54 protein-coding genes, 1 tRNA gene, 1 other RNA gene and 2 pseudogenes (1 of these 58 cut by a window edge) are annotated in these 55,234 nt (G+C 72.7%); 23 read left to right on the forward strand and 35 right to left on the reverse strand.

Annotation, left to right across the window (positions count from 1 at the left end; all coding sequences use genetic code 11):
* Together rnpB and ACNAW0_RS03275 are read right to left on the reverse strand one after the other, a co-directional pair.
* Nucleotides 1–379: RNase P RNA component class A (gene rnpB, locus ACNAW0_RS03270), an RNA gene on the reverse strand.
* A gap of 58 nt (nt 380–437) precedes the next feature.
* On the reverse strand, nt 438–602 hold the full coding sequence (locus ACNAW0_RS03275) for a hypothetical protein (protein ID WP_416286178.1): 165 nt from the start codon (nt 600–602) through the stop codon (nt 438–440).
* A gap of 121 nt (nt 603–723) precedes the next feature.
* Here ACNAW0_RS03275 and ACNAW0_RS03280 point away from each other — a divergent pair, with 121 nt between their 5' ends.
* Nucleotides 724–1,485 carry a sulfite exporter TauE/SafE family protein gene (locus ACNAW0_RS03280; protein ID WP_416286179.1) on the forward strand — a complete coding sequence of 254 codons (762 nt, stop codon included), beginning with the start codon at nt 724–726 and terminating at the stop codon, nt 1,483–1,485.
* A gap of 94 nt (nt 1,486–1,579) precedes the next feature.
* Here ACNAW0_RS03280 and ACNAW0_RS03285 read toward each other — a convergent pair whose 3' ends face one another.
* Nucleotides 1,580–2,812 (reverse strand): MFS transporter, encoded by a 1,233-nt coding sequence (locus ACNAW0_RS03285; RefSeq protein ID WP_416286180.1) that lies wholly within the window; start codon nt 2,810–2,812, stop codon nt 1,580–1,582.
* A gap of 53 nt (nt 2,813–2,865) precedes the next feature.
* Here ACNAW0_RS03285 and ACNAW0_RS03290 point away from each other — a divergent pair, with 53 nt between their 5' ends.
* Nucleotides 2,866–3,345 carry a MarR family winged helix-turn-helix transcriptional regulator gene (locus ACNAW0_RS03290; RefSeq protein WP_416286181.1) on the forward strand — a complete coding sequence of 160 codons (480 nt, stop codon included), beginning with the start codon at nt 2,866–2,868 and terminating at the stop codon, nt 3,343–3,345.
* A gap of 68 nt (nt 3,346–3,413) precedes the next feature.
* Here the strand turns inward: ACNAW0_RS03290 and mctP are convergent, their stop codons facing one another.
* The 7 genes from mctP to ACNAW0_RS03325 form a co-directional block, all read right to left on the reverse strand.
* The gene (gene mctP, locus ACNAW0_RS03295; RefSeq protein WP_416286183.1) at nt 3,414–5,069 is read right to left on the reverse strand and encodes a monocarboxylate uptake permease MctP; all 1,656 of its coding nucleotides are present in this window, start codon (nt 5,067–5,069) and stop codon (nt 3,414–3,416) included.
* Nucleotides 5,069–5,311, reverse strand: a complete 243-nt coding sequence (locus ACNAW0_RS03300; protein WP_416286184.1) for a DUF3311 domain-containing protein — start codon at nt 5,309–5,311, stop codon at nt 5,069–5,071. The genes mctP and ACNAW0_RS03300 overlap by 1 nt, the downstream gene beginning before the upstream one ends.
* 146 nt (nt 5,312–5,457) lie before the next feature.
* Nucleotides 5,458–6,678, reverse strand: a complete 1,221-nt coding sequence (locus tag ACNAW0_RS03305; protein ID WP_416286185.1) for a bifunctional RNase H/acid phosphatase — start codon at nt 6,676–6,678, stop codon at nt 5,458–5,460.
* A gap of 5 nt (nt 6,679–6,683) precedes the next feature.
* The gene (locus ACNAW0_RS03310; RefSeq protein ID WP_416286186.1) at nt 6,684–7,421 is read right to left on the reverse strand and encodes a zinc ribbon domain-containing protein; all 738 of its coding nucleotides are present in this window, start codon (nt 7,419–7,421) and stop codon (nt 6,684–6,686) included.
* Nucleotides 7,411–8,247 carry a Nif3-like dinuclear metal center hexameric protein gene (locus ACNAW0_RS03315; protein ID WP_416286334.1) on the reverse strand — a complete coding sequence of 279 codons (837 nt, stop codon included), beginning with the start codon at nt 8,245–8,247 and terminating at the stop codon, nt 7,411–7,413. Before ACNAW0_RS03315 ends, ACNAW0_RS03310 begins: the two co-directional genes overlap by 11 nt.
* Before the next feature lie 87 nt (nt 8,248–8,334).
* Nucleotides 8,335–8,916: a flavoprotein gene (locus ACNAW0_RS03320; RefSeq protein WP_416286187.1), complete on the reverse strand. Its 582-nt coding sequence runs from the start codon at nt 8,914–8,916 to the stop codon at nt 8,335–8,337.
* A 4-nt stretch (nt 8,917–8,920) separates the two neighbouring features.
* The gene (locus ACNAW0_RS03325; protein ID WP_416286188.1) at nt 8,921–10,147 is read right to left on the reverse strand and encodes a helix-turn-helix domain-containing protein; all 1,227 of its coding nucleotides are present in this window, start codon (nt 10,145–10,147) and stop codon (nt 8,921–8,923) included.
* Between the two features lie 243 nt (nt 10,148–10,390).
* On the opposite strand from ACNAW0_RS03325, the gene ACNAW0_RS03330 reads away from it, so the two are divergent.
* Complete coding sequence (locus ACNAW0_RS03330; protein WP_416286189.1) at nt 10,391–11,062, forward strand: bifunctional DNA primase/polymerase; 672 nt, start codon at nt 10,391–10,393, stop codon at nt 11,060–11,062.
* Between the two features lie 78 nt (nt 11,063–11,140).
* Nucleotides 11,141–11,302, forward strand: a complete 162-nt coding sequence (locus tag ACNAW0_RS03335; RefSeq protein ID WP_416286190.1) for a hypothetical protein — start codon at nt 11,141–11,143, stop codon at nt 11,300–11,302.
* Between the two features lie 66 nt (nt 11,303–11,368).
* Here ACNAW0_RS03335 and ACNAW0_RS03340 read toward each other — a convergent pair whose 3' ends face one another.
* From ACNAW0_RS03340 to ACNAW0_RS03350, 3 genes are read right to left on the reverse strand one after another with little or no spacing between them, the layout of a single operon-like run.
* Nucleotides 11,369–12,103 carry an FAD:protein FMN transferase gene (locus ACNAW0_RS03340; RefSeq protein WP_416286336.1) on the reverse strand — a complete coding sequence of 245 codons (735 nt, stop codon included), beginning with the start codon at nt 12,101–12,103 and terminating at the stop codon, nt 11,369–11,371.
* Between the two features lie 53 nt (nt 12,104–12,156).
* Nucleotides 12,157–12,756, reverse strand: coding sequence for an FMN-binding protein (locus ACNAW0_RS03345; protein WP_416286191.1), 600 nt, complete (start codon nt 12,754–12,756; stop codon nt 12,157–12,159).
* A 16-nt stretch (nt 12,757–12,772) separates the two neighbouring features.
* A complete protein-coding gene (locus tag ACNAW0_RS03350) occupies nt 12,773–14,182 on the reverse strand; it encodes a ferric reductase-like transmembrane domain-containing protein (protein WP_416286192.1) in 1,410 nt (469 codons plus the stop codon).
* Between the two features lie 419 nt (nt 14,183–14,601).
* On the opposite strand from ACNAW0_RS03350, the gene ACNAW0_RS03355 reads away from it, so the two are divergent.
* Nucleotides 14,602–14,859, forward strand: coding sequence for a DUF3040 domain-containing protein (locus tag ACNAW0_RS03355; RefSeq protein WP_416286193.1), 258 nt, complete (start codon nt 14,602–14,604; stop codon nt 14,857–14,859).
* 45 nt (nt 14,860–14,904) lie between these two features.
* Here the strand turns inward: ACNAW0_RS03355 and ACNAW0_RS03360 are convergent, their stop codons facing one another.
* The 3 genes and pseudogenes from ACNAW0_RS03360 to ACNAW0_RS03370 form a co-directional block, all read right to left on the reverse strand.
* Entirely contained in the window at nt 14,905–15,894 is a 990-nt protein-coding gene (locus tag ACNAW0_RS03360; protein WP_416286194.1) for a hypothetical protein, read from the reverse strand.
* Nucleotides 15,891–18,341: pseudogene (locus ACNAW0_RS03365) on the reverse strand (DEAD/DEAH box helicase); the annotation flags it as partial. The pseudogene ACNAW0_RS03365 and the gene ACNAW0_RS03360, both read right to left, overlap by 4 nt.
* Nucleotides 18,342–18,460: 119 nt before the next feature.
* A pseudogene (locus ACNAW0_RS03370) lies at nt 18,461–19,172 on the reverse strand (ATP-dependent helicase); the annotation flags it as partial.
* Nucleotides 19,173–19,235: 63 nt separating this feature from the next.
* Between ACNAW0_RS03370 and ACNAW0_RS03375 the strand changes: the two are divergent.
* Nucleotides 19,236–20,108 carry a carbohydrate kinase family protein gene (locus ACNAW0_RS03375; protein ID WP_416286195.1) on the forward strand — a complete coding sequence of 291 codons (873 nt, stop codon included), beginning with the start codon at nt 19,236–19,238 and terminating at the stop codon, nt 20,106–20,108.
* A 56-nt stretch (nt 20,109–20,164) separates the two neighbouring features.
* On the opposite strand, the gene ACNAW0_RS03380 is transcribed toward ACNAW0_RS03375, so the two are convergent.
* A complete protein-coding gene (locus ACNAW0_RS03380) occupies nt 20,165–20,686 on the reverse strand; it encodes a DinB family protein (protein ID WP_416286196.1) in 522 nt (173 codons plus the stop codon).
* Nucleotides 20,687–20,768: 82 nt separating this feature from the next.
* Here ACNAW0_RS03380 and ACNAW0_RS03385 point away from each other — a divergent pair, with 82 nt between their 5' ends.
* Nucleotides 20,769–20,978 (forward strand): hypothetical protein, encoded by a 210-nt coding sequence (locus tag ACNAW0_RS03385; protein WP_416286197.1) that lies wholly within the window; start codon nt 20,769–20,771, stop codon nt 20,976–20,978.
* Between the two features lie 7 nt (nt 20,979–20,985).
* Here ACNAW0_RS03385 and ACNAW0_RS03390 read toward each other — a convergent pair whose 3' ends face one another.
* Nucleotides 20,986–22,149, reverse strand: a complete 1,164-nt coding sequence (locus ACNAW0_RS03390; protein ID WP_416286198.1) for a polysaccharide pyruvyl transferase family protein — start codon at nt 22,147–22,149, stop codon at nt 20,986–20,988.
* 70 nt (nt 22,150–22,219) lie between these two features.
* A complete protein-coding gene (locus tag ACNAW0_RS03395) occupies nt 22,220–22,795 on the reverse strand; it encodes a TetR/AcrR family transcriptional regulator (RefSeq protein ID WP_416286199.1) in 576 nt (191 codons plus the stop codon).
* A gap of 90 nt (nt 22,796–22,885) precedes the next feature.
* Here ACNAW0_RS03395 and ACNAW0_RS03400 point away from each other — a divergent pair, with 90 nt between their 5' ends.
* Both ACNAW0_RS03400 and ACNAW0_RS03405 read left to right on the forward strand, forming a co-directional pair.
* Complete coding sequence (locus ACNAW0_RS03400) at nt 22,886–23,461, forward strand: dihydrofolate reductase family protein (RefSeq protein WP_416286200.1); 576 nt, start codon at nt 22,886–22,888, stop codon at nt 23,459–23,461.
* Between the two features lie 41 nt (nt 23,462–23,502).
* Complete coding sequence (locus ACNAW0_RS03405; protein WP_416286201.1) at nt 23,503–24,438, forward strand: aminoglycoside phosphotransferase family protein; 936 nt, start codon at nt 23,503–23,505, stop codon at nt 24,436–24,438.
* A gap of 79 nt (nt 24,439–24,517) precedes the next feature.
* Here the strand turns inward: ACNAW0_RS03405 and ACNAW0_RS03410 are convergent, their stop codons facing one another.
* From ACNAW0_RS03410 to ACNAW0_RS03430, 5 genes are all read right to left on the reverse strand, one after another.
* Nucleotides 24,518–25,315: an alpha/beta fold hydrolase gene (locus ACNAW0_RS03410; protein WP_416286202.1), complete on the reverse strand. Its 798-nt coding sequence runs from the start codon at nt 25,313–25,315 to the stop codon at nt 24,518–24,520.
* Nucleotides 25,316–25,429: 114 nt separating this feature from the next.
* The gene (locus ACNAW0_RS03415) at nt 25,430–25,936 is read right to left on the reverse strand and encodes a GNAT family N-acetyltransferase (RefSeq protein ID WP_416286203.1); all 507 of its coding nucleotides are present in this window, start codon (nt 25,934–25,936) and stop codon (nt 25,430–25,432) included.
* A 221-nt stretch (nt 25,937–26,157) separates the two neighbouring features.
* On the reverse strand, nt 26,158–27,636 hold the full coding sequence (locus ACNAW0_RS03420) for an NCS2 family permease (RefSeq protein WP_416286204.1): 1,479 nt from the start codon (nt 27,634–27,636) through the stop codon (nt 26,158–26,160).
* A gap of 297 nt (nt 27,637–27,933) precedes the next feature.
* Nucleotides 27,934–28,083, reverse strand: coding sequence for a hypothetical protein (locus tag ACNAW0_RS03425; RefSeq protein ID WP_416286205.1), 150 nt, complete (start codon nt 28,081–28,083; stop codon nt 27,934–27,936).
* A 158-nt stretch (nt 28,084–28,241) separates the two neighbouring features.
* Nucleotides 28,242–28,412, reverse strand: a complete 171-nt coding sequence (locus ACNAW0_RS03430; RefSeq protein ID WP_416286206.1) for a M23 family metallopeptidase — start codon at nt 28,410–28,412, stop codon at nt 28,242–28,244.
* A 1,188-nt stretch (nt 28,413–29,600) separates the two neighbouring features.
* Between ACNAW0_RS03430 and ACNAW0_RS03435 the strand changes: the two genes are divergently transcribed.
* Complete coding sequence (locus ACNAW0_RS03435; protein WP_416286207.1) at nt 29,601–30,863, forward strand: phospholipase D-like domain-containing protein; 1,263 nt, start codon at nt 29,601–29,603, stop codon at nt 30,861–30,863.
* A 217-nt stretch (nt 30,864–31,080) separates the two neighbouring features.
* Nucleotides 31,081–31,533 (forward strand): DUF3592 domain-containing protein, encoded by a 453-nt coding sequence (locus tag ACNAW0_RS03440; RefSeq protein WP_416286208.1) that lies wholly within the window; start codon nt 31,081–31,083, stop codon nt 31,531–31,533.
* Nucleotides 31,534–31,678: 145 nt separating this feature from the next.
* Here ACNAW0_RS03440 and ACNAW0_RS03445 read toward each other — a convergent pair.
* The 5 genes from ACNAW0_RS03445 to ACNAW0_RS03465 all read right to left on the reverse strand — a co-directional run bounded on the left by ACNAW0_RS03445 (nt 31,679) and on the right by ACNAW0_RS03465 (nt 36,096).
* Nucleotides 31,679–31,750 (reverse strand) — tRNA-Val (locus ACNAW0_RS03445).
* An 83-nt stretch (nt 31,751–31,833) separates the two neighbouring features.
* On the reverse strand, nt 31,834–32,301 hold the full coding sequence (locus ACNAW0_RS03450) for a peroxiredoxin (RefSeq protein WP_416286209.1): 468 nt from the start codon (nt 32,299–32,301) through the stop codon (nt 31,834–31,836).
* Nucleotides 32,302–32,380: 79 nt separating this feature from the next.
* Nucleotides 32,381–32,818, reverse strand: coding sequence for a DUF3052 domain-containing protein (locus ACNAW0_RS03455; protein ID WP_416286210.1), 438 nt, complete (start codon nt 32,816–32,818; stop codon nt 32,381–32,383).
* A 110-nt stretch (nt 32,819–32,928) separates the two neighbouring features.
* The gene (locus ACNAW0_RS03460) at nt 32,929–35,562 is read right to left on the reverse strand and encodes a transketolase C-terminal domain-containing protein (protein WP_416286211.1); all 2,634 of its coding nucleotides are present in this window, start codon (nt 35,560–35,562) and stop codon (nt 32,929–32,931) included.
* 51 nt (nt 35,563–35,613) lie between these two features.
* Nucleotides 35,614–36,096, reverse strand: coding sequence for a MarR family winged helix-turn-helix transcriptional regulator (locus tag ACNAW0_RS03465; protein ID WP_416286212.1), 483 nt, complete (start codon nt 36,094–36,096; stop codon nt 35,614–35,616).
* A 93-nt stretch (nt 36,097–36,189) separates the two neighbouring features.
* Between ACNAW0_RS03465 and ACNAW0_RS03470 the strand changes: the two genes are divergently transcribed.
* The gene (locus ACNAW0_RS03470; RefSeq protein WP_416286213.1) at nt 36,190–36,777 is read left to right on the forward strand and encodes an NADPH-dependent FMN reductase; all 588 of its coding nucleotides are present in this window, start codon (nt 36,190–36,192) and stop codon (nt 36,775–36,777) included.
* A gap of 108 nt (nt 36,778–36,885) precedes the next feature.
* Here ACNAW0_RS03470 and ACNAW0_RS03475 read toward each other — a convergent pair whose 3' ends face one another.
* Entirely contained in the window at nt 36,886–37,290 is a 405-nt protein-coding gene (locus tag ACNAW0_RS03475; RefSeq protein WP_416286214.1) for a YjbQ family protein, read from the reverse strand.
* 175 nt (nt 37,291–37,465) lie between these two features.
* Between ACNAW0_RS03475 and aceE the strand changes: the two genes are divergently transcribed.
* A complete protein-coding gene (aceE, locus tag ACNAW0_RS03480; protein ID WP_416286215.1) occupies nt 37,466–40,210 on the forward strand; it encodes a pyruvate dehydrogenase (acetyl-transferring), homodimeric type in 2,745 nt (914 codons plus the stop codon).
* Between the two features lie 241 nt (nt 40,211–40,451).
* Here aceE and ACNAW0_RS03485 read toward each other — a convergent pair whose 3' ends face one another.
* Nucleotides 40,452–40,898: an SRPBCC family protein gene (locus tag ACNAW0_RS03485; protein ID WP_416286216.1), complete on the reverse strand. Its 447-nt coding sequence runs from the start codon at nt 40,896–40,898 to the stop codon at nt 40,452–40,454.
* Between the two features lie 392 nt (nt 40,899–41,290).
* Here ACNAW0_RS03485 and gltX point away from each other — a divergent pair, with 392 nt between their 5' ends.
* Nucleotides 41,291–42,700, forward strand: coding sequence for a glutamate--tRNA ligase (gene gltX, locus ACNAW0_RS03490; protein ID WP_416286217.1), 1,410 nt, complete (start codon nt 41,291–41,293; stop codon nt 42,698–42,700).
* A gap of 150 nt (nt 42,701–42,850) precedes the next feature.
* Here the strand turns inward: gltX and ACNAW0_RS03495 are convergent, their stop codons facing one another.
* Nucleotides 42,851–43,477: a copper resistance CopC family protein gene (locus ACNAW0_RS03495; RefSeq protein WP_416286218.1), complete on the reverse strand. Its 627-nt coding sequence runs from the start codon at nt 43,475–43,477 to the stop codon at nt 42,851–42,853.
* A gap of 224 nt (nt 43,478–43,701) precedes the next feature.
* Here ACNAW0_RS03495 and ACNAW0_RS03500 point away from each other — a divergent pair, with 224 nt between their 5' ends.
* Nucleotides 43,702–44,367, forward strand: a complete 666-nt coding sequence (locus ACNAW0_RS03500) for a hypothetical protein (RefSeq protein ID WP_416286219.1) — start codon at nt 43,702–43,704, stop codon at nt 44,365–44,367.
* Nucleotides 44,368–44,456: 89 nt separating this feature from the next.
* On the opposite strand, the gene ACNAW0_RS03505 is transcribed toward ACNAW0_RS03500, so the two are convergent.
* Complete coding sequence (locus ACNAW0_RS03505) at nt 44,457–44,792, reverse strand: hypothetical protein (RefSeq protein WP_416286220.1); 336 nt, start codon at nt 44,790–44,792, stop codon at nt 44,457–44,459.
* A 198-nt stretch (nt 44,793–44,990) separates the two neighbouring features.
* On the opposite strand from ACNAW0_RS03505, the gene ACNAW0_RS03510 reads away from it, so the two are divergent.
* The 6 genes from ACNAW0_RS03510 to ACNAW0_RS03535 all read left to right on the forward strand — a co-directional run bounded on the left by ACNAW0_RS03510 (nt 44,991) and on the right by ACNAW0_RS03535 (nt 50,933).
* On the forward strand, nt 44,991–45,851 hold the full coding sequence (locus tag ACNAW0_RS03510; protein WP_416286221.1) for a septum formation family protein: 861 nt from the start codon (nt 44,991–44,993) through the stop codon (nt 45,849–45,851).
* Nucleotides 45,852–45,905: 54 nt separating this feature from the next.
* Nucleotides 45,906–47,198 (forward strand): PucR family transcriptional regulator, encoded by a 1,293-nt coding sequence (locus tag ACNAW0_RS03515; RefSeq protein WP_416286337.1) that lies wholly within the window; start codon nt 45,906–45,908, stop codon nt 47,196–47,198.
* Nucleotides 47,199–47,276: 78 nt separating this feature from the next.
* The gene (locus ACNAW0_RS03520; protein ID WP_416286222.1) at nt 47,277–48,446 is read left to right on the forward strand and encodes an acyltransferase domain-containing protein; all 1,170 of its coding nucleotides are present in this window, start codon (nt 47,277–47,279) and stop codon (nt 48,444–48,446) included.
* Nucleotides 48,443–49,387: a beta-ketoacyl-ACP synthase III gene (locus tag ACNAW0_RS03525; protein ID WP_416286223.1), complete on the forward strand. Its 945-nt coding sequence runs from the start codon at nt 48,443–48,445 to the stop codon at nt 49,385–49,387. Before ACNAW0_RS03520 ends, ACNAW0_RS03525 begins: the two co-directional genes overlap by 4 nt.
* Before the next feature lie 83 nt (nt 49,388–49,470).
* Nucleotides 49,471–49,710 carry an acyl carrier protein gene (locus ACNAW0_RS03530; protein WP_007072348.1) on the forward strand — a complete coding sequence of 80 codons (240 nt, stop codon included), beginning with the start codon at nt 49,471–49,473 and terminating at the stop codon, nt 49,708–49,710.
* Between the two features lie 2 nt (nt 49,711–49,712).
* Complete coding sequence (locus tag ACNAW0_RS03535) at nt 49,713–50,933, forward strand: beta-ketoacyl-[acyl-carrier-protein] synthase family protein (protein ID WP_416286224.1); 1,221 nt, start codon at nt 49,713–49,715, stop codon at nt 50,931–50,933.
* A gap of 332 nt (nt 50,934–51,265) precedes the next feature.
* On the opposite strand, the gene ACNAW0_RS03540 is transcribed toward ACNAW0_RS03535, so the two are convergent.
* Entirely contained in the window at nt 51,266–52,948 is a 1,683-nt protein-coding gene (locus ACNAW0_RS03540; RefSeq protein WP_416286225.1) for a glycoside hydrolase family 3 protein, read from the reverse strand.
* 40 nt (nt 52,949–52,988) lie between these two features.
* Nucleotides 52,989–53,477, reverse strand: coding sequence for a DUF3145 domain-containing protein (locus tag ACNAW0_RS03545; RefSeq protein ID WP_416286226.1), 489 nt, complete (start codon nt 53,475–53,477; stop codon nt 52,989–52,991).
* A 324-nt stretch (nt 53,478–53,801) separates the two neighbouring features.
* Here ACNAW0_RS03545 and ACNAW0_RS03550 point away from each other — a divergent pair, with 324 nt between their 5' ends.
* Entirely contained in the window at nt 53,802–54,131 is a 330-nt protein-coding gene (locus ACNAW0_RS03550; protein WP_416286228.1) for a hypothetical protein, read from the forward strand.
* 232 nt (nt 54,132–54,363) lie between these two features.
* Nucleotides 54,364–55,234 carry the 5' end (the start) of a HelD family protein gene (locus ACNAW0_RS03555; RefSeq protein WP_416286229.1) on the forward strand. The gene runs 1,247 nt beyond the window's last position, so the window shows 871 of its 2,118 coding nt (coding positions 1–871); its start codon is at nt 54,364–54,366; the stop codon falls past the right edge of the window.

The raw sequence follows: 55,234 nt of genomic DNA on the forward strand, positions 1-55,234 counted from the left end.
TGACCGACGCGGCCCGAAGGCGCGTCGGCGGCGGCCATCCATCTCGGCCTGCCGTCGCCGGCAGGCTCCAGCGGCCTACCCGCAGACATCGGGCGAGCAGCCCTCAAGCGTCTGCGCGGATCATCGCCTCGCGGCGACGACCCTTCTTGGCCTTGCTCCGGGTGGGGTTTACCGAGCCATCCCGGTCACCCGAGATGCTGGTGGGCTCTTACCCCACCGTTTCACCCTTACCGTCCCATATTGGGCCGGCGGTCTGTTTTCTGTGGCACTGTCCCGCGGGTCACCCCGGGTTGCCGTTAGCAACCACCCTGCCCTGTGGAGTCCGGACGTTCCTCGGCGACGGGCCGGGGCCCGTCGACGCGGCCGCCCGGTCGACTCGTCCGTCGCGTCCATCATCCTAACGATGCCCACGCCGCCGCCATTTCCCGACCGGGCGGTCAGCGCACGTCGATCGTCACCACGCCCAACCCGGCGCTTCGGCTGCTCCCGCAAACCGTCTCTCTCCCGAAGGCCGCGTCCCGGCTGCCCATCAACAGGTACGCGGTGCGCAGCAGGTCGGCGTAGCGGATTTCCACGAACTCGCGGAACTCCGGGTCATCCACCCGCGGACCCCCGTCGTGGCCGTGCACGGCTCGCTCCCCTCGTCGACCCGGTCGCTCGGAACGGCGCGGCAGGGTAGCGAAAAGTTGAGTTCCGTTCCGGCCGTACTAATCTCTGGGGACCATGAACCTCTCCGACGCCGCGCTCCTGGCCGCCGCCGGTCTCGCCGCCGGCACGGTGAACGCGGTGGCCGGAGGCGGCTCCCTCATCACCTTCCCGGCCCTGATCGCGGCCGGCCTGCCACCGGTCCCCGCCAACGTCACCAACTCCGTGTCGGTCTTCCCCGGGTACGTGGCCAGCGTGGCCGGCAGCCGGATGGACCTGCCGCGCGGGCGGCAGCTGTGGAGCCTGCTGCCCACCGCGATCGCCGGGACGGTAGTCGGCGCCCTGGTGCTGCTGGCCACCCCGGCACGGGCGTTCGAGCTGGTGGTCCCGTTCCTGGTGTTGGGCGCGACCGCCGTGCTGGCCTTCCAGGATCCGCTGCGTCGGCTGGTCGGCCACCCGGCCGACCTGAGCCCGCGCCGCCGTACCGTCAGCGTGCAGGCCATGGTCGCGATCGGCTCGGTGTACGGCGGCTACTTCGGCGCGGCGCTCGGGGTGATGCTGGTGGCCGGCCTGGCCCTGGTGCTGGACACCACCCTGGCCCGGGTGAGCGCCATCAAGAACCTGCTCTCGGCGACGGTGGGATTGACCACGCTGGTGGTGTTCGCGCTCTTCGGCCCGGTCCACTGGACGGCCGCCGCGGTGGTCGCACCGGCCACGGTGACCGGCGGCTACCTCGGCGCCCGGCTGGTCCGCCGGCTGCCCTCGGTGGTGCTGAAGACCGTCATCGTGGTGTTCGGCACGGTGATCGGCCTCTACCTGCTCTGGCGCGCCCTGCGCTGACGGCGCGGCCCACCGGAGGCCGACGCACGCGACGCGGCCAGACACCGGACCGTCCCGGCGCGACGTCGGGACGGTCCGGCCAGGAGGGGGAAGGTCAGTACGCCTCGCCGACCGGCTCCTCCGGGGCGTACTCGGCGCCGCGGGCGGCCCGGTTCCAGCGGGACCAGAGCACCCGCTCGCCGTAGCCGGCCGCCATCAGGTGCGCGAAGGCGAGGTAGATCAGCACGCCGGCGGCGAGCACCCCGAAGCCGACCCAGAACGGCAGGGCCAGCCCGTGTTCGGCGAGCTTGCCGGAGATGATCGGGGCCGGCGCGGCGGCGCCCCAGCGGACCAGGTTGAACGCGCCGGTGGCGACCCGCCGGTCGTCGGAGCCGAGGCCGAGCGCCAGGTCGGTGAGGTTGGCGTTGGCCAGACCCATGAACAGGCCGGCGAGTACCAGCACCACCAGCGACATGGCGGTGCCGGTCGAGGTGGCGAAGAGGGCCATGCAGACCAGCAGCCCGGCGATGGCGACGCCGACGGTCTGGACGGCGCCGATCCGGTGCGCCAGCCGGTGGCCGATCAGCAGGATGCCGGCGGCCAGGCCGAGGCCCCAGCCGGTGAAGGCCAGCCCCAGCGGGATGACATCGAGGTGCAGGTAGAGCGGCGTGTAGCCGAGCACCACGAAGAACACGAAGTTGTAGGTGGCGGTCACCACGCAGAGGGCGATGAACGCCGGCTTGCGGTAGGTCGAGAAGATCTGACCGAGGCGTACGGGAGCCTGCCGGCGGGCCGGCTCGCGGAGCTTGCGCACGGCGACGGCGAGCGCGAGCACCATGAAGACGCCGCAGACGAAGAAGGGCAGCCGCCAGCTCACCTCACCGAGCAGGCCGCCGATCAGCGGGCCGACGGCGAAGCCGAGGCCGAGCGCGGTCTCGAAGAGGCCGACCACCCATTCCCGGTCGTTGGCGAGGTTGACCAGCACCACCATCGCGGTCGCGAAGAACATCGCGTTGCCCAGCCCCCACACGCCGCGCAGCGCGGAGAGTTGCACGATGTCGTTGCTGAACGACGCGAGGATCGCGGCGAGTCCGACCACCGTGACCCCGGTGATCAGCACGGGTTTGAAGCCGAACTTCCCGCTGGCGAGGGTCGCCGGGATCATGCCGACCGCCATAACCGCGATGTACGCGGTGAACAGCAGTTCGACCTGCCAGGCGGTGACCCCGATCGCCTCGCCGATCGCCGGCAGGATCGGGTCCACCACGGCGATGCCGGCGATGGCGAGGAACGCCACCAGCGTGGTGGCGTAGATGGCACTGCGGTTGGGTTCGGATCGCCGATCCACTCCGCCTCCCAGTTAGCTGTATCTTACAGATAATTCCCCTGTATCATACAGCTATGACGGACGACCGCACAAAGGCAACCGCGTACGACGAGGCCACACTCGGCCGGATCGAGACCGAGATCGCGCTGCTCATGCGGCTGGGCGAGGCGACCCGCCGAGCCACCGGCACCGCCGAGCACCGAGTGCTGGACCGGGCGGCGTACGTGATCCTGCGGTACCTGGACAGCGCCGGCCCGCAGAACGTCTCCGCGCTGGCCGCGCGGTTGAACCTGGACGGCTCCACGGTCACCCGGCAGGTCACCGCGATGCAGCGGGACGGCCTGATCACCCGTACCCCTGATCCGGCCGACGGGCGCGGCACGGTGGTCTCCGCCACCTCCGCCGGGCTGCAGCGGATGGCCGCCGTCCGGGCGGCCCGCACCCGGCTCTACGGCGACATCCTCGCCGCCTGGACCAGCGACGACCAGGAGAGCCTCGCGGACCTGCTGCACCGCCTCAACGAGGCGCTGGACTCGCGCAACCGCCGCCGCTGAGGAACCGCCGAACGGCGTTAACAGGGGCCCCCTGTACAACGCGAGGCGTTAACAGGGGGCCCCTCCTTTCACGCGACCGGCTCGCGGGCGGAGTCGGCGTCGCGGTCGGGGCCGGGGGTGACCCGGGGGTCGCCCTCGTCGGCGAAGTAGTCGTCCGGGGTGGTGGCGTCGACCCCGTCGGCCACCTTGCCGGCCCGCAGGACCAGCGTCAGCAGCGCCGCCACCACCAGGTTGACCAGCACCGCCACGATCCCGACGTAGATCGTCTTCTTGGTGTCGAAGCCGAACTCGGAGAGCGGGAAGGCCGAGCCGGCGAAGTGCCTCTTCCCCGTCGCCGGGTTCGCGACCTGGTAGAGCATCCACATACCCATCGCCATGCCGGCCACCCAACCCGCGATCAGCGCGCCCCGGTGGAACCAGCGGGTGTAGAGGCCCAGCGCCACCGCCGGCAGCGTCTGCAGGATGATCACACCCCCGATGAGCTGCAGGTCGATGGAGAACTGCGGGTCGAGGAAGACGATGAAGGCCACCGCGCCGATCTTCACCACCAGCGAGGCGAGCTTCGAGACGTTGGCCTCCTGCGCCGGGGTGGCGTCCCGCTTCAGGTACTCCTTGTAGATGTTGCGGGTGAACAGGTTCGCAGCCGCGATCGACATGATCGCCGCCGGCACCAACGCGCCGATGCCGATCGCCGCGTACGCGATCCCGGCGAACCAGCTCGGGAACTGCGCGTCGAAGAGCCGCGGCACGATGGTGTTGGTGTCCACACTGCCCGCTTTGGCCCCCGGCAGCGGCGTCACCTTGGCCGCGATGGCCATGTAGCCGAGCAGCGCGATCAACCCGAGCAGCAGGCTGTACGCCGGCAGCGCGGACATGTTCCGCTTGATCACGTCCCGGTTCCGGCTGGCCAGCACGCCGGTGATGCTGTGCGGGTAGAGGAACAGCGCCAGCGCCGAACCGAACGCCAGGGTGACGTACTGGAGTTGGTTGTTGGCGTTGAGCAGGATGCCGTCACTGGGCGCGGGAGTCGCCTTGAACTTCGCGTCCGCCGCGTCGAAGATGCCACCCCAGCCGCCCAGCTTGTAGGGCAGGTAGACGACCGCCACCAGGATCACGACGTAGATCATCGAGTCCTTGACGAACGCGATCAGCGCCGGTGCGCGCAGCCCGGACTGGTAGGTGTAGGCCGCCAGGATCGCGAACGCGATGATGATCGGCAGGTGCCGGGCCAGGGCGCTCTCCCCGGTGACGCCCATCGTCTTGAGCACCGCCTCGATGCCGACCAGCTGCAGCGCGATGTACGGCATGGTCGCCACGATGCCGGTGATCGCGACCAGCAGCGCCAGGATCGGCGAGTCGAACCGGCTGCGGACGAAGTCGGCCGGGGTGACGAACCCGTGCCGGTGCGACACCGACCAGAGCCGGCAGAGCACCAGGAACACCATCGGGTAGATGACGATCGTGTACGGCACCGCGAAGAAGCCCGCCGCGCCGGCCCCGAAGATCAGCGCCGGCACCGCCACGAAGGTGTACGCGGTGTAGAGGTCACCGCCGACCAGGAACCAGGTGATCCAGCCGCCGAAGCTGCGCCCGCCCAGCCCCCACTCGTCCAGGTGCGCCATGTCGCGCGGCGCCCGCCACCGGGCTGCCACGAAGCCCATCGCGCTGACCAGCAGGAAGAGGAGGGTGAAGATGATGATTTCGGTCAGGTGGTCGCGCCACATCATTGGTCACCCCGCTTCTTCGTCATCTGGTAGACGAGCGTGGTGGTGGCCACGCCGAGGATGATCCAGGCCAACTGCAGCCAGTAGAAGCGCGGGAACCCGAAGATCCGGGGTGAGTCGGCGTTGAACAGGGCCGGGATCAACGGCACCACGATCGGTATGAAGAGCAACCAGTTCCAGGGGCTACGGTCCTTCGCCCTGGGCCGCGCCGTGCTCGGCGCCTCCGGTTCGGGTGCTGCCATGTGACACACCTCCGGGAAGTCGTGACTAGCCAGGTAACGGCCGGAGGTTACGGCCATGTGAGACAGGTCACGTTCACCCGAGTGATATCGATGCGCCGAGCGGCCCCCCGCCTGCGCCGAACGGCGGAGGCGGGCGGCCGCCGATGTCAGAGGTCGGCCAGGTGGGCGGTGTCGTTGACCGAGCGGACCGCGACGCCACCGTCGGGGTACAGGTCCAGCACCGAGACGCCCGCGGTGTCCAGGTAGAGCCGGTGCAGGAAGGCGTCGGCGGCCGCGAGGGCGTCGCGCAGCACCAGCTTGATCGGCGAGACGTGGGAGACCACCACGACGGTCTCCCCCGGGTACGCGCTACGCAGCCGCTCCACCGCCCGGCCGGTCCGCTCGGCGACCGCGACGAACGACTCGCCCTCCGGCGGGGCGACCCGGATCGAGGCGAGCCAGGCGTCCAACTCCCCCGCCCAGCCGTCGCGTACCTCGGCGAAGGTCCGCCCCTCCCAGACCCCGAAGTCGCACTCGATCAGGTCATCGTCGGGGCGTACCGGGGGATTGCCGACGGCCGCGGCGATCGCCTCGGCGGTGGCCGTACACCGGGACAGGGGTGAGCTGACCACGGCGGCGACGGACGGCGCGAGGGCGGCCACCCGGGCGGCGGTGGCCCGGGCCTGGGCCCGGCCCCGGTCGGTCAGCGGAACGTCGACGCGGCCGGAGTAGCGCTTCTGCCCGGTCCGCTCGGTCTCGCCGTGCCGGACCAGGATCAACCGGGTCGCGCTCTCGGTGGGGCGCGGCTCCCAGGAGGCCGGCGTGGTGGCCGGATCGGTGCCGGTGGCCCGGGCGGTGGCGGCCCGGTCGGCCACCTCGCGGGCCGCGGCCCGGGCGGCCGAGTCGGGGGCGGCCACCTCGCGCGGCGGCTCCACGATCCGCGGCGACTCGACGGCCGGCCGGGCCGGCGCCAGGCCGGCGGCGGCGTCCATCGCCGCGTTGGCCAGGGCGTCCGCGTGCTGGTTGCGCTCCCGGGGCACCCAGCTGAACCGTACGCTGGCGAACCGCCCGACCAGGCCGGCGGCCTGCGCGACGAGCGGCCGCAGCCCCGGGTGCTTGATCTGCCAACGGCCGCACATCTGCTCGACCACCAGCTTGGAGTCCAGCCGCGCCTCGACCTCGGCCGCGCCCAGCTCGGCGGCGGCCTCCAGCCCGGCGATCAGGCCCCGGTACTCGGCGACGTTGTTGGTGGCCGTGCCGATCGCCTCGGACCGTTCGGCCAGCACCTCGCCGGTCTCCGGATCGCGGACCACCGCGCCGTAGCCGGCCGGCCCGGGGTTGCCCCGCGACCCGCCGTCGGCCTCGACCACCACCGCGCGCGCCGCCACGACGGCTACAGCCCCGACTCGCTGGTACGGACCATGATCCGCCGGCACTCCTCGCAGCGCACCACCTCGTCCGGATCGGTCTTGCGGATCCGGGCCAGGTCGGCGCCGGAGAGTTCCAGCCGGCAGCCGCCGCAGCGGGCGGCGGTGAGCAGCGCGGCGCCGAGCCCGGTGTCCTCGCGGATCCGGTCGTAGAGGGCGACCAGGTCGGCCGGGAGGTCGTTGGCGAGCGGCTGCCGTGCGCTCCGCTTGAACTCCTCCTCCTTGGCGATCTCGGCCAGGCTCTCGTCGCGGCGCTGCTCGGTGACGGCCCGCCGGTCCCGGGCCTCGGCGAGGCGGCGCTCGACGCCGTCGAGCACACCCTGTGCGGTCTCCCGCTGCTCCATCAGCTCCAGCTCGGCGTCCTCCAGGTCACCCTGCCGGCGGTTGAGCGAGACCAGCTCGTGCTGGATCGCCTCCAGCTCCCGGGCCGGGCCGGTACCGGCGGCGAGCCGCGCCTCGTCCTTGCTCTTGCGGGCGCGAACCTGGTCGACGTCCTTCTCCATCCGGGCGATGTCCCGGTCCAGGTCGTCGACCGTCACCTGGGCGCGAACCCGCTCGTCCTCCAACGCGGAGAGCTCCCGGGCGAGCGCCTCCAGCTCGGCCCGCTCAGGCAGCGACCGGCGGCGGTGGGCGAGCTGGGCGAGAGTGGTGTCGATCGCCTGCAGGTCGAGCAGGCGGCGCTGCACCTTCGGGTCAGCCTTCACGGTCGGGCTCCTTGTCGTCCGGTCGGGGTGCGGCGGCGTGCACGGTCCACGGGTCGGTGTCCAGGTCGGACACCACGGTCTCGACGCCCAACTCGTCCCGCAGGTGGGCGGCCAGGTCGTCCAGCCAGGGTCGTTCGGTCGCCCAGTGGGCGGCGTCGAGCAGGGCCGGGCCACCGGCGGCGAGGTGCTCACCGGCGGGGTGGTGACGCAGATCGGCGGTGAGGAAGGCGTCCACCCCGGCGGCGGTCGCCCCGGCGAGGAAACTGTCCCCCGAGCCACCACTGACCGCGAGGGTACGAACCATACGCCCGGGATCCCCGGCGGCGCGAACTCCCCAGGCGGTGGCGGGGAGCACCGCGGCGGCGTGCCGGGCCAGCTCGGCGAGGGTCATCGCCGTGGGCAGCTCGCCGATCCGGCCGATGCCCCGCCCGGGGCCGTCGGCCGGCGACCCGGGGCGCGGCCGGTGCAGCGGGCGCAGCCCGGTCAGCCCGAAGCGGGCCGCGAGGGCGTCGGAGACGCCCGGGTCGGCCACGTCGGCGTTGGTGTGGGCCACGTACAGCGCGACGTCCGACTTGATCAACCGGTGGACGATCCGCCCCTTGTAGGTGGTGGCGGCGACCGAGGAGACCCCGCGTAGCAGCAGCGGGTGGTGCGCGACGATCATGTCGGCCCCGGCGGCGAGCGCCTCGTCCACCGTCTCGGGCACCACGTCGACCACGCAGGCGATCCGGCGTACCGGGTTCGTGGGCTCGCCGAGTACCAGGCCGACCCGGTCCCATTCCTCGGCCCAGCCGGGCGGGTAGCGGCGGTCCAGCGCGGCCACCACGTCGGCGACCGTGGGCGGGGATCCGGTTGTGCTCACGGCCGGCCAGCTTACCGGCGTCTGGGCCCGGTCAGGGCCGTACCCGGGTGCTCAGCCGACCGGGGCGGCCGGGCGCGGCGCGCCGCGCAGCGCCGCGAGGCCGACCGACCAGGGGAAGGCGTCCAGGTGCCGCTCGCCGGTGCCCGGCGGATGCAGCGGTACGACTTGGTCGCCGAAGACCACCCGTATCCCCCACTCGCGCAGCCGGGCCAGGCTGGCGCGGAACGCCGGGTGCGCGGCCATCGCCGAGTTGGTGTACGGGACAGCCGCGATCGGCACCCCGAGGCCCTGCGCCTCGACCAGCAGCCCCAGGGCGAGCGTGTCGGCGATACCGACCGCCCACTTGTTGATCGTGTTGACCGTCGCCGGGCAGACCAGCATCGCGTCCGCCGGCGGCAGCACGTCCGGGTCGCCCGGGTTCTTGTAGTGGGTGCGTACCGGGTGATCGGTCTGGCTGGCCAGCGCCGTCCGGTCGACGAACTTCGCGCCGTCCGGCGTGGTGACCACGCAGACGTCCCAGCCGTCCTGCTGGGCGAGGTCGACCAGCCGGCCGACGTGACCGGCCAGCGGCGAACCGCAGGCGACGACATAGAGCACCCGCTGGTGCCCGGAACTGGGGTGCGGACCGTTCATCAGTTCATACTCCGACTCCCATGTGCTCAGCCAACTCCGCAATCGGCGGAGGCGGTGCACCCCGTGTACGACGGAGGATATCGGACATCACCTCGTGGGCAATCGGCCGGCAACGGATTTCGGACGGCGCGAGCCGGTCGCCGCGCAGCAGCATGTCCCCCGCGTTCGCGACGTCGCCGATCTGCGCGTAGCCGCGGGCGATGTCGAGCAGGTGATGCGCGCGCCGCTCGGGCAGCAGGGCGTTGAACGCGGGCTCGGAGATGCCGTGGTGGATCTCCACCGCCCGGCCGCCGTCGCCCAGTTCCACCGCCGCGGCGGCGCGGTGCAGCTCCAGATTGGTCGGGCCGAAGGAGGTCCAGTAGTGATTGTGGTCCCCACCGACCAGGGTGGCCGCCTCCTGGGCGCCGGTGAGCAGGTCGTCCACAGTGGCGGAGTCGCCGATCCGGGCGGCGGCCATCGCGCCCTGGAGCAGCAGCATGCCGTAGACGGAGAGCCGGTCTGCGGTGGCCTCGTTGCCGCCGCCGGGTGCGAGCCGGTTGGCGATGTTCACGTTGAGTTCGAGCGCGGGGCGGGCCCGGCCCATCGCGACCAGCGCGTTGCAGACCCGGGTGGTGGCGACGCCGGCCAGCAGCTGGTCGTCGGCCCGCTGGGCGACCGCCATCGAGCGGTCGGCGGCCAGCCAGGCCAGGTCGCACTCGCCCAGCTTGCGCAGCACGGACGAGGCGATCTGATAGACCTGCGCGAGCAGGTGGGCCGCCTCCAGGGCCTGGTCTCCGCCGTAACCGGCGTCGGCGGCCTGGGCGTCGCGCAGCAGCTTCGGCAGCGCGCGGGTGAGCATGCCGTAGCGGCCGTACTGGTAGGTGAGCCAGGCGTGGTTGACCGCCTTGCGCATGTCGCTCAGCGGCGGTGGGTAGGGCCGCGCGTCGAAGTACGCGCTCATCGAGTCGTACCGCTCCAGCGCGGCCCGGATCTCCTCGACCTCGATCTGGTCGATGCAGTTGAGGGCGTCGGTACGCCGCTCCGGGTCCTTGCCGAGCAGCAGTTGCACGTCTACCTGGAGGATGTCGGCGATCTCGTAGAGGACGGAGAACTTGTCCAGCCGCCGCACCCCGCGCTCGACCTTGTCGACCCAGCTCTTGGACTTGCCGAGCCGGTCGGCGAAGACCTGCTGGGACATCTTGCGGCGGGTGCGCCAGTATGCCACCCGGCGGCCTATGGGCAGTTCGTCCATCTCGCAATCCCTCCCCCTCGCGCCAGTACGGCTGCTCTCCCGGGCGGGCCGCCGCAACGGCCCCTCGGTCTTGCGGAACCCTCTGGTCGCACAGTCTGTACGTCAGCCGTACGGCCAGCCCTCGTAGTTTCCGTGCAAGTTGCATCAGCCGTTCGTCAGGTCAACGAGCGCGGGTTACGGCAGTGACGGCGTTCGACGTGTGACGTGATCAGCGTCCGGTCAGGGCGAGAGGGGATGGCGCAGATGTGGGGGAATGTCGCACCACGCGTGGCTCGCCTGTCGCCACTGGAGCGGGTCCGGCTGCGCCGGGTCGCCGTCCGGTACGCCGTCCACGGCTGGGCGGTGACGCCCGGGGCCTGCCTGGCCAACCGCCGCTTCGTTTGCGGCCGGGCCGGCTGTCCCACGGTCGGCTGCCATCCGGCCCTGGAGGACTGGGAACGCGCGGCGAGCGCCGACCCGGCGCGGGTGGCCACCTGGTGGCGCAATCGCCCGCACGGGGTGCTGCTGCCCACCGGGCGCTCGTTCGACGTGCTGGAGGTCGCCGCCAACCTCGGCCGGCACGTGCTGGCCACGGTGGCGGCCCACCCGGCCGGCATCGGCGTACGCGGGCCGGTCCTGGTCACCCCGGCCGGCCACTGGATGTTCCTGGTCCGCCGGGGCGACCCGCTCCGGCCGGAGTTGGAGCACTGCTTCCACGTGGTCAGGCACGGCCCCGGCTCGTGGATCCCGGCGCCGCCGACCCGGCTGCCGGACGGGGCGGTGCGCTGGGCGGTGGCCCCCGAGCAGGCCCGCTGGCAGTTGCCTGACTCATACCTGGTGCAGAACGCGCTGATCGAGGCGCTGCGGGCGGCCGGCGTCACGCTCACCTCGGACCTGCTGCCGGGTCAGCTTCCCCTCCCCCGCCGCGGCTGCTGACCGACGGTAGCGTCCTCTCCGGTGCCGAGGTCGTTGAACCCGGTGACGGCGCGTTCGCGCCAGAACCGGGGGTTGAGCATGTCCACGGATGACGCGGCCCGCCACACCGGCGGCACGGAACCATCACGACACCACCGCCGCCCGTACCGCTGGGGCGGGACCCGGCCCTGGGGCACCCGCCCCGGCCGCCCCCGGCCCACCGGCTCCCGCCCCAACACCACCTACCGCCCCCTCCGCTGACACCCTTCGGCGTTGATCATGAAGTGGTTGCCCGCCCGACCGGCGCGTCGCGCAACCACTTCATGATCAACCTGGTGGGGGCGGGGCCAGGGGGAGAGTGCGGGAGTGGAGGAGGCCGGCGCCGTCGGTGACCACGGCGTGGCGGTAGTCGCGGAGCTGGTCGAGCCAGGTGATGCCGGCGGGGCCCATCGCGACGGCGGCGGTGGCGTACGCGTCGGCCACGCCGAGATCCGGGCCGACCACGGTGACCGAGCGCAGCCCTTGGGCCGGGACACCCCGGCGCGGGTCGACCACGTGGTGGCCGCGCTCGTACACGCCGGAGGTGGCGATCGCCAGGTCGGTGCCGGCCAGCACCAGGCAGGTGGCCGCCGGGTCCCACGGGTGGCGCACCCCGATCCGCCACTCCTCGCCGGTGGCCGACCGGCCGCGTATCCGGACGTCACCGCCGGCGTTCAGGCAGTGGTTGGGGGCCCCGGACTCGACCAGCCGGTCCGAGGCGACCTGCGCCGACCAGCCCTTCACGTAACCGGACGGATCCAGCCGCCCGGTGGCGTACGCGTCGAAGAAGCCGTCCGTCTCCCGCCACAGGTCGGCGCAGCGGTCCAGCACCGCCCGCAGGTCGGCCGAGGCCTCGGCGAGCGGCAGCTCACCCCGGTCGAACCGGCACAGCTCGCTGTCCTCCCGGTAGGTGCTGAACCGCGCGTCGACCTCGCGGAGCCAGCCGAAGGTCTGCTCGGCCAGCTCGTGCAGGGTCGCGACGGGCAGGTCGTCGGCCAGGTCGAGGCTGATCGCCGTACCCATGATGTGCTCGACGCGGCGCAGGCCGGGCCGGACGCTGTCGGACGCCATCCGGGTCAGGCCCGGTCGATCGCGGCCTGCAACGACTGCCGGTAGGCGTCGCTGGTGTACGTGGCCCCGGAGACGGTGTTGAGGTTGGCGCTCTGCTTGGCGACCACCGCGCCGGAGGTGCCGCTGTAGCTGGCCTGCACGTCGTCGCTGCGCAGGCCGGACTGCCCGCCCTGCGGCATGCCGAGGGCGGCGGCGTCGACGATCCGGGTGCCGGTGAGGGTGATCCGCACCTGGAGCGATCCGTACCTGTAGCTGACCACCGGCCCGGTGACGCTACGGCTGGCGGGCTTCGGCGCGACCGTGGCCGGCTGGGCGGTGGTGCCGGGCTTCGGGCGCAGGGACCGGCTGGTGCCGGCCGTCGCGTTCGGTTTCGCCGAGGCGGCCCCGGTCCGCGCGTCGAGGGCGCCCGGCACGGCCGAGGTCGGGGCGAGCGCGCCCGGCGTGGCCGGGGTCGGGCCGGGAGCCGATGCACCGTCGAGGGCGGCGGGCGCCTCGACGCCAGGCCGGTCCTGGGCGACCTGGCTGGCAACCGGCGAGCCCTTGAGCACCACCAGCGCGGTGGTGCTGGCGGCCAGGCCGGTGATCGCGAGCAGTGCGCGACGCATGGGGCGGAGGACCTTTCTACAGCTCGAAGGTGGCGAGGTGGATCTGCCGTCGGGGGACCTTGGCCCGGCGCAGCACCCGGACGGCCTCGTCGACCAGCCCGCCCGGCCCGCAGAGGTAGACGTCGCGGCGGGTCAGGTCGGGCACCAGCCGGCGCAGCCCCTCCGGGCTCATCAACTGGCGCGGGCCGGGGTCGTTGCGAGAGCCGATCACGTACCACACCGAGGTGTGCCGGGCCCCGGCCAGCCAGTCCAGTTCCTGCTGCAGCAGCACGTCGGCCGGGGTCCGGGCGCGGTAGATGAGGGCGGCGCCGGGCGGCAGCTCCTCCAGCATGGCCCGCAACGGAGCGATGCCGCTGCCCCCGGCGATCAGCAGTGCCCGTTCCCTGGTCCGGTGCGCGGCGGTGAACGTGCCGGAGGGGCCTTCGGCCCAGGCCCGGGTGCCCGGCGTCAGGTCCCGCAGCTCGGCGGTGTGCGCGCCGACCACCTTGACGGTGAGCCGCAGCCAGTCGTTGTTGCCCGCCGCGGAGACCGAGAACGGGTGCGACTGCCACCAGCAGCCGGGGGTGAGGAAGCGCCAGCGGAAGTACTGCCCGCCGAGCAGGTCGATCTGGTTGACCCGGCGGCCGGTCAGGTAGATCGAGATGGTGTCCAGGCTCTCCGCCACCACCTCGGCGACCCGCAGCCGGTGCCGCAGGTTGAAGGCCAGCGGGGCGATCACCCGGCCCCAGATCAACGCGGCCACCACCAGCAGGTACGCGACGATCCAGCCGGTGTGCACCGGGCCGGGCTCGTAGAGCTGCGCGCCGTTGCTGAACTGGTGCCCGTAGCCGAGCAGCAGGGCGAGGTAGCTGGCCAGGTGCAGGTGGTGCCAGAGCTCGTAGGGCAGCCGCCGGCGGACCGCCCGGACCGCGGTGACGCCGACCGCGACCATGATCCCGGCGGCCACGAACGCGGAGAGCATGTCCTCGTAGCCGCTCAGCAGGGACCCGACCTCGCCGAGGATCGACGTGCGCTCCAGGCCCGCGTAGCCGACCACGAGCAGGGCGAGGTGCGCGAGGACCGCCACGAGCAGGGTGGCGCCGAGGTCCCGGTGCACCCGGGAGAGGCGCTCGCCGCCGAGCCAGCGTTCCAGCACGCCGAGCCGGCTCATCATCAGCACCTGGACCAGCAGCAGATAGCCGGCGACCAGACCGGTGACCCGGCCGGCGGCGGTGAGCAGGTCGGTGGTGCCGGTCAGCGAGCCGGCCGGGGTGTCCAGCCACCAGGGCAGCACCGCCGCGACCAGGCCGAGCCAGAAGAGCGCGGCCAGGGCCCACCGGCCGCCGGATCCGCGGCGCGGCAGCCCGGGTGGCGGGGGTACGGGGGCAGCCGGCCGGCCCTCGCCGGGGACCGGTGTCCAGGTGGGGTAGGTGTCCTGGTATGTCATGCGTCCAACTTCAGGGGGGTGATTTAAGCGTTGAGCATGTGTTTCGCGCCAGCACGCCCCCGTTGTCCGGTTCGATCAATCTGCGCCAATTGCCGTACACGGATCCGGCGAGCTTACGCCCGGAGAGGATGATGACAATCCCGTCGTGATCGTGGTCGGTGCCGCCACGATTTGCGGACGACCCGGGTGGCGAGCATGGCGATGTGATGTTTTCAGCCCCCTCGGCGCTATTCACGGCCTTCCGATTCTTCAAGCAAATTTAAGGCGCGGATAAGCCTGTGCTGAGGCGGTCCGGCGGGAAGGTCCTGCACCGCGTCGCGGTGTCCGACTCAATCGAAAGTAGTGGTAGCACCGGCGCGTGACCCGCCGCCGTTTCGGGTATGCCGCCGAACCGCTGAAGCCATGAGGGGAGCACCGCCATGCTCAGCAAAGAGGATCAGCGCAGGTTCGAACAGATCACCCGCCATCTGCGGGAGAGCGACCCGCAATTCTTCGCCCGGCTGGAGGATCGGGCACGGGCCCGCCGAGGCCGGTACCTGATGCTGTTGACGATCGTGCTGTGGGCCTCGCTGCCGGCGATGACCGTACTGGCCGGGCGGCTGGCCGGCGCGATCTGCGCCGTGGTGCTGCTGGCCAATGCCGGGTTGATGTGGCGGTTCCGGCGGCGCTGGATATGACCGCCCCGGCCGTCCCATTCGCGCCCGAACGCCGGGTGGCCGGGGTCAGCGCGCCGACACGTCCGGGTCCGTCGCCGGTCCACCGCCGAACTCCCGGTACGCCCGGCGCAGCCGCTCGACGAGGCCGGGGCCGCCGATCGCCGCCCCGGGTGGGGCCAGCTGACGCAGCAACAGCTCCGGCCGGATCGCCAGGGTGGGTGGCCGGTCGGGCAACGGCACCGGTGGCAGCCAGAACCGGTCCACCGCGTCGGCCAGCGAGGCCGGCGGCAGCCCACCGAGCACCCGCCCCGCGCCGGCGACCGGGGGTTCACCGGCTCCGGGCCCGTCGACCAGGTCCGGTCCATCCGTCGCCGCCGACCGTTCGGCCGGCACGGGCCGGATGCTCGGCGCCGCCGCCGGGGCGGGGCGGGTGCTCGGCGCGGCCGGGGCGGCGCCGCGCAGCGTACGCAGCCGGGCGAGCAGTTCGCCCCGGCTCCGGCCGCGCCAGTGCAGGAGTTGGAACGGGTCGGCGTCGAACGCCTCGGCGAGCAGGTAGAAGCTGGCCGCCAGATGTTTGCACGGGACCGCGAAGTCGGGGCAGCCGCAGTGCTGCGCCAGCTCGGCCACGTCGGCCGGGAAGAGCGGTGCGCCCGCCGCGGCGAACAGCTCTTCCAGTTCGGCCGGCAGGTCGCCGGCGAGCAGCCGGGCGCTGAAGAACGCCTGCCCGGCCAGGTCCGCCTCGATCCGCTCCCACACCTCGTCCGGGTACGCCGCCAAACCGATCCGCACCGGATACGGGGCGGGCCGGGAGCCCTGCACGCTGGCGGTCACTCGTCCGGGAGCGACGTCGAGCCGGAGCACCTGCCCCCGGCGCGCGTACGCCCGGCCCCGGGTGAGCCGGGTGCCGAGCGCGAAGGACTCCAGCACCTCCAGGAACCGCCGCGACCACCAGGAGCGCCCGATCGCGCCCCGGGTGCTGCGCGCCCGCAGGCCGCCCTCCACCCGGCGGGGCGGCCCGAACTCCGCGAACCGGGGGCGGTCGTCCGAAGTGCTCACTCCACCACCACCCCGGCCTCCAGCGCGAACAGCTCCCGCAGCGTCTCGGTGGAGAGTTCGGTGACCCACTGCTCGCCGCTGCCCACCACCCGCTGGGCCAGGCTGCGCTTCTCCGCGATCATCGCGGCCACTTTCTCCTCCACCGTGCCGGCGCACACGAACTTGCGTACCTGCACCCGGCGGCGCTGGCCGATGCGGAACGCCCGGTCGGTGGCCTGGTCCTCGACGGCCGGGTTCCACCAGCGGTCCACGTGCACCACGTGGTTCGCCGCGGTCAGGGTCAGCCCGGTGCCGCCGGCCTTGAGCGACAGCACGAACAGCGGCGGGCCGTCGGGGGACTGGAACCGGGTCACCATGGCGTCCCGCTCGGCCTTGCCGACGCCGCCGTGCAGGTAGAGCACCTCCCGGCCGGTACGGGCGGACAGGTGACCGCGCAGCATCCCACCGAACTCGGCGTACTGGGTGAAGAGCAGGGCCTTCTCCCCCACCGCGAGCACCTCGTCGACGATCTCCTCGAGCCGTTCCAGCTTGCCGGAGCGGCCTGGCAGTGCCGAGCCGTCGTGCAGCAGTTGGGCCGGGTGGTTGCAGACCTGCTTGAGCCGGGTCATCGTGGCCAGCACCAGGCCTCGGCGTTCCATCCCGTCGCTGGACTCGATCTTCGCCATCATGTCGTCGACCACCACCCGATAGAGCGCGGCCTGCTCGGCGGTGAGGTTGCAGAGCACCTCCATCTCCAGTTTCTCGGGCAGGTCGGAGATGATCGACGCGTCCGTCTTGAGCCGGCGCAGCACAAACGGGCCGGTGACCCGGCGCAGCCGTTCGGCCACCTCGGCGTCCCCGTGCCGCTCGATCGGCTCGGCGAACTTCTTCCGGAACGTGGCGGCCGGGCCGAGCAGGCCGGGGTTGGCGAACTGCATGATCGACCAGAGGTCGGCGAGCCGGTTCTCCACCGGCGTACCGGTGATCGCGACCCGGTGCCGCGCGGGCAGCGACCGGACCGCCTCGGCCTGCCGGGTGGCGGCGTTCTTGATGGCCTGTGCCTCGTCCACCACCACCCGGTGCCAGTCGGTTCCGGCCAGGTCGGACGCGTCCCGGGCGGCCACCGAATAGGTGGTGAGGACCAGGTCCGCCGCGTGCACGGCCGCGGCGAACTCCGCGCCCCGGGCCCGTTCGGCCCCGTGGTGCACGTGTACGCGCAACTGCGGCGCGAACCGGGCCGCCTCCCGCTGCCAGTTGCCCACCAGCGACATCGGACAGACCAGCAGTGTCGGCCCGGCGTCCGGCGGATCCCCGGCGAGCAGGGCGAGCAGCTGCACGGTCTTGCCCAGCCCCATGTCGTCGGCGAGGATCCCACCCAGCCCGAGCGACTGGAGGAACGCCAGCCAGGCCAGCCCGCGCCGCTGGTACGGCCGCAGCATCCCGGCGAACCCGGGCGGCGGGTCGGCCGGGGTGAGCCGCCGCTCCGCCGCCCCGGCCAGCAGCTCGCCCAGCGCGCCGTCGGCGGTCACCTCCAGCACCGGCAGCTCGTCGGGGCGGTCGGCATCGGCCAGGCCCATCCGGAGCAGGTCGGCCACGGTCAGCTCACCGGCCGAGCGGAGCAGCCGCAGCCCCGCGGCGAGCCGCTGCGGGTCCAGCTCGACCCAGCGCCCCCGCAGCCGGACCAGTGGCGACTTCAGCTCGGCCAGCGAGGCCAGTTCCTCGGCGGTCAGCGGCTGGTCGCCGAGCGCCACCTCCCAGCGGTAGTCCACCAGGGCGTCCAGCCCGAGCCCGTTGGAGGCGGCGGCGACCGCACCCGGGGCGGTGCGGCTACGCGCCCGCAGCCGGGTGCCGAGGCGTGCCGAGGGCCGCCGCCACCAGGACGGCAACAGCACCCCGAAACCGGCCGCGTGCAGCACCGGCGCGCCCTCGCGGAGGAACCGGTGCGCGCCGTCCGCGTCCAGCTCCGTCCCCTCCGGCGTGGCGGTCCGCAGCGCGTCCTCCAGCTCCGGCCAGAGCCGGCTGGCCCGGCCCAGCTCGGCGAGGAGCGTCTCCTGCGGGTCCACCCCGCGCCCGGCGAGCGCGGGCGCCGGCCCCTGCCATACGTGCGCCGCGTCGACCACCAGGCCCGGCTCGTCGGCCGGTTGCAGGCCGAACTCGACCCGCCAGGAACCACCCTCGACCAGCTCGGCCACCGGATCGACGTCCGGCTCGACCAGCCGGAAGGCAGCTCGTACCGCGCCGCCGGCGGCGTCCCGCTGCCAGGCATCCAGCTCGGTGCGGAGCGTGTCCAGGGCGGCCGGCTCGGCGGTGAAGGCGCGCTCCGGCCCGGTGAGCGCGGCCAGCCAGCGTGGCACCGGCCCGCCCGGACGCATGCCGCGGTGCAGCGAGATGTCGGCCAGGGCGGCCCGGGCGGCCGCGTCGGTCAGCGCGTCCAGCGCCGCGGCGACGAGCTCCCCCGGCTCGGCAGCGGCCGACGCCGCTCGGGCCGCGCCCTCGCCGCCGGCCCGGGTGGCCGCGCGGTCGCCGCCGTCGCCGCCGCGCCGGTTGGCCGCATGGTCGTCATCGGCGGCTCGGGTGATCTGCCAGTCGACGGCGGCGCGGGCGGCCGGGGGCAGGGCGAGGGCCAGCGAGCGCGCCCAGGCCGCGTCCGTGCCGGTGAGCAGGGGCCGCCAGACCGCCAAGGCGGTCACCACGTCCGAGTCGCCCACCGGGCGCAGGTGGCGCCGCCTGGTGTCCGCCGCACCCCGCAGGGTCCGGCTCCGGCCCGCGGGAACGGTCGATCCGCGGGGTGGCACCGGGTCGGGCCCGGCGGCCGTGGGCCGGGCGGATCCGGGGGCCGTGTCGGCCACGCCGGGCAGGACCCGGCCACGGGCGACCAGGTCGGCGGCGAAGTCGGCCAGCTCGGCCAGGTGGCGAAGGCTCGCCCCCGCCCCGGCGGCTGTCGGCTCCAGCGCCCGGAGCAACGCGAACGCGGCGTCCGGCGGGTACGCGAGGGCGGGGACCCGCCACCCGGCGAGGGTGACCGGTCCCCGGACCGGCTCCCCGACCGCGGTCCGGACCAGTTCCGGCGAGTCGAGCGGCGAGCCGGCCCTGGTGGGCAGGGTGAGCAGCATGGACGCTGGCTCGGCGGCCGGGTCGCCGAGCGCGGCGGCGAGGCTGGCCTGGTCGGCGGCGAAGGGGTGCGGGCGCTCACGTGGGGCACGGCCGGGGCGTCGGGGGGCGCGGGGCGGCCGGGTGCTGTCCTCGGCCCAGACAGCGAGCCCGGCACCGGGCAGCCACAGCCCGTGGATGACCAGCACGCACTCTCCCTCGACGACGCTCGGCGCCAGGATAGGCGGCCCCGGGCGGCTACTGTCGACGGCGTGGTCGATCTGCTCGTGATCGGTGGCCTGGGGGTCGACATCCGCGCCCAGGTTCCCGCGCTTCCGCTGCCCGCCGCCGACTCGCTGACCGTACCCCCGGTCGAGCTGCGGATCGGCAGCACCGGCGCCGGCGTGGCGCTCGCCGCGCACGCCCTCGGCCTGCGGGTGGCGCTGGTCGACGTGCTGGGCGCCGATCCGGCCGGCGACGTGGTCCGGGCGGCGCTGGCCCGCACCTCGGTACGGACTGTGCTGGCCGACGCCCCGGCCGGCACCCGCCGGTCGGTGAACCTGGTCGACCCGGCCGGCAGCCGGATGTCCCTCTACGACCCGCGACCGTGGGCGGGCCCGGCGCCGTTCCCGGCGGCGGAGCTGACCGCGTTGGTGCGGGACGCGGCACACGTGCACGTGTCGATCATGGACTGGGCCCGGGACGCGCTGCCGGCGCTGCGCGCCGGTCTCGGCGCCGGCGTGGCTCTCTCCACCGACCTGCACGACTGGGACGGCGAGAACGACTACCACCGGCCCTTCGCCGAGGCGGCCGACCTGGTCTTCGTCAGCGGCGTCCGGCTCGGCGACCGGGCCGGGAAGGTGGCAGCCGGGCTGGCGCCACGGACGGTACTGGTGACCGGCGGGGCGGCCGGCGCGACCCTGCACGGGGTGGACGGCCCGCCGGCGCAAGTGCCCGCGGCGACCCCGCCCGCCCCGGTGGTGGACACCAACGGCGCGGGTGACGCCTTCGCGGCCGGTCTGATCGCCGCCCGGCTGCGCGGCGCCTCCCCACTCGACGCGGCCCGGTACGCGGCCCGGGTGGCCGCCGCCGCGTGCACCCACGACGGGATGGAGTATCCGCCCGGCCTGCTGCCCCGGGACTGACGCCGGCCTGCTGCCCGGGACTGACGCCGGTCAGAGCGCCCCGCGACTGACGCCGGTCAGAGCGCCCCGGTCTCGCCGTCGGTCAGCTCGCGGAGGATGTCGGCGTGCCCGGCGTGCCGGGCGGTCTCCTCGATCAGGTGGACCAGCACCCAGCGCAGCGACACCTCACCGAGCTGCGGGTGCGGCACCACGTGGTCCAGGTCGAACCGCGCGGCGATCGCCCGGGACCGGGCGCAGGCCGCCTCGTACACCGCCGTGAGGGTCTCGACGGTGTCGGCGGGGTCGAGGGTGAAGCTCGCCTCGGCCTCCGCCTCCGAGGTGATGTAGACGTCGCCCGGCTCGGGAGCGAACAGTCGGGCCAGCCAGTTCTGCTCCACCAGGGCCAGGTGTTTGAGCAGGCCGGCGAGGGTGGTGAGGGACGGCACCAAGCGTTGGCTCGCGTCCGCGTCGGAGAGGCCACGCACCTTGCGCAGCACGATGGCCCGGTGGAAGTCGAGGAACGATTCGAGTACGGCCCGCTCGTCGCCCGTGCGGGCAAGGACCGGACCGAGCGTGGGGTCGATCGTCACGTCCGCCATTCCCGGACCCTAGTCCGAGGACGGCCGGCCCGCTGCCCCGCTATCGGCTGCGGGCCGGCGATCTCGAGGGCAGGATGGGCGCATGGCTTCCACGGCGCAGATCCCCCTGGTGGGTGGCACGGCCGACGGCGAAACGGTCACCGTCGAGCTGGACAGCAACGGTCGTCCGCCGCTGACCCACCACCACCTCGGCGCGGAGGGGCTGGCCGAGGCACAGATCTACGAGCTGGAGTCGGACGACCACCGGGGCGGCCGGCCCTGGATCTACACCTGGCGCGGTCCGGCGGTCTGAACCGGCCTCAGTGGGGGACCTGCACCTCGGCGGCCCGGACCAGGGACCGCGACCGGATGCTGTCCAGCACGCCCCGGGTGACCTGGGAGGTGGCCCGCGCCTGGTCGCACGCCTCGGCCACCAGCCGGGCGGTCTCCTCGGCCCGCGCCTCCCGCTCGTCCCACAGCCGGTCCACCTCGGCCAGCAGCGGGCCCTCCACCTCGCGTTCCACCCCCCGCAGCGCCGGCACCCCGAGCCGCTGTGCCAGGTCGAAGACCTTGCCGGCGTACGGCAGGGGCAGGAACGGCGTACCGACCATGGCGGCGAAGATCAGGAAGTGCAGCCGCATGCCGACCGCCAGGTCGAAGTGGCGCATCAGGCCGAGAATCTGCCGGGGTGTGTAGTCGCCATTCAGGACCCGGCCCCGATCGGCGGTGGTCATGTGTGACATCACCCCGTGCGAGTGCCGGATGTCGTCGCGTTCCATCGGGACGAAGAGCACGTACGCGTCGATCCGGTGCACCAGGAAGTCGCCGATCTGGGCGAGCAGCCGGTGGTAGCCGTCGACGTCGAGGCGCTCCGCGGCCCGGCCCGGCTCGCGCACGCTCAGCCCGATCAGCCGTCTGCCCGCCGGGACGCCCTCCTCGCGCAACCAGCTTTCCGGGAAGTCGTCGGGTTCGAGCAGGAACGCGGGGTCGGCGGTGACGGTGATCGGGTTCAGCAGGCCGGCCTCCTCCAGCACCATCCGGGACTCCTGGTCCCGTACGGTCACCTCGGTCGCCCCGGCCAGGGTCTCCCGCACCATCCCGGTGTCCACGGTGTCGCTGAGCGGACCGACGCCGACCGCGTACGTGAGCAGCGGCAGCCCGCGTTCCTGGGCGACCCGGACAACCCGCAGGTAACGGCGGGCCTCGCGGTTGTAGAGGATGCCGCCGCCACCCAGGATGAGCAGGTCGAGGTCGGCCAGGATCAGCGACGAGTCGGCCCGGCTGACCCCCTCCCAGGGCACCGCTTCCACGTCCGGGTGGGCCAGCGCGGTGTGCGCCGGGTTCCGGGAGAAGACGATGATCCGGGCATTCGGTTCCAGGCGCCGCAGGTCGGACAGGAGACCGGTGAGGATCGCCTCGTCGCCGAGGTTGCGGCCGCCGTACGAACCGAGCACGCCGATGGTCAGTCCGGCGCCATCCGTCATCCGCTGCCCCTCCCCAGGTGCGTTCTGGGCCGGATTCCCGCTGCGCTGACGGACATACCTGGGGTAGCGGTCAGCCGCCCCCGCCGACCAGCCGGGAGACCAGGGCGGAAACCACCTGGTCGATGTCGAACCCGGCGTCGATCGAGGTGGTCAGCTGGTCGAGCAGAAGCCCGTCCACCGCGTAGTGCAGCAGGGACACCTCGAACGCGCCGCCGGGCAGCCCGGCCGCGACGTGGAAGGCGACGTTGTCGGCGTACCCGCGGCGGAGCACGTCGCCGAGGGCCTGACGTAGCTCGGGCCGTCGGGACGCCTCCAGCCGCAGCTCGAACAGCGCCCGGGTGAGGTCCGGCTCGCGGGTGGTCCGCTCGACGACGTAGCGCAGATATTCGGTCACCAGGGCGATGGACGGTTCGCGCCGGCCGAGGTCGGCCAGGACCGCCGCGTCGGGCGCCATCCGCTCGAAGATCCGCTCGGCGAGCGCGGCGAGCAGCGCGGCCCGGGACGGAAAGTAGTTGGAGGCGGTCCCGGTCGGCACGCCGGCCTCGGCGTCGACCGCCCGGTGGGTGAGCCCCCGCGGGCCGGACGCGGCGAGCACGCGGAGCCCGGCGTCGGCGAGAAGCTTGCGTCGTTCCGGATTCCTGGCCACGGAGAAACCCTAGCAATAACCACGACAGGTGTTGTAGATTCGATCTGACCACGACAGCCGTCGTGGTTTTGCCCGAACCTCGGAGCTGATTTGCGCAAGCTCGTGTACTACGTCGCCAGCACCCTCGACGGCTTCATCGCCGCCCCCGACGGGTCCTACGACTTCTTCCCGCTGGAGCCGGACGTGGTGGCCCACCTGGTCGCCGAATGGCCCCAGACCTTCCCCACGTTCGCCCATCCCCAGCTCGGCATCGAGTCGCCCACGGGCCGTTTCGACGCGCTGGTGATGGGGCGGGGCACCTACGACCCGGCGCTGAAAGCCGGCGTCACCAGCCCGTACGCCCACCTGAAGCAGTACGTCTTCTCCCGGTCGCTGCCGCCGTCCGACGATCCGCAGGTGGAGATCGTCGACAGCGACCCGGTGGCCTTCGTCCGGGGGCTCAAGCGGCAGCCGGGCGGGGACATCTGGCTCTGCGGTGGCGGGCAGCTCGCCGGCCAGCTCCTCGACGAGGTGGACGAACTGGTGGTCAAGCTGAACCCGATCGTGGTCGGCAGCGGCATCCCGCTGACCGACCGGGGCTTTGCCCCGCACCGGTTCACCCTGGTCGAGGCGCGTCCCTTCGACAGTGGGCTCGTCCTCCTCCGCTACACCGTCCCGGCCCGGTAATCGGATTGCCCCGGGCAGGCTCCTCGCCGCACGGTGGACCGGTGACGAGCGCGACGAAGAGCCGGATCCGCTGGAGCGACCTGCCGGGCCCGGTCCGGGCCGCGGTCGAGGAGATCCTCGGTGACCGGGTGGTGGAGGCCGTCTCGCAGCAGGGCGGCTTCTCCCCCGGCACCGCCGACCGGGTACGCACCGCCGGCGGCCGGCGAGCCTTCGTCAAGGCGGTCAGCCCGGCGCAGAACGACCGCAGCCCCCGGCTGCACCGCACGGAGGCGCTGATCGCCGCCGCGCTGCCGCCGACCGTGCCCGCACCCCGGCTGCTCGGCAGCTACGACGACGGTGACTGGGTGGCGCTGGTCTTCACCGACGTCGAGGGCCGGCACCCGGTGACCCCCTGGGACGCCGGCGAGCTGACCGCCGTGCTGTCCACCCTGGAGACGATGGCCGACGCGCTCACGCCGGCGTCGATCGCGGCGGCGCCCACGGCGGCCGAGCAGCTCGCCGCGGACTTCGCCGGCTGGCGGCGGATCGCCGCGGACCCGCCGGCCGACCTGGACCCGTGGGCCCGGACCCGGCTGCCCGAGCTGCGCGCCGCCGCCGACCGGGGCCTGGCAGCACTGGCCGGCGCGACACTGTGCCACCTGGATATCCGCGCCGACAACCTGCTGATCGGCCCGGACGGCACGGTCAGCGTGGTGGACTGGCCGTGGGCCTGCCGGGGGCCCGCCTGGCTGGACAGCCTGATGATCCTGGTCAACGTCCAGGTGTACGGCGGGCACGACCCCGAGGCGCTGCTGCGCGACCTGCCGCTCGCCGCCGGGGTGGACCCGGCCGACCTGACCGGCGTGCTGGCCGGGTTCACCGGGTTCTTCCTCGACGGATCCCGCCTCCCGGCACCGCCCGGCATCCCCACCGTACGGGCGTTCCAGCGCACCCAGGGCGACGCCCTGCTGCGCTGGCTCGTCCGCCGGCTCCCCTGACCACCCGCTACGGGATCACGATCGTTGGCGGCCCAGCTGCTGTCTTCCCGGACAATTTTCGTCAGGCCCGACGGGGGCATCAGGCCGGTGCGCGGACCTCGTGGGTGAGGAACGGCAGGGCGGCGGCGGGCAGCGCCGGTGACGCGACGACGTCGTAGTGGGTCAGCCCGGGCAGCACGGCCAGCCGGGACGCCGGGCGGTCGGCGCCGTCCGGGCCGGGGTCCCGGTGCCCGCCGCCGAGCAGCCCGAAGAACTCCGCCATGTGGCTGACCGGGATCGAGTCGGCGTCGGCATAGACCAGCAGCACCGGCAGGGCGAGGGCCGCCACCTCGGCGGACCAGTCGTACTCGCGGCGTAGCAGCTCACCGGTCTTCGCCCAGAGTGCCGGCCAGTCCTGCGGGCGCGGCGCCACCCGCTCGTACAGCTCGTGGGGCGGGGTGCCGCGCATCTGCTCGGCCACCCGCTCGTCCTGGGCCGCCATCGCGGCCAGCACCTCCGGGTACCAGCCACCCTGCCGGAACGGGGTGGAGACCAGCACCAGGCGGCGGACCCGGTCAGGATGCTGGATCGCGGTACGCAGGGCCACCCCGCCGCCGAGCGAGTAGCCCAACACGTCGGCCTCGGGCAGGTCGAGGTGGCGCAGCAGCGCGTCGACATCGTCGGCCATCGACTCGTACCGCAGCGGGCGGTCGACGTCGGCGGTGCGGCCGTGGCCCTGGAGGTCGACCGCGATCACCTGCCGGCGGGCGGCGAGCGCGGGCAGGATCGGGGTGAACATCTCGGCCGACCCGTACCCGCCGTGCAGCAGCATCAGCGGCCGGCCGGGCCCGTGGACCTCGTACCAGAGACGTACCCCGTTGACGTCGGCGTAGCTCATATCCCTCCCGTCGCTCCGCGTACCCGTACAACGAGGACGGCGGCTCCTCGCGTCTTCGGGTGCGTTTGTTGTCGCGGGGCGACAACAAACGCACCCGAAGCTGTCGGGCCGGTGCTACTCGGCGACGTACCGGTGCAGCGGGCCCTCGTCGCTGTCGACGACGCCGTCCCGGCGCAGGCCGGCCTTCTCCAGCACGCGGACGGACGGCACGTTGGCCGGGTTCACCGTGGCGAAGACCTCCGTCACCCCGGGCACGGTGCGGGCGAAGGCGACGAGCGCCCGCGCGGCTTCAGTGGTGTAGCCCCGGCAGCGCCGGGACGGGACGACCCCGTAGCCGAACTCGACCGACCCGTCGGCGGGCGGCCAGAACAGGGGAAGTTTCAGGCCGATGGCACCGACCACCAGGCCGGTCTCCCGCTCGATCATCAGGCGGTGGCCGTGCGGCGCGTCGGGCTTCCGGCTGATCAGGCCGGCGATCATGCGGTCGCCCTCGGCGGGGAAGTCGGCCGCCCAGTGCGGCTGGCGTTCACCGGCGACGACGGCGGCGGCCTCCTCGGCCGGCCAGGGCCGCAGCACCAGCCGGTCGGTGGTCAGGTCGATGGAGGGAAGGACAGAAGACACGCGATTCTCCAAGGTCGTGGAGTGACCCGGGTCGCGGTCGGTCAGTCAGCGCGCGACCCGGAAAAGGGCATGGCAGAGGAAGCTCATGGCGTGCATGGCCTCATCTCCCCTGCGCCCACGACGGTCGCGTGTCCGCGCGACGGCACTCTAACCGATGATCCGGATACGCCGCGCCCCCGCTGCCTCGGGCCGCGGGCAGCGGGGGCGTGACGAGAGCCCGGTCAGCTGACGCCGGTGACGGCCTTGACCAGGTTGATGCCGAAGTAGACCACGAACGCGGCGGAGACCGCCCACATCAGCGGGTGGATCTGCCGGGCCTTGCCCTGCGCCACCCGGATCGCCACCCAGCTCACGAAGCCGGCGCCGATGCCGTTGGTGATCGAGTAGGTGAACGGCATGAGGGTCATGGTCAGGAACGCCGGGACCGCGATGCCCACGTCGGTGAAGTCGATGTCCTTAACCTGCCGGATCATCAGCGCGCCGACGACGACGAGAGCCGGGCCGGCGGCCTCGCTCGGCACCAGCGTCACCAGCGGGGTGAGCAGCAGCGCGCCGAGGAAGAGCACGCCGGTGACCACGCTGGTCAGGCCAGTACGCCCACCGTCCGCGATGCCCGAGGACGACTCGACGTACGTGGTGGCCGAGGAGGCGCTGCCCGCGCCACCGGCGACCGCGGCGACACCGTCGACGAAGAGCACCTTGCCCAGCCGGGGCATGTCGGTGCCGTCCGCGTTGGTCAGGCCGGCCTGCTTGGCCAGGCCGACGGTCGTGCCCATCACGTCGAAGAAGTCGGCGAGGACCAGGGTGAACACCAGCAGCAGGGCGGTCATCAGGCCGACGTGCGCGAACGCGCCGAACGACACGTTGCCGAGCAGGTGCAGGTCGGGTGCCTTGATCAGCGGGTCCGGCAGGGCCGGAATGTTGAGCCGCCACCCGCCCGGGTTGGGCTTGCCGTCGGGGAGGAAGGCCCCGCCGGGCTTGGCGAAGGCGTTGACGACCACCGCGAGGACGGTGGTGGCCACGATGCCGATCAGGACGCCGGCCTTCACCTTGCGGGCAACCAGGATGCCGGTCGCCAGCAGGCCGACCAGGAAGATCACCGTGGGCCAGCCGCGCAGGGTGCCGTCACCGCCGAGCTGCACCGGCACACCGGTGCCGGCCCGGACGAGACCGCCGTCGACGAAGCCGATCAGCGCGATGAACAGGCCGATACCGGCCGCGATGGCCGCCTTCAGCTCGGCCGGGATGGCCCGGAAGACGGCCTTCCGGAAGCCGGTCAGCACCAGCACGGTGATGATCAGACCCTCGATGACGACCAGGCCCATCGCCTCGGCCCAGGTCATCTGGGAGGCGACGGCGTACGCGACGAAGGCGTTGAGACCAAGCCCGGTCGCCACACCGAACGGCACCCGGCCGACGATCCCCATCATGATCGTCATTACCGCCGCGACCAGGGCGGTGACCCCGGCGACCGGCGCGAGGCCGAGCAGGTTGCCGTCCTTGTCCGGCGCGGTCCCGATGATCAGCGGGTTGAGCACGACGATGTACGCCATCGTCGCGAAGGTGGTGATTCCGGCGAGCACCTCGCGCTTGACCGTCGAGCCCCGGCGGGTGATCTCGAAGAAGCGGTCGAGGCGGTCGCGCTCGGCGGGTACCGCCGACTCGACCGGGGCAGCGGGTTCCTGCAGAGTCACGCTCATGGCGTGGACTTACTCCGTTCCGGGTTGGCCCGCCGGACGCACCGGTCGGGCGGTGGGGGTTGCAGTCGTCCCGATTCGGTTGGCCCGGAGAACGTCGGGACGGCTGGGCTCCACGGATCCCGTGAAGCACTACAAAGCCGCACCCCGATCGGGAAGCGACTTCGCGCCTTCACTTTAACCGCGGGTAACGGCGGATGAGCTGCCCCTACGCGTACGCCCCGAGGCGGGGTGGGCAAGGTCACGCCCGGGACCGGCCAGCACAGGGCCTGCCACCCGCTGGAGGGGGTGGCGCCTCCCCTACGTCCGTCCGGTACCGGCCAACGGGAATCGGCGCAGCACGGTCCAGGCATCGGCGGTGGTCTCGGTGAACAGCACCTCCCGGACCAGGAACTCCGACCGCAGGTGCCGGTTGGCGAGCGCGACGCGGCACTCCTCGCCTCGACCCACGAGGACTCCCCGCACCCCTCTTCGCATCGCCAGCACCCCGCCTAGCCGGCCCGCCCGCTCGGCCCGTCAACCGGGTGGGTGAGCGTCGCCACGATGTCACCGTTGTCCGGCACGCCGGTCCGCACCAACTCTTCGGCACCGTCGCGACGACGGACGCGTTAGTCGCGGAAGACAATCGGTACGCCGACTGCCCGGAATGGGTCGACGTCGTCCATGACCTGAACGTGCACGTGGGGCTGGGTCGAGTTCCCCGAGTTGCCGCACCGGCCCAGCGGCTGACCGGCGGCCACCAGCTCGCCCGGCCGCACCGCCACCGTGCCGCACCGCATGTGCGCCACCCACCAGGTACGGCCCGCCGTCGCCCAGTTCGAGGATCACGTGGTTACCGGCCAGCCCCCGAGCACCCTGCCGGGCCCTCGACGCCTGGGTCACCGCGTACGGTATTCGGGCCAGGGGCGAACGCCGGGCCACCAGGTCCGGCACGCCGTCCTGGGCCGACACGACCCGGCCGCCGGCGGGTGCGACGATCGGCTGGTCGAAGGCGTAGAACCGGTCCACCGGTTCGACCGACAGGAGGCTGCGCCAATCCCGCACCGGCGCCGTCCGTCCGCCGCGCACCGCGACGAAGTCGATGGCGTGGCTCGCGCCGAAGGCATGGGTGCCGTGACTCGGCACCCGACGGGCCGGACTGTTCTCGATGATCCAGGTCCCCTGGAACGGCAGCCGCAGCACCACTGGCCGCATCGATCCGGAGCGGTCACGACTCATCACGGGCTCCACCGATGTTCGGGCATGTCCCCCACGATGCCCGGCCCGGGCAACTCGCGTCGCTGCCCTGTCGCACCGGGCTTGCCCCGCCCCGAGCCCCGTCTGGGCTGGAGGAGCAGGTGCTCCATCCATCGCCTGTGACAACCGCGGTGGTGGTGGGCGCGGCAGGTTTCGAACCTGCGACCCCTCGCTTGTAAGGTCCGTGAGTCGCTGTATGGGCTAGTCCGGGCAGAGCCGCCAGCAGGATGCGGCACAGGTTATCGGCCTTCGCCGACCCCATGCGAACTGAGGCGAACGAGACGACGACTGAGACGGACCGGCCGGCGGCCGCCAGTGCTCAGGTGACGGCGCGCTGCTGCACCGGCTCGCCTTCGAGCTGCATCGGCGCACCGAGGAGCGGGACGAGGCACGCGACGAGAACCGGCGCATCAAGCGGGCCCTGCGCAGCTGGCAGTCGGCCGAGGCGGCACGCCGACTCGCTCGCTGACCCTCCCCTCGCGTACCACAGCGTCGGTGCGGTCGTCACCTTCCTGGCCACCATATCCGCTGGTCACGAGGGTTGCCACAGCAGGTCTGCCTCTGGTTTGCTACGAATTCTTCGAGTTCAGCGTGACTCCTGACAACGGATCAGGACGACGTGCGGGTCGGCTGGTGCCCGGCTTCGACGCCGGGGTGTCACATTGATGGACTTCTTGGTATCTCCATCTTGGTCGGCAGGTCCCGCAACCTCACTCGCTCCGGGAGGACTCGTGTCCCTACGCAGCGTCGTATCGTCGCTGGCTGCCTCCGTGTGCCTGCTGGCCGCGGGATTATCCGCCGTAGCGGAGCCCGCGCTGGCGGTATCCACCACCGCCGTTTTCAACAACCCGGTCGGCACGGCCGCGGAGAAGGCGGCGATCCAGACGCGGATCGTCGAGTTGATCGACGGGGCGCCGGCGGGCTCCCGGATCCGAATGGCGATGTTCTACGCGAGCGACGCCACCGTGCCCAACGCCCTGATCGCGGCGAAGAACCGGGGGGTGAACGTCCAGGTCATCTTCAACGACCACGACCCCGCCACGGCGCCGTACGCCTCCCTGGTGGCGGCGCTCGGCACCGATCTCAGCACGTCGTCGTGGATCATGTTCTGCCCGGCGGGTCGCGGTTGTGTCGGCGACCGGGTGCTGAGCGGCGTGGGGTCGATCAACCACAACAAGTTCTTCCTGTTCTCCAGCACCCAGGGCGCCGCCGACGTGGTGGTCCAGTCGACGGCCAACCTGCACACCGGCCGGGACGGATTCGGCGGGTGGAACGCCGCACTCGTGCTGGTGGGGAACACGGACATCTACAACGCCTACAGCGGCTACTTCGACGATCTCAAGGCTCGCGTGGTCGACAACAACTACTACGACACCGGGCGGCCCGCGGTGACCTCCGGCAACGCGAAGATCCACTTCTATCCGCGGCAGGAGAGCAACGGACAGCCGTACAACGACCCGCGTGAAGACACGATCATGACGGCGCTGAACAACGTCGCCTGCTTCGGCAACTCCGTGGTGGGCACCCAGGACGGCACCCATCGCACCATCATCCGGGTCAACCAGGCCATCTTCAGCCGCACCTACATCGCGTCGAAGCTGTGGGAGCTGGACAATGCGGGCTGCGACGTCGAGGTGGTGCAGCGGTACGACCCGGGCAGCGGCTCCGAAGTCACCGCGATGAAGAACCTCCTCGCCGCCACCAGCAGCGGCTACGGCGGGCCGGTCATCAAGTACTACTGCATTGGCGACAGCGTCTGGACCCACAGCAAGTACCTACAGGTCGAAGGCAACTACTACGGCGGCGCGGACCGGACGATCACCTGGGTCGGCAGTCACAACTTCAGCTACAACTCGCTCCGTCAGTCCGACGAGACGCTGCTGCAGCTCGAGGACGCCACCGTCTTCAGCGCCTTCCGGACCAACTTCCGCACCGTCCGCGACGCCCCGGGGATCAGGTCCGTCGCCAACGGCGGTACGGCGACCTGCCCCTGACGAAGCGGCCGGGCCGGCCGGACCACGTTCCCTGTTGGTCCGGCCGGCCTGGGCGGCCCGCAAAGCGGGCCGCGCCGGCCCGGCCGGCCACGAGCCCGTCTTCCGCCGCTGCCTCGAGCTCTGCGCTTGTATCAGGGGGGTGACACAAGTCGTGGAAGTGGCAGGAGATGGCGCGGCGAGGCGGTGGCGCTCCACGCCCAGGCCACCCCGACCGTCAATGCGTCGTCCTACGGTGCCCAGCCGAAGGAGCCCACGACATAGCGCGCCATACGCCAACACGAAAGAGTGGGCTGGCGTCGCCTGCGCCACCGTCGCCGGGCTGGCGTTCGTGTTCATCGCGCTCCAGATGTACTACGGCCATTGGATCCTGCAGGAACGTGGACTGGTCGCCACGGGCGACATCGTGGCAGTTTCTTACGGCAAGAGCGGTCCTGACGCAGCGGTTCGGTTCACCACCGCCGACGGAAAGACCGTCCAGGCCCACGTGTCCAACCCGGGCGATGAAACCGAGGTCAAGGTGGGCGCGCGGATGCAAATCCGGTACGACCCGAAGGACCCGACCGGCCGGGTGGAAGACGCGAACGGCGGCGCGGGCGCCTTTTGGTCGCTGGGTCTCGGCGGAGTCGCACTCCTGGTCGGCGCCGCCTATTTCGCCACCCGCGTCGCTTGAGTAACGGCGAGCCTGGCACCACAGCTCATCGAGGGCATCGCTGGACAGGTCGCCGGGCTGCTCAGGAAGGCGGATTGAGACGACAAAAACTGAGACGGGTAGGCCGCCGCTCATCCGGCGGCCGCTTCCCGTGCTGGTCAGGATGTGGGCGCGGCAGGTTTCGAACCTGCGACCCCTCGCTTGTAAGGCGAGTGCTCTCCCACTGAGCTACGCGCCCGGAACGCCCGTACGGCGGGCCGGAGGTTCCGGCAAGCTTACCTGCCGGCCTCCGGCCCGGTGCACCGGCGTGCCTGGGTGGGATCAGGCGGCGGTGACCTCGGTCAGGGCCTTGCGCCAGCCCTGCTGGTCCCGGGGCTCGCCGGGCATGTTCATCTCGGCGAACCGGACCACGCCGGCCTTGTCGATCACAAAGGTGCCCCGGTTGGCGATGCCCGCGACGTCGTTGAAGACGCCGTACGCCTGGGCCACCGCGCCGTGCGGCCAGAAGTCGGCCAGCATCGGGAACTGGTAGCCCTCCCGGTCGGCCCAGATCTTGTGGGCGTACGCCGAGTCGACGCTGACGGTCAGCACCTGGACGTTGTCGTTGACGTACTCGTCGAGGTTGTCCCGCACCTCGCACAGCTCACCCTGGCAGATGCCGGTGAACGCGAGCGGGTAGAACACCAGCAGCACGGCCCGCTTGCCGCGGAAGTCGGAGAGCCGGACCTCCTGGTTGTTCTGGTCCTTTAGGACGAAGTCCGGCGCCTCGGCGCCAACCTCGATGAGCATGCGTACTCCTTGGGTCGAGTCTGGAGACGATCAGCGTGCCACACCCGGCGACGTAGCGCCGCCGGGTGGCGTACGGCGGCTATTTCCTGGACTTCGAACCGCGCCGGAGCACGAGGCGGGCGCCGCTCCAGTCCCGGCCCGCGTTGACCGTGGAGGTCTGCTGGAGGCCGGCGGTCTGCCCGCTCTCCGCGACCTCGCTCGGCTCGACGTGGCCTTCCCGGCCGGCCTTGGGCGTCAGCAGCCAGACCACCCCGTTGTCGGCCAGCGGCCCGAGGGCGTCGACGAGGAGCTCGAAGAGGTCGCCGTCGCCATCGCGATACCAGACGAGAACCGCGTCGACGACTTCGTCGGTGTCCTCGTCCACCAGCTCCCCACAGCGGTCGGTCAGGGCGTCTCGGAGATCCTGGTCGACGTCATCGTCGTAGCCCATCTCCATGACGACCATCCCCGGTTCGATCCCGAACCGGTCCGCCAGGCTGCGTACCCCGTCGGCGGCCTGACCAGCGGTCGCGCTCACTGTCGCGTGCCTCCTCATCTCATCCCTGCTCGCGGCGTCGTTCGACGCCTTGCGCCAAGTCCACACAGTTGCGGCCCCCCGCGCAAGTGGCGCACCGGGTGGAACGGAATTTACCGTGCCAGCAACGTACGGGCACCCTGGGTAATGGCTTCCTCAGAGACCAGAACCTGACGCGCTGCCGGACCTAATGGTACAAAAGAGTCAAGCCCGGCCACTCTTCGTGCCGCGCCGACGTATCCGCCGTCCACCAGCGCGGCGATCACTCCCTCGCCCACCCCGCCCGACCGGCGGGTCTCGTCCACGACCAGCACCCGCCCGGTGGCCGACGCCTCCCGGACGATGTCGGCGACGGGTAGCGGGGCGAGCCAGCGCAGATCCACCACGCGGGTGCCGATGCCCTCGTCGGCGAGGGTGGCCGCGGCCCGCAGCGACATCCGTACCCCGTTACCGAAGGTGATGATCGTGACGTCCTCGGCCGAGCCGACCCCGTACACCCGGGCGCGGCCGATCGGCACGTGGCGCGCGGCCCACGCGCCCGGCTCGGCGTACTCGCCCAGCCACTCGCCGTCGCCGTCGGAGTAGAGGTCGCGGGTGTGGTAGAGGGCGATCGGCTCCAGGAATGCGCAGACGCTCCCGTCCACGGCCGCGGCGGCCAGGCAGGTCCGGAGCATCGGCGCGGCGTCGTCCGGCCGTGCCGGCACCGCGATCACCAGCCCCGGCACGTCCCGGAGTACGGCCACCGAGTTGTCGTTGTGGAAGTGCCCGCCGAACCCTTCCTGGTACGCCAGCCCGGCCACCCGGACCACCAGCGGGTTGCGGAACGCCCCCCGGGAGAAGAACCGCATGGTCGCGGCCTCGCCCCTGAGCTGGTCCTCGGCGTTGTGCAGGTACGCCAGGTACTGGATCTCGGGCACCGGCAGCATCCCGGCGACGCCGGCGCCCAGCCCGAGCCCGAGAATCGAGGTCTCGTCGAGCAGCGTGTCGAAGACCCGGGCCGTCCCAAACCTGTCCCGCAGCCCCTTGGTCACCCCGTACACCCCGCCCTTGGCGGCGACGTCCTCGCCGAACACGGCCATCCCCGGATGGTCCAGCATCCCGTCGGCGAGCGCCGCGTTGATGCTCTGCGCCAGGGTCAGCGGCCCGGCCAGCTCCGGCGGCTTGCCCCCGAACACCTCGGCCCGGGCAGCCGCGTTCGGCCCCGCCGCGCGGCCCGCCGCGTCGGCCACCGCCTGGGAGATCCGGACCGGCCGGCGCGGGGCCAGCTCCGCCACCACCTCGGCCGGGGACGCCAGCTTCGGCTCGCCGAGCACCTCCTCGGCGATCCGGCGGACCTGCCAGCCGCGCTCGTCGTACCGGGCCAGCAGTTCCTCGCCGGTGGCGTAGCCGGCCGCCACCAGCAGCCGCGCCGTGGCCAGCAACGGGTCCCGCGCGAGGTCCGCGCCGATCTCGGCCGGGCTCCGGTACGCGGTCTCCGCGTCGGCCCCGGCGTGGCCCATCAGCCGTACGGTGCTCAGGTGCAGCACGGCCGGCCGCCGGTGCCGGCGCACCCAGGCCACCGCCTGCTCCGCCACCCGGTACGCCTCGACCGGATCGGTGCCGTCGGCGGCGAAGTACCGGATCCCGGGCTTGGCGCGCAGGGTCGCCTCGACCCAGCCCTGCGGCGAGCGCACGCTGATGCCGAGCCCGTTGTCCTCGCAGACGAACAGGACCGGGATACGCAGTCCGGTGTGGTCGTACCAGCCGGCGGTGTTGAACGCGGCCGTGGCGGTGGCGTGGTTGACCGATGCGTCCCCGAACGAGCAGACCACGATCGCGTCCGGCGGCCACGGCGAGCCGCTGCCCGCGTCGCCGCCGGCCTCGGGCACCGTCCCACCGGGCCGCCGGTCGCCGCCGACCCGGCGCAGCCGTTCCAGGGCGAGCCCCATACCCACCGCCCGGGGCAGGTGGGACGCGATGGTGGAGGTGGTCGGGATGACCGCGAGGTCAGCGCGGCCGAACACCTTGTGCCGGCCCCCGGCGATCGGCTCCCACGCCGAGGCGACCATGCCGCGCAGCACGTCCCGCGCCGCCTGCGCGTACCCGTCACCGGGGTCCGGCACGGGCAGGGCAGGCAGGGCAGGCACGCCGGCCTCGGCCGCGGCGGATGCCTCCGCGGCCACCCCAGCCTCGGCGGCACCGGCGGTCTCCCCGGCCACCCCGGCGTCGGCGGCGACACCCGCGGTCTCCTCGGCGTCAGCCTTGCCGGCCGGGTCCGGTGCCGGGTGGTCGGGGCCGGCGGCTTCCGCCCCGCCCCCGTCCTGCGCCTCGGGTTCGGTGTCGTCGGAATCGTCGGCGCCGGCCGCGCCGTCGTGCGAAGGCGCGGCCGGCCCTTCGCGGGGCGGCGCGGCCGGGAAGTCCTCCGCCGCCTGCGCGGCCCGGACGCAGTAGAAGGCCCCGGAGCGGTAGTGCAACAGGGCGGGATCGGTCGGCCGTAGCGCGGCGGCCACCGCGGCGTTGCCCTCATGGCCCGCCGAGCCGATCGTGTAGTAGCCCTCCCCGAAGCCGCGCAGCCACCGGCCGGCGAGGTCGAGCAGCCGGCTGGTCACCTGTGCGTCGAAGAGGGCCAGCGCCTGCGCCCCGGTCAGCGGCCCGCCGTCGGGCAGCGGCTCACCCAGGTCACGGCGCTGGGCAGGGCCGCCGATCGCGCCCAGAGCCGCCCGGAACCGGTCGTCGAGATCTTGCGGGGTGGTCACGTCGGACAGCATTACCGACGAAGGGGCACCTCGCCCACCCGGACACGTTCCGCCCCGCCGGGATCAGGCGTCCCCGCACTGCTCCGGGCAGCCGCCGTCGGAGACCTTCCAGACCAGCTCGCGCAGGGTGGCCAGCTCCGCGGTGGTGAGCCCGCCGAGGAGTCGGGAGTCCGACATCAGCCGGCCCACCCGGTCTCGTACGCGCCGGCCGGCGTCGGTCACCACGAGCGTCTTCTGCCGCCGATCGGCCGGGTCGACCCGCCGCTCCACCAGCCCGGCCTGCTCCAGCTTGTCGACCAGGGCGGTGACGTTGGACCGGTCGCAGCCCAACTGCTCGGCCAGGTCGCGGCCGGGCAGCGGCCGGTCGGGGTCGAGCTCGTACAGGGCCCGGGCGGCGGCCGGGGTGAGCCCCAGGGCGGCGATCTCCTCGTCCTGGTAGTGCCGCATCGCGGAGGCGATGTGCAGGATCCGGCGCACGGTGTCCCCCGCCAGGCCGGAACGGCCGCCCTCGGCGGGGCCAGCGGTGGGAACGGAGGACTGCGCCATACCTCACATCGTACTTGCCAGCCAATAATGGAGGTGCTCAACTATTGACCGGCTCACGCAAATCGCGTCGAGCGCCGAAACTGGAGGCGCACCATGTCCGAATTCTCCGTCCTGGCCCTCTCCGGCAGCCTGCGCGAGGCGTCGTTCAACACCGCCCTCGTTCGCGCGGCGCAGCGGCTCGCCCCGGCCGGCATGACCATCGACCAGTACGCCGGCCTCGGCGCCATCCCGCCGTTCAACGAGGACGTCGGGCCGACCCCGCCGGCCGCCGTAGTGGACCTGCGGGAGCGGATCGCCACCGCGGACGCCCTGCTCATCGCCACTCCCGAGTACAACTACGGGGTTCCCGGCGTACTCAAGAACGCGCTCGACTGGGCCTCCCGGCCGAGCTTCCCGATCACCTCGTGGGTCTCCCCGCTCGCTCACAAGCCGATCGCCATCGTCGGCGCCGCCCCGACCGGGATGGGCACCGTCCGCGCCCAGCTCCAGCTCCGCCAGCTCTTCCTCTGGACCGACTCCGCCGTGGTCACCAAGCCCGAGATCATCGTGACCAACGCGCACGAGAAGCTCACCCAGGACGGCGGCGTCAAGGACGAGACCACCGAGACCCTCCTCCGCACCCTCCTCGACGCCCTGGCCACCAAGATCCGCGTCACCCAGCTGGCCGTCGCCACCGCCTGATCCCGGGACCCACGCCGTTGATCATGAAGTTTGTTGCTCCGGCACGTGATGAAGTCGGAGCAGCAACTTCATGATCAACCGGGGCAGGGCGGGTCGGGGGTGCGGGCGTCAGGCCGGGAGGAAGGAGAGGCGGACCTGGCGGGTCGGGTTGTCACCGTTGGTGTCGACCAGGCAGAGGGACTGCCAGGTACCCAGCGCCAGCCGCCCGTCGAGCACCGGCAGGGTCGCGTACGGGGGGACGAACGCGGGCAGCACGTGGTCCCGGCCGTGCCCGGGTGAGCCGTGCCGGTGCCGCCAGCGGTCGTCGGCGGGGAGCAGGTCGTCGAGCGCGTGCAGCAGATCGGTGTCGGAGCCGGAGCCGGTCTCGATGATCGCCAGGCCGGCGGTGGCGTGCGGCACGAAGACGTGCAGCAGGCCGTCACCCTGCCCGGAGACGAACTGCTCGGCCTCGGCGGTGATGTCCCGGACGGCCGGCCGGGCCCCGGTCTGGACGGTGATCACATCGGTGCGCACACCCGAATTCTGGCCCGGCCGGCACCCGCTGTCAGCCCACGGCTCGATCCCGCGATGTTACTGGCCGGTACATGTGTTCAGCGTCGCGTCTGGGGCAGGGAGGCGTGACGAGACAAGCCACGAGGGGGCAGGATGGCGCTAGAGACCTATCCCACACAGAACCGAGGGAACGCCTGTGGCTACGGAACGCAAGCGCCCGGTGATCACCGCTGGTCTGCCGAGCCAGCTTCCGGACATCGACCCTGAAGAGACCAGCGAATGGGTCGAGTCGCTCGACGGTGTCATCGACGAACGCGGGACAAAACGTGCCCGCTACGTCATGTTGAGCCTGCTGGAGCGGGCCCGCGAGCGCCAGGTCGGGGTGCCGTCCCTGACCACCACCGACTACATCAACACCATCCCGCCGGAGCGCGAGCCGTGGTTCCCGGGTGACGAGCACATCGAGCGGCGGATCCGGGCGTACATCCGGTGGAACGCCGCCATGCTGGTGCACCGGGCGCAGCGCCCGGAGATCGGCGTGGGCGGCCACATCTCCACCTTCGCCAGCTCCGCGTCGCTCTACGAGGTGGGCTTCAACCACTTCTTCCGGGGCAAGGACCACCCGGGCGGTGGCGACCACATCTTCTACCAGGGCCATGCCTCCCCCGGCATGTACGCGCGGGCCTTCATGGAGGGCCGGCTCAGCGAGGACCAGCTCGACGGCTTCCGCCAGGAGCTGTCGCACCCGGGCGGTGGGCTGCCGTCATACCCGCACCCGCGGCTGATGCCGGACTTCTGGGAGTTCCCCACCGTCTCGATGGGTCTCGGGCCGATCAACGCGGTCTACCAGGCCCGGTTCAACCGCTACCTGCACCACCGGGGCATCAAGGACACCTCGCAGCAGCACGTCTGGGCGTTCCTCGGTGACGGCGAGATGGACGAGGTGGAGTCGCTCGGCGCGATCGGCGTGGCTGCCCGCGAGGAGCTGGACAACCTCACCTTCGTGATCAACTGCAACCTGCAGCGGCTGGACGGTCCGGTCCGGGGCAACGGCAAGGTCATGCAGGAGCTGGAGGCCTTCTTCCGGGGCGCCGGCTGGAACGTGATCAAGGTGGTCTGGGGCCGGGAGTGGGACCCGCTGCTCGCGGCGGACACCGACGGCGCCCTGGTCAACCTGATGAACACGACGCCCGACGGCGACTACCAGACCTACAAGGCGGAGTCCGGCGCGTACGTCCGGGAGCACTTCTTCGGCCGCGACCCGCGGACCCGCAAGATGGTCGAGCACCTCAGCGACGACGAGATCTGGAACCTCAAGCGGGGTGGCCACGACTACCACAAGCTCTACGCGGCGTACAAGGCGGCGATGGAGCACACCGGCCAGCCGACGGTGATCCTGGCCAAGACCATCAAGGGCTGGACGCTGGGCTCGCACTTCGAGGCCCGCAACGCCACGCACCAGATGAAGAAGCTGACGCTGGAGGATTTGAAGCTCTTCCGCGACCGGCTCTACCTGGACATCCCGGACAAGCAGCTGGAGGACAACCCCTACCTCCCGCCGTACTACCGCCCGGGTGCGAAGTCCGACGAGATCGAGTACCTGCACGAGCGGCGGAAGCAGCTCGGCGGCTACCTGCCGACCCGGCGGCCCAACGGCAAGGCCCTGCAGATCCCGGGCAGCGAGCGCTTCTCCGACGTCAAGCGCGGCTCGGGCAAGCAGAAGGTGGCCACCACGATGGCCTTCGTCCGCCTGCTCAAGGACGTGATGAAGGACAAGGAGTTCGGCAAGCGCTGGGTGCCGATCATCCCGGACGAGGCCCGTACCTTCGGCATGGACTCGCTCTTCCCGACCGCGAAGATCTACTCGCCGCACGGCCAGCGGTACACCTCTGTGGACCGGGATCTGTTCCTGTCCTACAAGGAGGCCACCGGCGGCCAGATCCTGCACGAGGGGATCAACGAGGCCGGCTCGGTCGCCTCGTTCACCGCGGCCGGCTCGTCGTACGCCACGCATGGCGAGCCGATGATCCCGATGTACATCTTCTACTCGATGTTCGGGTTCCAGCGGACCGCCGACGGGCTGTGGGCGGCGGCCGACCAGATGGCGCGGGGCTTCCTGCTCGGCGCGACCGCCGGCCGGACCACGCTCAACGGTGAGGGCCTCCAGCACGAGGACGGCCACTCGCTGCTGATCGCCGCCACCAACCCGGCGGTGGTCGCGTACGACCCGGCGTTCGCGTACGAGATCGCGCACATCGTGGAGAACGGCCTGCACCGGATGTACGGCGAGGCGCAGGAGAACATCTTCTACTACCTCACCATCTACAACGAGCCGATCTTCCAGCCGGCCGAGCCGCAGGGCGTGGACGTCGAGGGCATCCTCAAGGGCATCTACCGCTACTCTCCCGCGCCGCAGGTCGGCGGGGACGCGCCGAAGGCGAACATCCTCGCCTCCGGCACGGGCATGCAGTGGGCGCTGCGGGCGCAGCAGCTGCTCGCCGAGGACTGGGGAGTGGCCGCCGACGTGTGGTCGGTGACCTCCTGGACCGAGCTACGCCGGGACGCGGTGGAGTGCGAGGAGCACAACCTGCTCAACCCGGGCGCGGAGCAGCGGGTGCCGTACGTCCAGCGGAAGCTGGCCGACGCCGACGGGCCGAAGATCGCGGTCAGCGACTGGATGCGGGCGGTGCCGGACCTGATCGCCCGCTGGGTGCCGGGTGACTACACCTCGCTCGGCACCGACGGCTTCGGCATGTCGGACACCCGGCACGCCCTGCGCCGGCACTTCCACGTGGACGCCGAGTCGGTGACGGTCGCGGCGCTGCGCCAGCTCGCCCTCCGCAGCGTGGTGCCGGCCCATGTGCCGGCCGAGGCCGCCAAGAAGTACGCGCTGGAGGACGTCAACGCCGCCCCGGTCGGTGAGACCGGCGGCGACAGCTGACCCACCCGTGACGAAGGGGCCCGGCGCACTCGCGCCGGGCCCCTTCGCTTTTCCACCCGCTCGGCACCGTGCGAGCCGGCCGAACTGGACGTCACCGTCCAGAACCACTTCTTCATGGTGCTGGAGACGATCGCCGCGTTGCGGCAGGCCGGCTGACCGGGGGCGGAGTCGACGATGGTCCGGCGTTCCTGGCGGGAACGCCGGACCATCACCATCGCGGGCGACGCCGGGACCGGCTCGGTCAGCCGACGGCGGCCAGGTCGGTCAGCCGGGCCAGCGAGTCCTCCAGATCGGCGCCGACCCGACGCAGGCCGAGCCGGAGCAGAGCGGCCTTGACCGGCCCGGCGGGCCACCGTACGACGATGAGCCGCACGATCGTCCCGCCCTCCTCCTCGTCCGGCGTCAGCTGTACGTAGATCTCGGTGCGCGCCTCGGCCCGAGCCCCGGCACCCCTGGCCCGCTCGCGCCACCCGATCAGGGTCGGCTCCTGGTAGGCGATCACCTCGGCCTCGTGCGCCGCTCCGCGCCCGGCCTGGACCAGTTGTCGCCGGCCGAATCCCTCTCCCGAGAGGACCTCGGCCGCGCGGACCCCCGCCAGCCAGGCCGGCAGTTGCTCGGCCCGCTGTACGACGTCCCAGACCGCTTCCACCGGCGCCACCACATGCGCACTGCGTTCCACGAGGATCATTTTCTATCTTTCTCCCACTAAGGACATCCGCGATATTCCGCACTGTATGCGCAAATTCGGACTTACCTGGACGGGTTCGGAAAAGACACGCCGAAAACCCTTGCGCCATCGTCCGCACCGGACCTATGGCACAGCGCCGGACGGCCCCCAAAAGTCGCGGACACGCTTCGCGTTTCCCGAAGGCAGATGACGGCCGGGCCGATGGTCGAGGTCCGTCCATCTGGGACACCCTCGCCGGCACCCCGGGTCCGGCCCCACCGACGCTGCCACCAACCGGACATTCGGCGCGGAATGAGCACTCTCTCGGTGAAACTGCGCGGATCCTGGGCGGGGGCACTGCGCGGGTGGGGGGCGTGGGGAAATGGGGTGGCCCACGGCCGTAGGCTGGGGACGTGACGGTACGTGTACGCTTCGCCCCCTCCCCAACCGGTATGTTCCACGTCGGCGGCGCCCGCTCGGCCCTGCAGAACTGGATCTACGCCAAGCAGCAGGGCGGGGTGTTCGTGCTCCGCATCGAAGACACCGACGCGGCCCGCAACAAGCCGGAGTGGACCGAGGGCATCCTGTCGGCGCTGGACTGGATCGGCATCGCGCGGGGCAGCTACGAGGGCCCGTACTTCCAGTCGTCGTACGCCGGCGAGCACCGCGCCGCCGCGCAGCGGCTCTACGAGGGCGGTCGGGCGTACTACTGCGACTGCACCCGGGAGGACGTGCAGGCGCGGACCGGCTCCCAGTACGCCGGCTACGACGGGTTCTGCCGGGAGCGGGGGCTCGGGCCCGGCGAGGGGCGGGCGCTGCGCTTCCGTACGCCGGACGAGGGCGAGACCGTGGTGGTCGACCTGATCCGCGGCGAGCCGACCTTCGAGAACAAGCTGATCGAGGACTTCGTCATCGCCCGCGGCGACGGCTCGCCGGTCTTCCTGCTCGCCAACGTGGTCGACGACATGACCATGGGGATCACCCACGTGATCCGGGCCGAGGAGCACCTGCCCAACACCCCGAAGCAGCAGCTGCTCTGGGACGCGCTCGGGGTCAAGCCGCCGGTCTGGGCGCACGTGCCCGTGGTGGTGAACGAGAAGCGGCAGAAGCTGTCCAAGCGGCGGGACAAGGTCGCCCTGGAGGCGTACCGGGACGAGGGCTACCTCGCCGAGGCGATGCGCAACTACCTGATGCTGCTCGGCTGGGCGCCCTCCGGCGACCGGGAGATCGTGCCCTGGTCGGTGATCGAGGAGGAGTTCCGGCTGGAGGAGGTGAACCCCTCCCCCGCCTTCTTCGACGAGAAGAAGCTGCGCGCGTTCAACGGCGACTACATCCGGGCGCTGCCCGTCGAGGATTTCATCACGGAGTGCCAGCCGTGGCTGACCGGCACCGGCGCCATCGCCCCGCCGCCGTGGCAGCCGGAGGAGTTCGACCTGGCCGCGTTCGCCGCGGTGGCGCCGCTGGCGCAGACCCGGATCGCGGTGCTCAGCGAGATCGTGCCGAACGTGGACTTCCTCTTCCTGGCCGACCCGTTGATCGACGAGGCGGCCTGGGCGAAGGCGATGAAGGAGGGCGCGGCCGAGCTGCTGGACGCGGCGATCGCCGCGTTCGAGGGGCTGGAGTCCTGGGACGCCGAGTCGCTGAAGTCCACGCTGGAGGCGGTCGGTGCCGAGCGCGGTCTGAAGCTGGGCAAGGCGCAGGCCCCGGTCCGGGTCGCGGTCACCGGTCGTACCGTCGGCCTGCCGCTCTTCGAGTCCCTTGAGGTGCTCGGCCGCGAGCGCACCCTGACCCGGCTGCGCGCCGCCCGGGTACGCCTGGTCTGACGTCGGACACGCGGAAGGGGCCTGCCGGTCGACCGGCAGGCCCCTTCGCGGTCCGGCCGCGCGCCTCCGCAGTCCAGCCGGGCGCCTTGGCGGTGCGGCCGGGCCCTTCGCGGTGCGGCCCGGGATCGGGCCGGCCGCGGGCCGCGCCGGTCAGCCGCGGCGCGCGGAGCGGCGGCGGAGCAGCAGCCCACCGCCCAGCGCACCGAGCACGACCACCACCCCGAGCGCCCACCACAGCCCGGCGCCTCCGCCGTCCGCCGAGCGCGACGCGGCCGGTTCGAGGCTCGCCGCCGAGGTCGCCGGGGTGCTGGGCGGCCCGCTGGTCGCCGCGGCCGCCGACGCGGTGGGCGGCGCGGTGGGCGGCGGCGCATCGGAGGGGGTGGCGGTCGCCGCGCCGGCGGTCAGGGTGAAGGTGATCTTCCCGTTGACCTCGTGGCCGTCGATCGAGCCGACCCGGTACGCCACTGTGTACAAGCCGGCCGGTCCCGGGTTGAACGGCACGCTCACCTGCTTGCCGGAGAACGTCGGCTCGCCGGTGGAGCCGGGCGTGTCGTCCGGCCCGGTCACTGTGATCTTGGTCCCAGTTGGGGCCGGAGTGGCGAGGAAGCGAAGCTCGACGCGCTTCGGGGCGGTCGCCACCTTGGCCCCGTCCTTCGGATTGCTGCCGGTCAGCGAATTGTGCGCCGCGGCCGGGCCCGCCGGTAACACCGACCCGGCCAACGCCACGCCGAGGACCACCAACCAGGTACGCGCCGCTCGGGCGGCCCTGCCCCCCATAGATCCCTCCATCCGGGTACGATCCGGCCGCTGATCATCGACCGCTAGTTAGTCGCTTACAGATCGCAAATAGTTCCAAATACTCTTCCAGCAGCTGCAACCTAGCGACGTTCCACGGAGTCTTTTGAGGTGGGCACCGGTCTTCGCCGGGCGGCCACCACCGTCGGCCGATCAAGCGTGACCTGCAGCGGGAGCCACCCATCGAACGGGGCGAGGAGGCGGCGATGGTCCGGAGGGTGAGGCGGCTGCTGGCAGCCGTGGCCGGGACGCTGATCGCAACCGCCGCCGCGCTGGCCCTGGCCGGCCCGGCCGCAGCCCGCCCGGCGGCGGTCAAGGCCGAGCGCCCGGCGGCCGGAGTGGACATCACCGGCGACCAACTGGACCAGCCGCTGCGGCTGCGCGCCAACACCCATCCCGCCGAGGTGAACGCGGTCCTCGACCAGGTCAGTTGGCTGGGGCGGGCCGGCCAGCAGCGCGGCCCGCAGGCCGCCGACCTCGGTCCGAAGTACACGGTCGTGGTGCTCATTGGGGACAGGCCGACCAAGACCTACGACCTCTACCCGCTCGCCAAGGGCGGTCCCCGGGTCTACCGGCCGGCCAAGCAGCCCGACCGGAGCAAGCCCCTGGCCGGCTGGTTCTTCGGCCGGCTGACCATGTCGGAGACGCTGCGCTCCACCGGGGTGCCGCTGGAGCGGCAGTTCGACACGCTCAGCGGCGGCATCGGCGGCGGCGACCGGGTCCTCCCGGAGGAGTCGCTGGACCCGGCGCCGGACATCGACGAGGCGATGAGTGAGCTTCAGCGGCTGCTGCTGCTCAACGTCGGGGTGATGGTGACCATCACCGTCGGGCTCGCCGGCATCGCCCTGCTGGTCCGCCGCCGTACCCGCTGAGGCTGGCCGCCGCGACGGCCGCAGACCTCCCGCACCAGCCCTCGGTCGCCCTCACCCCGCTCACGCCGACCCTTGCCGGGGCGGCAGGATCAGCACCAGCGGTGCGGCGGCCGCTCCCGGCGGATCGTCCGGCTACGGGGACGGACCGCGCCGTGCCGGTGCCCGCCCGCCCAGCCGGGCCGGTCGCTGCAGCAGCCCGGGCCGGGAGCCGGCTCGGGCACGGCCGGCAGCATCGGCTCGGCAACCCGCTGCCGTGGCGCGGGCGGGTCGTCGTCGCCGCGTTCGGGCGTCCGTCCGGCAAGCGGCTCGGCCGGATGGGTCACTCCCGTCCGGCGGGGGTGCTTGGCGGACGCCGGCTGTTCTTGGTGGCCCAGCCGGCAGGGTTCGCCCTGGGCACAGCCGTGCTCGGCCTCCCCGTGCGCCATCCCGGCCTCCTCAGTCTCGCCATCGCCCGTCGGGCGGTCGTCCCGGCGTGCCACCTGACACCGTACTGGCCGGGTCCGACGGAGTGGATGGCGCGTACCGGGTCGGCCGGCCACGAGCGCGCCGGGGCGGCCGACGGGGCGGCGCCCGACCCGGGTTTGTCGTACGCTTCCGCGCGGTCCGGGTGCTGGAGGGTGGGGATGGGTCTGCGTAGGGTCGGCTCGCTGCTGCTGGCGCTCGCCGCGAGCATTCTCGCTGGGTGCGACCTGCTGACCGGCCCACCGCCGTCCGGGTTCGTGCCCGAGGCCGGGGTGTGCCACCTGACGATGGGCGACAACGCTACCAGGACGGCGTACCGGCCGGTGACGTGCCTGGAGCGGCACGAGGCCGAGACCTTCCTGGTGGGCCGCTTCGCCGGGGCCGACGCCGACTCCGACGACCCGCCGGCGAACGGGTCGGACGCGGCGCTGCGCGCGTACGCCTCGTGCCGCACCGCGGCGCGGGAGTTCCTCGGCGACGACTGGCGGACCGGGCGGCTGACGCTGCGGGTGGTGCTGCCTACCGCCGACGGCTGGGCGGCCGCCGAACGCTGGTACCGCTGCGACGTGGTGGAGATCGTGGCGCTGGACCTGTACGACCCGAACCTGCGGGCAAACAGCCTCGAGGACGCGCTGCACGGGCCGGCCGAATGGCTGCGCCACGGCTGCTACACCCCTACGTTCGGGTCGAGCGGCGAGATCAGGACATTGCCACCGGCCTCGTGCACCGGCCCCCATCAGAGCGAGTTCGCCGGTGTGTGGTGGGCCGACGACGTGCCGTACGGCGAGGAGATCCCGCCGGAGGCAATGTCCGACGGCTGTTACGGCGTGGTCGCACGGTACCTGGGTGTCGCGGACGACCAGGAGCTGCGACCTCGGCTGGACGCGCTCTACCTGCTGCCCACCGAGGAGGAGCGGGCGGCCGGTGAGACCGGCGTGCTCTGCCTCCTGCACACCGAGGGCGAGCCGCTGACCCGGTCGCTGGCCGGCGTCGGGCTGCGCGGTCTGCCCGCGTCCAACTGACGTGCCCGGTCCGCGGGCCGCGTCCACCACTCGCCGACCCTCGGTGTCGAGGCCCTGGTCAGGACATGTCAGGCTGAAGCGGTGAGCGAGCCGGGCGGGACCGAACTGTCGGCCACGCTGCGCCGGATCGAACGGGCGGCGGGCGCACTGGCCACCGCCAGCGTGGCCCGGATGGACGAGGCCCTGCCCTGGTTCCGGGAACTGCCGGCGGACCAGCGGTCCTGGGTCATGCTGGTCGCCCAGGCGGGTGTGCGGTCGCTGGTGCAGTGGTTGCGGCAGGGCGGCGGCGCGGCCGACAGCACCCAGGAGGTGTCGGACGAGGTCTTCGCCGCCGCGCCGCAGGCGCTGGCCCGCTCGATCAGCCTGCAGCAGACCGTCGCGCTGATCAAGGTGACCATCGAGGTGGTCGAGGAGCAGGTGGCGCACCTGGCCGCCGAGGGCGAGGAGCAGCCGCTGCGGGAGGCCGTACTGCGGTTCTCCCGGGAGATCGCGTTCGCCGCCGCCCGGGTGTACGCCCGGGCCGCCGAGTCGCGCGGCTCGTGGGACGCCCGGCTCCAGGCGTTGCTGGTGGACGCGTTGCTGCGGGGTGACTCGCCGGACGTGTTGGCCAGCCGGGCGGCGGCGCTGGGCTGGACGGACGCGCCGCCGGTGGCGGTGGCGGTGGGCCGCTCCCCCGGCGGTGAGGTGGCCGCCGTGCTGCACACCGTCTATCGGCAGGCCCGTCGGATCGGGGTCGAGGTGATCGGCGGCGTGCACGGCGACCGGCTGGTCATCGTGCTCGGCGGGGCGGCGGACCCGATCACGGCGACGGAGAAGCTGCTGACCGCGTTCGGGGAGGGTGCGGTGGTGGTGGGCCCGGCCGTGCCCAGCCTGGACGAGGCGACGGACTCGGCGCGGGCCGCGCTGGCCGGGTTCCGCGCGGCGCCGGCCTGGCCGACCGCGCCCCGCCCGGTGCCCGCCGCCGACCTGCTGCCCGAGCGGGCCCTGGCCGGCGACGCCGAGGCCCGCCGCCGGCTGCGCCACGACGTGTACGCGGCGCTGGTCCGCGCCGGGGGCGAGCTGCTGGAGACCCTGGACGCCTTCTTCGCCGCCGGCGGCACGCTGGAGAGCGCCGCCCGGGCGCTCTTCGTGCACCCCAACACGGTGCGTTACCGGCTCAAGCGGGTAGCCGAGGTGACCGGCTTCTCGCCCTTCGCGCCGCGCGACGCGTTCGCTCTGCAGGTGGCACTGACCGTGGGACGGCTCGACCCGGTGGTCCCGGCCGTCGCACCCGTCCCGAGCCAGACAATGGCCCCAGGGGTCAGAAAAACGTCACACACAGGTGATGATCGCCGCCGATTTTTGTAGCTTTCCTCCAAAGCTTCTAGTGCGGTTTGGTGCCGTGCGTTACAGCGCGACCCGCGAGTATCCGTCAGAGTCGTAGACGTGCTCGCCCTTCTCTCACCCGGACAGGGTTCCCAGAAACCCGGTTTCCTGACTCCCTGGCTCGAGCTGCCCGGTGCCGGGGCCCGCCTGCGGTGGTGGTCCGCGCTTGCCGGGGTCGACCTGGTCCACCTCGGCACCCAGGCGGACGCGGACGAGATCAGGGACACCGCCCGCACGCAGCCGCTGCTCGTCGCGGCCGCGCTGCTCGCCGCCGAGCACCTGCCGATGTACGACGTCGCACTGGTCGCCGGTCACAGCGTCGGCGAACTGGGGGCCGCCGCCCTGGCCGGGGTGCTGCCCGCCGAGGCGGCCGTTGCCCTCGCCGGCGTACGCGGCCGGGAGATGGCCGCCGCCTGCGCGCTGGAGCCCACCGGGATGGCCGCCGTGCTCGGCGGCGACCCGGACGAGGTGCTCGCCGCCATCGAGGCGCACGGCCTACACCCGGCCAACCGCAACGGTGCCGGCCAGGTCGTCACCGCGGGCGCGGTGGCCGGCCTGGAGAAGCTGGCCGCCGAGCCACCGGCGAAGGCCCGGGTCATCCGGCTCCAGGTCGCCGGCGCCTTCCACACTCCGTACATGGCTCCGGCCGAGGCCGCCCTGGGCGCCGTGGCCGGCGGCATCGTGCCGGCCGACCCGGCCCGGATCCTGCTCTCCAACCTCGACGGCGCCGCGGTCAACCACGGCCGGGAGATGGTGCAGCGGCTGGTCCGGCAGGTCACCGCCCCGGTTCGCTGGGACCTGTGCATGCGGACCCTGGCCGACCTCGGGGTCACCGGCGTGATCGAGCTGCCGCCGGCCGGCACCCTGGCCGGCCTGGTCAAGCGCGAGCTCAAGGGCGAGGGCGTGCCCGAGATCGTCACCCTGAACACCCCCGACGACCTGCCCGCCGCGCGGGACCTGATCGCCCGGCACAGCGGCCTGCCCGGCCACGAGCCGGTGATCCAGTTCCGGGTGGTGGTCGCCCCCGCGGCCGGGGCCTTCGAGCCGCTGACCGAGCTGGCCGAGGGCACCGACGTGCGCGCCGGTCAGGTCATGGGCCACGTCGCGACCCGGCAGGGGCCGGTCGAGGTGGCCGCGCACCACGGCGGGCTGCTCACCGAGTGGCTCGCCCACCACGACGACCCGGTCGCCCCGGGCCAGCCGCTCGCCCGGATCGGAGGTCAGGCATGACTGGCAGCAAGATCATCGCCATGGGGCACTACCAGCCCTCCCGTGTGGTGACCAACAACGACATCGCGCAGTTGGTGGACACCAACGACGAGTGGATCCGGGACCGGGTCGGCATCGCCACCCGGCGGATCGCCGGTGACGAGACGGTCGCCGACATGGCCACGGCCGCGGCCGGCAAGGCGCTGGCCAACTCCGGCCTCACCGCCGCCGACATCGACCTCGTCGTGGTCGCCACCTGCACCTCGATCGACCGCAGCCCGAACGTGGCCTGCCGGGTCGCCGCGAAGCTGGGCATCACCGCCCCGGCCGCGTACGACATCAACACCGCCTGCTCGGGCTTCGCGTACGCGCTGGGCACGGTCGACCACGCGGTCCGGGCCGGTGCGGCACGCAACGCGATCGTCATCGGGGCGGAGAAGCTGTCCGACTTCACCGACTGGACCGACCGCTCGACCTGCATCATCTTCGGCGACGGCGCCGGGGCCGCGGTGGTCACCGCGACCGCCGAGGGCGAGCCGGCCGGGGTCGGGCCGGTGGTCTGGGGCTCCGTGCCGGAGAAGAGCGACGCGGTCCGGATCGAGGGCTGGCGGCCGTACATCGCGCAGGAGGGGCAGGCGGTGTTCCGCTGGGCCACCACCGCGCTGGCGCCGCTCGCGCTGGAGGCCTGCGAGAAGGCCGGGGTGGACCCGTCCGAGCTGGCCGCGTTCGTGCCGCACCAGGCCAACGGCCGGATCATCGACGGCATCGCCAAGCGGCTGAACATCCCCGACGCGGTCATCGCGAAGGACATCATCGAGTCCGGCAACACGTCGGCGGCGAGCGTCCCGCTGGCCCTGTCCAAGCTGGTCGAGCGGCGGGAGGTGCCGGCGGGCGCGCCGGTGCTGCTGTTCGGCTTCGGCGGCGGTCTGACCTACGCCGGTCAGGTCGTCCGCTGCCCCTGAAGACCCCTCGGGCGCGAGCGCGCCGAGGAGTGACGACCGGCGTCGCCGGTCGTCGAGTGAACCCATGAGAGGAACCAACCGCAATGACCCGTGACGAGATCACCGCCGGCCTCGCCGAGATCCTCGAAGAGGTTGCCGGGGTGAACCCGGACGACGTGGCCGAGGGGAAGTCCTTCACCGATGACCTCGACGTCGACTCGCTCTCCATGGTGGAGGTTGTGGTGGCGGCCGAGGAGAAGTTCGGCGTCAAGATCCCGGACAACGAGGTGCAGAACCTGAAGACCGTCGGGGACGCCGTCAGCTACATCGAGGCGCAGTCCTGATCATGAGTCGTCCCGACGTCGTCGTCACCGGGCTCGGCGCGACGACCCCGCTCGGCGGGGACGTCGCGTCGACCTGGGACGCCATGCTCGCCGGCCGCTCCGGGGTGAGTGCGCTCACCCAGGAGTGGGCGGCGCAACTGCCGGTCCGTATCGCGGCCCAGCTCGCGGTCGAACCCATCGAGGTGCTCGACCGGGTCAAGCTGCGCCGGCTGGACCGGTCCCAGGCGATCGCGATCATCGCGGCGCAGCAGGCCTGGGCCGACTCCGGGCTGGCCGGCTCCGGGCTGGACCCGGAGCGGCTGGCCGTCAGCGTCGGCTCCGGCATCGGCGGGGCCACCACCCTGCTCGCCCAGGACGACATCCTGGAGGCGTCCGGGCCGCGGCGGGTCTCCCCGCACACCGTCCCGATGCTGATGCCGAACGGCCCGGCCGCCTGGGTCGGGCTGGAACTGGGCGCCAAGGCCGGGGTGCACTCGGTGGCCAGCGCCTGCGCGACCGGCGCGGAGGCGATCGCGCTCGGCCTGGACATCATCCGCTCCGGCCGCGCCGACGTGGTGGTGGCTGGCGGCACCGAGGCGGTCATCCACCCGCTGCCGATCGCCGGTTTCGCCTCGATGCGGGCCATGTCCACCCGCAACGACGAGCCGGAGCGGGCCTCCCGCCCGTGGGACAGGGGCCGCGACGGCTTCGTGCTGGGTGAGGGCTCGGGCATCTTGGTCCTGGAGCGCGCCGACCACGCCGCCGCCCGGGGCGCTCGGGTGTACGCGCGCATCGCCGGCGCCGGCATCACCTCGGACGCGTACGACATGGTGCAGCCGCACTCCGAGGGCCAGATCCGGGCGATCGCGAAGGCGATCGCCGACGCGGACGTGGCGAAGAGCGACATCGTGCACGTCAACACGCACGCCACGTCGACTCCGACCGGCGACATGATGGAGATCGAGTCCCTGCGTACCGCGCTCGGCGAGCACCCGGTGCTGGCCGCGACCAAGTCGATGACCGGTCACCTGCTGGGTGCGGCCGGCGCGCTGGAGTCGATCGCCACCATCCTGGCCATCCGCGACGGTGTCGTTCCTCCGACGATCAACCTCGACGACCCGGACGAGGGCCTCACGATGGAGGTGGCCGCCCACAAGCCGCGCCACATGGAGATCTCTGCCGCGCTGAACAACGCGTTCGGCTTCGGGGGCCACAACGTGGCTCTCGTCTTCACGCGGGCCTGACACCCCTCGGAGGCACAGGTGACCACGACCGCCCCCAGCGCCGAGAGTTCGACGGTCGACCACCGGGATCCCGAGGTCCGGCTTCGGGCCCTGTTCGACGCCGGCACGCTGCGGCTGGCGTGGTGGACGACGTGATCAAGCCGGCGGAGACCCGGCGACGGATCGCCGAGGCGCTCGCGGCGGCGCCGGCCGCCCGCGGCGCGCACGGCAACATCCCGCTGTAACGACCGCTGCCACGTCCAGGGTCCGCGCCCGCTCCGGGCGCGGACCCTGACGCCGTTTCAGCCCCGATTGTGCGGCTGCTGCCGGGTCGTCAGCACACGCCGTACGGGTCAGGCGGCGCAGGTGGTGGCGGGCAGGCCGGTCACCGGGACCGGCGAGTGGCCGGTCGGTCGGGCCTTGCCGGCGAGCACGCCGGCCAGCGCGGTCATCGACGCGCGGCTGGACGAGTAGGTGGCCAGCAACGTCGGCGACGTGGCGTCGGCCAGCACGTACGGGGTGTCCATCGCCACCGTCACGGCCGCGTCGGCCCGCAGGTCGGCGGCGCTGTCGCCGTGCCCGACGAGGTGCACGATCCGGCCGCCCTTCGGCACCACGTCGACCCCGGCGGCGGTGAGCGCCTCGGTCAGCGCGGCGCGGGCGCGGTCCCGCTTGCCGGCGGAGGTCACGGTGACCGGCCCGGCCACCGGGGCCGCGTCGCAGCGGCCGCGCAGCACGGTGACCGCGGCGGCGGCCAGGTCGTCGGCCGCCTTACGGTGCTCGGCGCTGCCCAGCGTCGACATGTCGGGGGCGGGCCGGTCGGCCAGCTTGAACTTCATGGTCAGCACCCGGGTGACCGCCTCGACCAGCCGGGCCCGGGGCAGCGAGCCGTCCCGCAGCGCGGCGAGCAGCCCGTCGTACGCCTCGCTCACGTTCGGGGTCATCAGGATGAGGTCGTTGCCGGCGTTCAGGGCCCGGACCGCGGCCTCCCCCGGCGACCAGCGCTTGGCCGGCGCCATGTTCATCCCGTCCGTGATCACCACGCCCTGGAAGCCGAGCTGGCCCCGGAGCACGTCGGTGAGGACCTTGTGGGAGAAGGTGGCGGGGGTGCCCGGGTCGATCGCCCGGATGTCGAGGTGGGCGGACATCACCGCCATGGCGCCCGCGTCGATCCCGGCGTGGAACGGCGGGAACGCGGTGTCGTCCAGCACGGCACGGGACTGGCCGACGACCGGCAGGTCCTTGTGCGAGTCGGCGGCGCTCAGGCCGTGCCCGGGGAAGTGCTTGACGCTGGCCGCCACCCCCTCGGCCTGCAGGCCCCGGACAGCGCCGGCCACCTGGGCGGCGGCCTGCTCGGGGTCGGCGCCGAAGGAGCGGGAGCCGATCACCGTGCTGGGAGTGGCCAGCACGTCGGCGACCGGGGCGAAGTCCATGTTGATCCCCATGGCGGCCAGTTCGGCGCCGGCGGCCCGCCAGGCGGTCTCGGTGAGCGCCGACTCGCCGGCCGCGCCGACGGCGAGCGCGCTGGGCAGCAGCGTCACCCCGTCGGTGATCCGGGTGACCACGCCGTACTCCTGGTCGGTGCCGATCAGGAAGGGTGCCGGGCCGGCGGCGAGCTTGCCGGCCGCCTCCCGCAGGCCGGTGGTCAGCTGGCGGACCTGCCGCGGGTTGTCGACGTTGGTGGTGACCTGGTTGGCGGAGGTGGGGTCATCGGCGCTGAACCCGACCAGGATCACCCCGCCGAGGCGGTACTTCGCCACCATCTCGGCGGGGGTGTTCACCCCGGCGAGGGCACGGTTGCCGGCGGCCGACCCGGGCGAGACCTGGGTGGCCGAGCTGCCGTACGCGTAGGGCATCAGTACCTGCCCGACCAGGTCCTCGTCGGCGAGCGTCCGCACCAGCTCCGCGGCCCGGGCGGCCGGGGTGGCGGCGGACGGGGCAGGGCCCGGCGATCCCGAGCATCCGGAGACGAGCAGTGCGGTCAGTGCGGTGAGCGCGACGAAGCTACGCCGAGGGATGGTCGACACAGGGCCCATCCCATCAGTTTTACGCGTATCGGGGCAACTTGACCTTCGGTCAGCCCACCCGGGTGAGCAGGGTCACCGGAGCGCCGTCGCCGGCGTACCGGTAGGGCTCCAGTTCGGCGTCCCACGCGGTGCCGAGCGCCTTGTCGAGGGCGTGCCCGAGCGCCTCGGCGCGGGCGGAGGCCAGGATGGCACGCAGCCGGTCCTCGCCGAGTTGGATGTCGCCGGCCGCGCCGACGGTGGCCCGGAACAGGCCCCGCCCCGGGACGTACATGAACCGCTCGCCGTCGACGCCCGGGCTCGGCTCCTCGGTCACCTCGAAACGGATCATGGGCCACTGCCGAAGGGCAGCGGCCAGCTCGGCACCCGTCCCCGGGCTACCGGTCCACCCGCACTCGGCGCGCCGGGCACCGGGCTCGACGGGCTGGGCCGTCCAGTGCAGGTTGACCGGCGCGGCGAGGACGCGCGCGATCGCCCACTCGACGTGAGAGCACACGGCGAGTGGGGTGGAGTGGACGTATACGACGCCACGCGTTGGCACGGTGACCTCCCGGAGAGCGAGGTGCGTCTTCCCCTACGACCTCGTCACCCGAGTGGTGCTTGCAACACATGATGACCGGTGTGGCGGATGGTGCGCCAGCGAATCGGAAAATTCGCCGGTGTCGGCCGTCGGAAATACCCGGGTGGCTGACCCGGTTGACCCTCCTGACGGCGCGATGACCAGCCAGGTGTCGAGGTCGTGTACAGTTCTCTGGGCGGTTCTGTGCCGCCGCACAATCTTCGCGGGCCGACGCTCACCCCGGGCGTCACCCGCACCAGCCCCCGGACGTTTCAGTCCTCCCGTACGTCTGCAAGGAGTACTTCCGTGGCGAGCAACACCTCTAAGACCGCGCGCGCGTCAGTCCGGGCCGGCCAGGCTGGCCAGGGTGGCGCCCTCAGCGTGCTGGGCGAGTTCAAGTACCTCATCCCGCTCAACGGCGGCAAGCACGCCTACGTGCGCAACCTGACCAACGGCAAGACCGTGCGCCTGCGCACCGACTCCGAGGCCTTCGTCGAGGAGATCCGGACGCTGGCCGCCGCCGGCCACGCCACCAAGGTCCGCGCCGAGCTCAACGGCCTCGCCGCCGCCTACCCCGAGCACGGCTGGGACGCCACCGAGAAGCGCCTCGTCGAGGCCGGCGTCTTCGAGGGCTGAGTCCCTCACCCGCGTCACCCAAACCGCCCGCCGGGTCGTCCGGCGGGCGGTTCGTCGTCTCCGCCGCTTCCCCGGCGAGGGGTCCGGCGGGCACGGGGTGCGATCGCCCGGATAACGGGCAACCGCCACCGCCGGGCACGGCCACCGGCATGGCCACGACGAGGGCCCGAGCGGCGGCCCGTACCCTCATTCAGCCCACCGTGCCCGCCGCGTGACCACAGGAGCCCCCGCCTTGAGCGACCAGACCACCCTGGACCGGGAGATCGCCGCCGAACAGCGGCATCTCGATCGGGTGTACGCCCGCTTGGCGGAACTGCGCCGCTCGGCCGCCGACGCCGAGCGGGAGGGCTACCGGCTGGCCCGGGTCGGCAACTTCGGCGCGTTGGTGGAGCGGGACGCGATGGTGTTCCACGCCGCGCAGCGCCGGTACGTGCTGGACGCAGAGCACGAGGGGCTGGTCTTCGGCCGGCTCGACCTGCGTACCCGGCAGGTGCTGCACGTGGGGCGGCTCGGCGTGCGCGGGGAGAACGCCGAGACGCTGGTGGTGGACTGGCGGGCGCCGGCCGCCGCCGCCTTCTACCGGGCCACCCCGGCCGAGCCGATGGGCGTGGTACGCCGGCGCACCATCCAGTCGTCGGCGGAGCGGGTCACCCGGATCGAGGACGACCTCCTGGACCCGGAGGCGGCGCCACCGGACATGGCGGTGGTCGGCGACGGCGCGCTGCTGGCCACGCTGTCCCGGGCCACCGGGCGGGGCATGCGGGACATCGTCGCGACCATCCAGCGCGAGCAGGACGAGGCGATCCGCTCCCCCGGCTCGGGGGTCACGATCGTCTCCGGCGGCCCGGGCACCGGCAAGACCGCGGTCGCGCTGCACCGGGCCGCGTACCTGCTCTACTCCGACCGGTCCCGGTACGCCGGCGGCGGCATCCTGGTGGTCGGCCCGTCCGGCGTGTTCGTCGAGTACATCGCCTCGGTACTGCCCTCGCTCGGCGAGGAGACCGCCACCCTGCACTCGCTCGGCTCGCTCTTCCCGGGCATGTCGGCGACCCGTACCGACCTGCCGGAGGTGGCGGCGGTGAAGGGGTCGCTGCGGATGCGCC

Source organism: Micromonospora sp. SL1-18 (assembly GCF_047921505.1).
In the GTDB taxonomy this organism is placed as follows: domain Bacteria; phylum Actinomycetota; class Actinomycetes; order Mycobacteriales; family Micromonosporaceae; genus Micromonospora.

Coding starts and splice junctions, on each gene's coding strand:
- ACNAW0_RS03530 (WP_007072348.1), top strand. CDS start 49,471: ATGACCCGTGACGAGATCACCGCCGGCCTCGCCGAGATCCTCGAAGAG.
- mctP (WP_416286183.1), bottom strand. CDS start 5,069: ATGTGGCGCGACCACCTGACCGAAATCATCATCTTCACCCTCCTCTTC.
- ACNAW0_RS03450 (WP_416286209.1), bottom strand. CDS start 32,301: ATGCTCATCGAGGTTGGCGCCGAGGCGCCGGACTTCGTCCTAAAGGAC.
- ACNAW0_RS03330 (WP_416286189.1), top strand. CDS start 10,391: ATGTGGGGGAATGTCGCACCACGCGTGGCTCGCCTGTCGCCACTGGAG.
- ACNAW0_RS03430 (WP_416286206.1), bottom strand. CDS start 28,412: ATGCGGTGCGGCACGGTGGCGGTGCGGCCGGGCGAGCTGGTGGCCGCC.
- ACNAW0_RS03390 (WP_416286198.1), bottom strand. CDS start 22,149: ATGACGGATGGCGCCGGACTGACCATCGGCGTGCTCGGTTCGTACGGC.
- ACNAW0_RS03485 (WP_416286216.1), bottom strand. CDS start 40,898: ATGATCCTCGTGGAACGCAGTGCGCATGTGGTGGCGCCGGTGGAAGCG.
- ACNAW0_RS03420 (WP_416286204.1), bottom strand. CDS start 27,636: ATGAGCGTGACTCTGCAGGAACCCGCTGCCCCGGTCGAGTCGGCGGTA.
- ACNAW0_RS03460 (WP_416286211.1), bottom strand. CDS start 35,562: ATGCTGTCCGACGTGACCACCCCGCAAGATCTCGACGACCGGTTCCGG.
- ACNAW0_RS03280 (WP_416286179.1), top strand. CDS start 724: ATGAACCTCTCCGACGCCGCGCTCCTGGCCGCCGCCGGTCTCGCCGCC.
- ACNAW0_RS03355 (WP_416286193.1), top strand. CDS start 14,602: ATGCTCAGCAAAGAGGATCAGCGCAGGTTCGAACAGATCACCCGCCAT.
- ACNAW0_RS03290 (WP_416286181.1), top strand. CDS start 2,866: ATGACGGACGACCGCACAAAGGCAACCGCGTACGACGAGGCCACACTC.
- ACNAW0_RS03470 (WP_416286213.1), top strand. CDS start 36,190: ATGTCCGAATTCTCCGTCCTGGCCCTCTCCGGCAGCCTGCGCGAGGCG.
- ACNAW0_RS03335 (WP_416286190.1), top strand. CDS start 11,141: ATGTCCACGGATGACGCGGCCCGCCACACCGGCGGCACGGAACCATCA.
- ACNAW0_RS03465 (WP_416286212.1), bottom strand. CDS start 36,096: ATGGCGCAGTCCTCCGTTCCCACCGCTGGCCCCGCCGAGGGCGGCCGT.
- ACNAW0_RS03440 (WP_416286208.1), top strand. CDS start 31,081: ATGCGTCGTCCTACGGTGCCCAGCCGAAGGAGCCCACGACATAGCGCG.
- ACNAW0_RS03325 (WP_416286188.1), bottom strand. CDS start 10,147: ATGGACGAACTGCCCATAGGCCGCCGGGTGGCATACTGGCGCACCCGC.
- ACNAW0_RS03380 (WP_416286196.1), bottom strand. CDS start 20,686: ATGGCGGACGTGACGATCGACCCCACGCTCGGTCCGGTCCTTGCCCGC.
- ACNAW0_RS03385 (WP_416286197.1), top strand. CDS start 20,769: ATGGCTTCCACGGCGCAGATCCCCCTGGTGGGTGGCACGGCCGACGGC.
- ACNAW0_RS03510 (WP_416286221.1), top strand. CDS start 44,991: ATGGGTCTGCGTAGGGTCGGCTCGCTGCTGCTGGCGCTCGCCGCGAGC.
- ACNAW0_RS03505 (WP_416286220.1), bottom strand. CDS start 44,792: ATGGCGCACGGGGAGGCCGAGCACGGCTGTGCCCAGGGCGAACCCTGC.
- ACNAW0_RS03410 (WP_416286202.1), bottom strand. CDS start 25,315: ATGAGCTACGCCGACGTCAACGGGGTACGTCTCTGGTACGAGGTCCAC.
- ACNAW0_RS03345 (WP_416286191.1), bottom strand. CDS start 12,756: ATGCGTCGCGCACTGCTCGCGATCACCGGCCTGGCCGCCAGCACCACC.
- ACNAW0_RS03525 (WP_416286223.1), top strand. CDS start 48,443: ATGACTGGCAGCAAGATCATCGCCATGGGGCACTACCAGCCCTCCCGT.
- ACNAW0_RS03540 (WP_416286225.1), bottom strand. CDS start 52,948: ATGGGCCCTGTGTCGACCATCCCTCGGCGTAGCTTCGTCGCGCTCACC.
- ACNAW0_RS03340 (WP_416286336.1), bottom strand. CDS start 12,103: ATGGGTACGGCGATCAGCCTCGACCTGGCCGACGACCTGCCCGTCGCG.
- ACNAW0_RS03495 (WP_416286218.1), bottom strand. CDS start 43,477: ATGGGGGGCAGGGCCGCCCGAGCGGCGCGTACCTGGTTGGTGGTCCTC.
- ACNAW0_RS03500 (WP_416286219.1), top strand. CDS start 43,702: ATGGTCCGGAGGGTGAGGCGGCTGCTGGCAGCCGTGGCCGGGACGCTG.
- ACNAW0_RS03300 (WP_416286184.1), bottom strand. CDS start 5,311: ATGGCAGCACCCGAACCGGAGGCGCCGAGCACGGCGCGGCCCAGGGCG.
- ACNAW0_RS03350 (WP_416286192.1), bottom strand. CDS start 14,182: ATGACATACCAGGACACCTACCCCACCTGGACACCGGTCCCCGGCGAG.
- ACNAW0_RS03535 (WP_416286224.1), top strand. CDS start 49,713: ATGAGTCGTCCCGACGTCGTCGTCACCGGGCTCGGCGCGACGACCCCG.
- ACNAW0_RS03320 (WP_416286187.1), bottom strand. CDS start 8,916: ATGAACGGTCCGCACCCCAGTTCCGGGCACCAGCGGGTGCTCTATGTC.